This window comes from Sulfitobacter sp. 1A12056 (assembly GCF_043558125.1).
Classification (GTDB): Bacteria; Pseudomonadota; Alphaproteobacteria; order Rhodobacterales; family Rhodobacteraceae; genus Sulfitobacter; species Sulfitobacter faviae.
This window is the reverse complement of sequence record NZ_JBIFFY010000007.1, coordinates 112,318-167,733: the sequence shown is the minus strand read 5'-3', so window position 1 is coordinate 167,733 and position 55,416 is coordinate 112,318. Positions and strand designations below refer to the sequence as shown.

54 protein-coding genes (2 of these 54 cut by a window edge) are annotated in these 55,416 nt (G+C 64.8%); 24 read left to right on the top strand and 30 right to left on the bottom strand.

All coding sequences use genetic code 11. The annotated features are described in order from the left end of the window. The 3 genes in view from ACGYLD_RS13945 to ACGYLD_RS13935 are tightly spaced (each overlapping or abutting the next) and all read right to left on the bottom strand, a layout consistent with a single transcriptional unit that may run on beyond the window. Positions 1-2,044: the 5' portion of a xanthine dehydrogenase family protein molybdopterin-binding subunit gene (locus ACGYLD_RS13945; protein ID WP_271694006.1), read on the bottom strand. It extends 146 nt beyond the left edge of the window; the window shows 2,044 of its 2,190 coding nt (coding positions 1-2,044); it begins with the start codon at positions 2,042-2,044; its stop codon lies beyond the left edge, outside the window. Further along, positions 2,041-3,027, bottom strand: a complete 987-nt coding sequence (locus tag ACGYLD_RS13940) for a xanthine dehydrogenase family protein subunit M (RefSeq protein WP_271694005.1) — start codon at positions 3,025-3,027, stop codon at positions 2,041-2,043. The genes ACGYLD_RS13945 and ACGYLD_RS13940 overlap by 4 nt, the downstream gene beginning before the upstream one ends. Continuing rightward, complete coding sequence (locus tag ACGYLD_RS13935; RefSeq protein WP_082852032.1) at positions 3,024-3,530, bottom strand: 2Fe-2S iron-sulfur cluster-binding protein; 507 nt, start codon at positions 3,528-3,530, stop codon at positions 3,024-3,026. Before ACGYLD_RS13935 ends, ACGYLD_RS13940 begins: the two co-directional genes overlap by 4 nt. Positions 3,531-3,774: 244 nt before the next feature. Here ACGYLD_RS13935 and ACGYLD_RS13930 point away from each other — a divergent pair, with 244 nt between their 5' ends. Beyond that, entirely contained in the window at positions 3,775-4,995 is a 1,221-nt protein-coding gene (locus ACGYLD_RS13930; RefSeq protein WP_394402887.1) for a glutathionylspermidine synthase family protein, read from the top strand. 39 nt (positions 4,996-5,034) lie between these two features. Continuing rightward, positions 5,035-5,613, top strand: coding sequence for a DUF1190 domain-containing protein (locus ACGYLD_RS13925; protein ID WP_067267677.1), 579 nt, complete (start codon positions 5,035-5,037; stop codon positions 5,611-5,613). A 14-nt stretch (positions 5,614-5,627) separates the two neighbouring features. Here ACGYLD_RS13925 and ACGYLD_RS13920 read toward each other — a convergent pair whose 3' ends face one another. From ACGYLD_RS13920 to ACGYLD_RS13910, 3 genes are read right to left on the bottom strand one after another with little or no spacing between them, the layout of a single operon-like run. Continuing rightward, complete coding sequence (locus tag ACGYLD_RS13920) at positions 5,628-5,786, bottom strand: peptidase M23 (protein ID WP_073037890.1); 159 nt, start codon at positions 5,784-5,786, stop codon at positions 5,628-5,630. A gap of 38 nt (positions 5,787-5,824) precedes the next feature. Continuing rightward, positions 5,825-6,652, bottom strand: coding sequence for a 3-keto-5-aminohexanoate cleavage protein (locus ACGYLD_RS13915; protein ID WP_271694003.1), 828 nt, complete (start codon positions 6,650-6,652; stop codon positions 5,825-5,827). Between the two features lie 24 nt (positions 6,653-6,676). After that, complete coding sequence (locus tag ACGYLD_RS13910) at positions 6,677-7,543, bottom strand: 3-hydroxyacyl-CoA dehydrogenase NAD-binding domain-containing protein (RefSeq protein WP_271694002.1); 867 nt, start codon at positions 7,541-7,543, stop codon at positions 6,677-6,679. Between the two features lie 86 nt (positions 7,544-7,629). Here ACGYLD_RS13910 and ACGYLD_RS13905 point away from each other — a divergent pair, with 86 nt between their 5' ends. After that, the gene (locus ACGYLD_RS13905; protein ID WP_271694001.1) at positions 7,630-8,355 is read left to right on the top strand and encodes an SDR family NAD(P)-dependent oxidoreductase; all 726 of its coding nucleotides are present in this window, start codon (positions 7,630-7,632) and stop codon (positions 8,353-8,355) included. Here the strand turns inward: ACGYLD_RS13905 and ACGYLD_RS13900 are convergent, their stop codons facing one another. The 4 genes from ACGYLD_RS13900 to ACGYLD_RS13885 form a co-directional block, all read right to left on the bottom strand. After that, the gene (locus tag ACGYLD_RS13900) at positions 8,356-9,264 is read right to left on the bottom strand and encodes a LysR family transcriptional regulator (RefSeq protein WP_271694000.1); all 909 of its coding nucleotides are present in this window, start codon (positions 9,262-9,264) and stop codon (positions 8,356-8,358) included. 71 nt (positions 9,265-9,335) lie between these two features. Next, positions 9,336-10,517 carry a LarC family nickel insertion protein gene (locus ACGYLD_RS13895; protein WP_276154039.1) on the bottom strand — a complete coding sequence of 394 codons (1,182 nt, stop codon included), beginning with the start codon at positions 10,515-10,517 and terminating at the stop codon, positions 9,336-9,338. Next, positions 10,517-11,830: a lactate racemase domain-containing protein gene (locus ACGYLD_RS13890; protein WP_276155513.1), complete on the bottom strand. Its 1,314-nt coding sequence runs from the start codon at positions 11,828-11,830 to the stop codon at positions 10,517-10,519. The genes ACGYLD_RS13895 and ACGYLD_RS13890 overlap by 1 nt, the downstream gene beginning before the upstream one ends. Before the next feature lie 24 nt (positions 11,831-11,854). After that, a complete protein-coding gene (locus tag ACGYLD_RS13885; protein WP_271693997.1) occupies positions 11,855-13,402 on the bottom strand; it encodes a UxaA family hydrolase in 1,548 nt (515 codons plus the stop codon). 92 nt (positions 13,403-13,494) lie between these two features. On the opposite strand from ACGYLD_RS13885, the gene ACGYLD_RS13880 reads away from it, so the two are divergent. Beyond that, positions 13,495-14,271, top strand: a complete 777-nt coding sequence (locus ACGYLD_RS13880; protein WP_394402883.1) for a GntR family transcriptional regulator — start codon at positions 13,495-13,497, stop codon at positions 14,269-14,271. A 1-nt stretch (position 14,272) separates the two neighbouring features. Here ACGYLD_RS13880 and ACGYLD_RS13875 read toward each other — a convergent pair whose 3' ends face one another. The 3 genes from ACGYLD_RS13875 to araD are packed head-to-tail and all read right to left on the bottom strand — an operon-like array spanning position 14,273 to position 17,646. Further along, positions 14,273-14,983 carry a ribonuclease activity regulator RraA gene (locus ACGYLD_RS13875; RefSeq protein ID WP_271693995.1) on the bottom strand — a complete coding sequence of 237 codons (711 nt, stop codon included), beginning with the start codon at positions 14,981-14,983 and terminating at the stop codon, positions 14,273-14,275. Next, the gene (locus ACGYLD_RS13870; RefSeq protein ID WP_271693994.1) at positions 14,980-15,891 is read right to left on the bottom strand and encodes a dihydrodipicolinate synthase family protein; all 912 of its coding nucleotides are present in this window, start codon (positions 15,889-15,891) and stop codon (positions 14,980-14,982) included. The genes ACGYLD_RS13875 and ACGYLD_RS13870 overlap by 4 nt, the downstream gene beginning before the upstream one ends. Before the next feature lie 12 nt (positions 15,892-15,903). Next, positions 15,904-17,646 carry an L-arabinonate dehydratase gene (araD, locus tag ACGYLD_RS13865; protein WP_271693993.1) on the bottom strand — a complete coding sequence of 581 codons (1,743 nt, stop codon included), beginning with the start codon at positions 17,644-17,646 and terminating at the stop codon, positions 15,904-15,906. Between the two features lie 117 nt (positions 17,647-17,763). On the opposite strand from araD, the gene ACGYLD_RS13860 reads away from it, so the two are divergent. Genes ACGYLD_RS13860 through ACGYLD_RS13850 form a run of 3 tightly spaced genes read left to right on the top strand, consistent with a single transcriptional unit; the run spans position 17,764 to position 21,067 of the window. After that, positions 17,764-18,570 carry an HpcH/HpaI aldolase/citrate lyase family protein gene (locus ACGYLD_RS13860; protein WP_271693992.1) on the top strand — a complete coding sequence of 269 codons (807 nt, stop codon included), beginning with the start codon at positions 17,764-17,766 and terminating at the stop codon, positions 18,568-18,570. Then, positions 18,567-20,108, top strand: coding sequence for an aldehyde dehydrogenase (NADP(+)) (locus tag ACGYLD_RS13855; protein WP_394402880.1), 1,542 nt, complete (start codon positions 18,567-18,569; stop codon positions 20,106-20,108). Before ACGYLD_RS13860 ends, ACGYLD_RS13855 begins: the two co-directional genes overlap by 4 nt. Continuing rightward, on the top strand, positions 20,105-21,067 hold the full coding sequence (locus tag ACGYLD_RS13850; RefSeq protein ID WP_271693989.1) for a 2-hydroxyacid dehydrogenase: 963 nt from the start codon (positions 20,105-20,107) through the stop codon (positions 21,065-21,067). Before ACGYLD_RS13855 ends, ACGYLD_RS13850 begins: the two co-directional genes overlap by 4 nt. A gap of 39 nt (positions 21,068-21,106) precedes the next feature. Here the strand turns inward: ACGYLD_RS13850 and ACGYLD_RS13845 are convergent, their stop codons facing one another. From ACGYLD_RS13845 to ACGYLD_RS13825, 5 genes are read right to left on the bottom strand one after another with little or no spacing between them, the layout of a single operon-like run. Then, positions 21,107-21,421 (bottom strand): NIPSNAP family protein, encoded by a 315-nt coding sequence (locus ACGYLD_RS13845; RefSeq protein WP_271693988.1) that lies wholly within the window; start codon positions 21,419-21,421, stop codon positions 21,107-21,109. Between the two features lie 25 nt (positions 21,422-21,446). Then, a complete protein-coding gene (locus ACGYLD_RS13840; RefSeq protein WP_209219268.1) occupies positions 21,447-22,163 on the bottom strand; it encodes a FadR/GntR family transcriptional regulator in 717 nt (238 codons plus the stop codon). A gap of 3 nt (positions 22,164-22,166) precedes the next feature. Then, positions 22,167-22,868: a nickel pincer cofactor biosynthesis protein LarB gene (larB, locus tag ACGYLD_RS13835; RefSeq protein WP_276154036.1), complete on the bottom strand. Its 702-nt coding sequence runs from the start codon at positions 22,866-22,868 to the stop codon at positions 22,167-22,169. After that, positions 22,855-23,640, bottom strand: coding sequence for an adenine nucleotide alpha hydrolase (locus tag ACGYLD_RS13830; protein ID WP_271693987.1), 786 nt, complete (start codon positions 23,638-23,640; stop codon positions 22,855-22,857). Before ACGYLD_RS13830 ends, larB begins: the two co-directional genes overlap by 14 nt. Beyond that, a complete protein-coding gene (locus ACGYLD_RS13825) occupies positions 23,637-24,392 on the bottom strand; it encodes a FadR/GntR family transcriptional regulator (protein ID WP_073037919.1) in 756 nt (251 codons plus the stop codon). The genes ACGYLD_RS13830 and ACGYLD_RS13825 overlap by 4 nt, the downstream gene beginning before the upstream one ends. 252 nt (positions 24,393-24,644) lie before the next feature. Here ACGYLD_RS13825 and ACGYLD_RS13820 point away from each other — a divergent pair, with 252 nt between their 5' ends. The 4 genes from ACGYLD_RS13820 (at position 24,645) to ACGYLD_RS13805 (ending at position 30,812) form a co-directional block, all read left to right on the top strand. Then, entirely contained in the window at positions 24,645-25,604 is a 960-nt protein-coding gene (locus ACGYLD_RS13820; RefSeq protein WP_271693986.1) for a TAXI family TRAP transporter solute-binding subunit, read from the top strand. Between the two features lie 134 nt (positions 25,605-25,738). Continuing rightward, entirely contained in the window at positions 25,739-27,613 is a 1,875-nt protein-coding gene (locus tag ACGYLD_RS13815; protein WP_394402877.1) for a TRAP transporter permease, read from the top strand. Positions 27,614-27,644: 31 nt separating this feature from the next. Further along, positions 27,645-29,351, top strand: coding sequence for a thiamine pyrophosphate-binding protein (locus ACGYLD_RS13810; protein WP_394402875.1), 1,707 nt, complete (start codon positions 27,645-27,647; stop codon positions 29,349-29,351). A gap of 12 nt (positions 29,352-29,363) precedes the next feature. After that, a complete protein-coding gene (locus ACGYLD_RS13805) occupies positions 29,364-30,812 on the top strand; it encodes an FAD-binding oxidoreductase (protein ID WP_394402873.1) in 1,449 nt (482 codons plus the stop codon). A gap of 4 nt (positions 30,813-30,816) precedes the next feature. On the opposite strand, the gene ACGYLD_RS13800 is transcribed toward ACGYLD_RS13805, so the two are convergent. Further along, positions 30,817-31,563, bottom strand: coding sequence for an SDR family oxidoreductase (locus tag ACGYLD_RS13800; RefSeq protein ID WP_271693982.1), 747 nt, complete (start codon positions 31,561-31,563; stop codon positions 30,817-30,819). A 177-nt stretch (positions 31,564-31,740) separates the two neighbouring features. Between ACGYLD_RS13800 and ACGYLD_RS13795 the strand changes: the two genes are divergently transcribed. The 10 genes from ACGYLD_RS13795 (at position 31,741) to ureG (ending at position 38,727) form a co-directional block, all read left to right on the top strand. Then, entirely contained in the window at positions 31,741-32,352 is a 612-nt protein-coding gene (locus ACGYLD_RS13795) for a TetR/AcrR family transcriptional regulator (RefSeq protein WP_209219259.1), read from the top strand. 11 nt (positions 32,353-32,363) lie between these two features. After that, positions 32,364-33,344 carry a zinc-binding dehydrogenase gene (locus ACGYLD_RS13790; RefSeq protein ID WP_271693981.1) on the top strand — a complete coding sequence of 327 codons (981 nt, stop codon included), beginning with the start codon at positions 32,364-32,366 and terminating at the stop codon, positions 33,342-33,344. Positions 33,345-33,595: 251 nt separating this feature from the next. Next, complete coding sequence (locus ACGYLD_RS13785; RefSeq protein WP_394402870.1) at positions 33,596-34,393, top strand: urease accessory protein UreD; 798 nt, start codon at positions 33,596-33,598, stop codon at positions 34,391-34,393. A gap of 1 nt (position 34,394) precedes the next feature. Then, on the top strand, positions 34,395-34,697 hold the full coding sequence (locus ACGYLD_RS13780) for an urease subunit gamma (protein WP_067263701.1): 303 nt from the start codon (positions 34,395-34,397) through the stop codon (positions 34,695-34,697). 8 nt (positions 34,698-34,705) lie between these two features. Next, positions 34,706-34,903: a hypothetical protein gene (locus tag ACGYLD_RS13775; RefSeq protein ID WP_073037937.1), complete on the top strand. Its 198-nt coding sequence runs from the start codon at positions 34,706-34,708 to the stop codon at positions 34,901-34,903. Further along, positions 34,900-35,205, top strand: a complete 306-nt coding sequence (locus tag ACGYLD_RS13770) for an urease subunit beta (RefSeq protein WP_067263695.1) — start codon at positions 34,900-34,902, stop codon at positions 35,203-35,205. Before ACGYLD_RS13775 ends, ACGYLD_RS13770 begins: the two co-directional genes overlap by 4 nt. After that, on the top strand, positions 35,205-36,929 hold the full coding sequence (gene ureC / locus ACGYLD_RS13765; protein ID WP_394402868.1) for an urease subunit alpha: 1,725 nt from the start codon (positions 35,205-35,207) through the stop codon (positions 36,927-36,929). The genes ACGYLD_RS13770 and ureC overlap by 1 nt, the downstream gene beginning before the upstream one ends. A 10-nt stretch (positions 36,930-36,939) precedes the next feature. Next, positions 36,940-37,446, top strand: coding sequence for an urease accessory protein UreE (ureE, locus tag ACGYLD_RS13760; RefSeq protein ID WP_271693979.1), 507 nt, complete (start codon positions 36,940-36,942; stop codon positions 37,444-37,446). Continuing rightward, on the top strand, positions 37,439-38,086 hold the full coding sequence (locus tag ACGYLD_RS13755; protein ID WP_394402909.1) for an urease accessory protein UreF: 648 nt from the start codon (positions 37,439-37,441) through the stop codon (positions 38,084-38,086). Before ureE ends, ACGYLD_RS13755 begins: the two co-directional genes overlap by 8 nt. Beyond that, positions 38,083-38,727, top strand: a complete 645-nt coding sequence (gene ureG, locus ACGYLD_RS13750) for an urease accessory protein UreG (RefSeq protein WP_271693978.1) — start codon at positions 38,083-38,085, stop codon at positions 38,725-38,727. Before ACGYLD_RS13755 ends, ureG begins: the two co-directional genes overlap by 4 nt. Here ureG and ACGYLD_RS13745 read toward each other — a convergent pair. Together ACGYLD_RS13745 and ACGYLD_RS13740 are read right to left on the bottom strand one after the other, a co-directional pair. After that, positions 38,724-39,752, bottom strand: coding sequence for a P1 family peptidase (locus tag ACGYLD_RS13745; protein WP_394402866.1), 1,029 nt, complete (start codon positions 39,750-39,752; stop codon positions 38,724-38,726). The genes ureG and ACGYLD_RS13745 overlap by 4 nt on opposite strands. A 33-nt stretch (positions 39,753-39,785) precedes the next feature. Beyond that, positions 39,786-40,961: a nucleotide sugar dehydrogenase gene (locus ACGYLD_RS13740; protein ID WP_271693976.1), complete on the bottom strand. Its 1,176-nt coding sequence runs from the start codon at positions 40,959-40,961 to the stop codon at positions 39,786-39,788. Positions 40,962-41,205: 244 nt separating this feature from the next. On the opposite strand from ACGYLD_RS13740, the gene ACGYLD_RS13735 reads away from it, so the two are divergent. Continuing rightward, complete coding sequence (locus tag ACGYLD_RS13735; RefSeq protein WP_394402864.1) at positions 41,206-42,534, top strand: DUF2793 domain-containing protein; 1,329 nt, start codon at positions 41,206-41,208, stop codon at positions 42,532-42,534. Positions 42,535-42,555: 21 nt separating this feature from the next. Here the strand turns inward: ACGYLD_RS13735 and ACGYLD_RS13730 are convergent, their stop codons facing one another. From ACGYLD_RS13730 to ACGYLD_RS13715, 4 genes are all read right to left on the bottom strand, one after another. Beyond that, a complete protein-coding gene (locus tag ACGYLD_RS13730; RefSeq protein ID WP_394402862.1) occupies positions 42,556-43,518 on the bottom strand; it encodes a pyridoxal-phosphate dependent enzyme in 963 nt (320 codons plus the stop codon). A 12-nt stretch (positions 43,519-43,530) separates the two neighbouring features. Continuing rightward, complete coding sequence (locus ACGYLD_RS13725) at positions 43,531-44,667, bottom strand: aminotransferase (RefSeq protein WP_394402860.1); 1,137 nt, start codon at positions 44,665-44,667, stop codon at positions 43,531-43,533. Positions 44,668-44,754: 87 nt separating this feature from the next. After that, positions 44,755-45,756 (bottom strand): serine hydrolase domain-containing protein, encoded by a 1,002-nt coding sequence (locus tag ACGYLD_RS13720; protein ID WP_394402858.1) that lies wholly within the window; start codon positions 45,754-45,756, stop codon positions 44,755-44,757. Positions 45,757-45,832: 76 nt separating this feature from the next. Beyond that, complete coding sequence (locus ACGYLD_RS13715) at positions 45,833-46,312, bottom strand: Lrp/AsnC family transcriptional regulator (protein WP_394402856.1); 480 nt, start codon at positions 46,310-46,312, stop codon at positions 45,833-45,835. A 95-nt stretch (positions 46,313-46,407) separates the two neighbouring features. Here ACGYLD_RS13715 and ACGYLD_RS13710 point away from each other — a divergent pair, with 95 nt between their 5' ends. Then, entirely contained in the window at positions 46,408-47,610 is a 1,203-nt protein-coding gene (locus ACGYLD_RS13710; protein WP_394402854.1) for a methionine gamma-lyase, read from the top strand. 78 nt (positions 47,611-47,688) lie between these two features. Then, on the top strand, positions 47,689-50,073 hold the full coding sequence (locus ACGYLD_RS13705; RefSeq protein WP_394402852.1) for a transketolase-like TK C-terminal-containing protein: 2,385 nt from the start codon (positions 47,689-47,691) through the stop codon (positions 50,071-50,073). Between the two features lie 30 nt (positions 50,074-50,103). Here ACGYLD_RS13705 and ACGYLD_RS13700 read toward each other — a convergent pair whose 3' ends face one another. The 5 genes in view from ACGYLD_RS13700 to ACGYLD_RS13680 are tightly spaced (each overlapping or abutting the next) and all read right to left on the bottom strand, a layout consistent with a single transcriptional unit that may run on beyond the window. Then, positions 50,104-51,600, bottom strand: a complete 1,497-nt coding sequence (locus tag ACGYLD_RS13700; protein ID WP_271693968.1) for a carboxypeptidase M32 — start codon at positions 51,598-51,600, stop codon at positions 50,104-50,106. Next, positions 51,597-52,622 carry an ABC transporter ATP-binding protein gene (locus tag ACGYLD_RS13695; RefSeq protein WP_271693966.1) on the bottom strand — a complete coding sequence of 342 codons (1,026 nt, stop codon included), beginning with the start codon at positions 52,620-52,622 and terminating at the stop codon, positions 51,597-51,599. Before ACGYLD_RS13695 ends, ACGYLD_RS13700 begins: the two co-directional genes overlap by 4 nt. Continuing rightward, positions 52,619-53,584 (bottom strand): ABC transporter ATP-binding protein, encoded by a 966-nt coding sequence (locus tag ACGYLD_RS13690; protein ID WP_271693965.1) that lies wholly within the window; start codon positions 53,582-53,584, stop codon positions 52,619-52,621. The genes ACGYLD_RS13695 and ACGYLD_RS13690 overlap by 4 nt, the downstream gene beginning before the upstream one ends. Continuing rightward, positions 53,581-54,513, bottom strand: coding sequence for an ABC transporter permease (locus ACGYLD_RS13685; RefSeq protein WP_276154054.1), 933 nt, complete (start codon positions 54,511-54,513; stop codon positions 53,581-53,583). Before ACGYLD_RS13685 ends, ACGYLD_RS13690 begins: the two co-directional genes overlap by 4 nt. Continuing rightward, positions 54,513-55,416 carry the 3' portion of an ABC transporter permease gene (locus ACGYLD_RS13680; protein WP_209219238.1) on the bottom strand. Its footprint extends 71 nt past the window's final position, so 904 of the gene's 975 nt are visible here — the last part of the coding sequence; its start codon lies beyond the right edge, outside the window; it ends in the stop codon at positions 54,513-54,515. Before ACGYLD_RS13680 ends, ACGYLD_RS13685 begins: the two co-directional genes overlap by 1 nt.

Below are 55,416 nucleotides of genomic sequence, written 5' to 3'. Positions count from 1 at the left end.
AATCGTCCCGCTCTTCCAACAGATCGACGGTCAGCTGCGGCACATCCGCGTTCACCGGGATGTGGTATTCCGCGAGGTTGTGGTTGGCCACATGGCCGTCACGTGGGTCAAAGGCCAGCTCCTCGGTCAGTGCGATGCCGATGCCAAAGGTCATACCCCCCAGACATTGCGACCGCGCCGTCTTGGCGTTCAGGATTCGCCCGGCGGCAAAGGTGCCATGCATCCGCCGCACCCGCGTCTCGCCCGAGGCGGCATGCACAGCGACCTCGGCGAAATAGGCCCCGAAGGTGGCCTGCCGCACCGCCTCAGAAGTATCGCCGGGCTGGACGTGACCCACTTTGGCAATCTCATCCCCGTTCAGGATATCGCTCAGGCTGCGGGTCTGGTTGTCAAAGGTCGCCATGCCGTCCTTGAGCATGAGATCGCCTTCTTCCACCTCCAGCCTTGCGGCGAGCTGTCTGCGGATCGCCTCGCAGGCCAGATAGACCGAGGTGCCGCTCGACGACGCGCCCCATGACCCGCCTGAGCCCGAAGCCGGGGGCAGGGTGGTATCGCCCAAGACCACATCGACCGCATCGCGCGGCAGGCCCATCATATCGCCTGCGATTTGGCCCAAGATCGCATAGGTGCCGGTGCCGATATCGGTCATATCCGTTTCGACCCGCAGGCGGCCATCGGGCATCAGCGTCACGCGGGCTTGGCTCTCCATCAACACGTTCACCCGTGCGGCGGAGGCCATGCCATAGCCGATCAGCCATTCCCCCTCGCGCCGGCCCTTGACGCCGGGGCGGTCGGCCCAGCCGAATGTCTCGGCCCCGCTGTCAAGCGCCTCTCGGAAACGGCGGGATGAGAACTCCTTGCCACTCTCGGGGTCCTTCTCGGGGATGTTGCGGCGGCGAAGCTCGACAGGGTCCATGCCGATCTTATCGGCCAGTTCATCCATCGCGCCTTCGAAAACGGTGACGCCCACCGCCTCGCCCGGCGCGCGGACGGAGCCTGCGCAAAGCCGGTGCACCCGCGCCAAATCCATCGACATCTTGCGGTTCGCCCCGGCATAGAGGAAATGCGACGCCTGCAAGACCGGCTCGGCAAAGCTCTCTCCGGGCAGGTTGGACACCCGCGCGTCATGGCCCAGCCCGGTCAGGCGACCTTCGGCATCGGCGGCAAGGCGCACCCGCTGCGTGGTTTCGGACCGGCGCATCGTCGCCTCATAGACCTGCTGGCGGTGCAGCGCGACAGAGACCGGGCGGCCCACCTCTTTCGCGGCAATCGCCGCCGCGACGGCCTCGGGCGCGATGCCGAGTTTCGACCCGAAGCCGCCGCCGACATAGGGCGACAGGATGCGCAGCCGGTCGGGGTGGATGCCCAAGGCATCGGACAGTTCATTGCGGTTGTATTTCAGCATCTGATAGCTGCCGCGCAGGGTCAGGTCTTCCCCGTCCCATGAGGCGATTGAGGCATGCGGTTCCATCGGGGTGCTGGAATGCGACGGGGTGGTGTAGGTCACATCGACCGAGAAAGCGGCCTGAGCCATCGCGCCCTCCAGATCGCCCTGATCCAGCGTTTTCGCCTCTTGAGGTTCAACCGCCGCCGTTGCGGGATCGACCGGCATGACCTCGCCGTTTTCCAATTCCACCTTCAGCGATTGTGCCGCATGGCGGGCTTGTTCGAACTCTTCCGCGACCACCACCGCGATCAATTGCCCGAGGTAGGCGGCCTCTCCCGGCCCTTGAATCGGCGCTTGGTTCGCGGTGCCTTGGGCCGGGTTGCGCAGCAGGCGCGCGTCTTGGATCACGGCCAGCACGCCCGGCATATTCGCCACGGCATCTCGGTTGGCCAAGACCACGCGGCCACTATTGCCCGGCGCGCGGACCATGACGCCATGCACCATGCCTTCGACCTGCCATTCGTTGGCATAGGTCGCCGTGCCGCTCACCTTCAGCGGCCCCTCGGGGCGGTCCAGCGGCGCGCCGACAAGCCCCTGCGCCATATCGTCCAACCTGCGGGCGGTGGCAGGCGCGTCCATCTTGAATTGCTCGGTCATTGCTGGGCCTCCGCGGTAAGTTCATTGAGCACCGACACCAGCGTGCGGCGGGCGAGGGGGATTTTGAAATCATTCGCGCCATAGCCTTTGGCCTCTGCCAGCAGCAGATCGGCGGCTTTGTTGAAAAGGTCTTCGGAAGGCGCGTTGCCGGTCAGCAGATCCTCCACCTCGGCATTGCGCCAAGGTTTCGGCGCCAGCCCGCCAAAGGCCAGATCGGCACGGGTGATCCGCCCGTCTTCCATCTCGACGATCCCGGCGACCGAGACGAGGGCAAAGGCATAAGAAGCCCGGTCCCGCACCTTGCGGTAGGTCTGTTTGCCCGTCACAGGCGCGGGCAGCACCACGGCGGTGATCAATTCGCCCGGCTCAAGAACGGTCTCTTGATCTGGCCGCTCTCCGGGCAGCAGGTAAAGTTCATCCAGCGTCAGCCGACGTGTGCTGCCGTCTTCTTTCAGCGTCTCCACCTCGGCCCCGAGCGCCCGCATGGCCACGGCCATGTCGCTGGGATGGGTGGCGATGCAATGCTCCGAGGTGCCCAAGACGGCGAGGATGCGGTTAAACCCCTCCTTCGCCGAACAGCCCGTGCCCGGCTCGCGTTTGTTGCAGGGCATGGCGCGGTCGTAGAAATACAGGCAGCGCGTGCGTTGCAGCAAATTGCCGCCAGTCGTCGCCTTGTTGCGCAACTGCCCGCTGGCCCCGGCCAGCAACGCACGGCTCAGCACCGGCCAGCCCTTGCGCAGGCGGGCGTCATTGGCCAGATCGCTGTTGGTCACCAAGGCGCCGATGCGCAGCCCGCCGTCTTCGGTCTCTTCGATCTCGCCAAGGTCGAGCCGGTTGATGTCGATCAGCGTCTCGGGGGTCATGACCTCCAGCTTCATCAGATCGAGAAGGTTGGTGCCCCCGGCGATGAAGGTGCCACCGCTGGCCGCTTGGCGCGCGGCGGCTTCGGTATTCTCGGCGCGGGTATAGTCGAATGGTCTCATGCGCTTTCTCCCGCCGCTTTTCGGATCGCCTCGACGATATTGGGATAGGCCGAACACCGGCAGAGGTTGCCGCTCATCCGTTCCGAGATCTCTTCCGTCGTCAGCGCGGGCTTGCCGCTCAGGTCATCGGTCACATGGCTGGGCCAGCCCTCTGCGATCTCTTCCAGCATCGCGGTGGCCGAGCAGATTTGCCCCGGCGTGCAATAGCCGCATTGGAACCCGTCTTCGCTGACAAAGGCTTCTTGCAGCGGGCTGAGGTTGCCGGGCGCTCCGATGCCTTCGATGGTGGTCACCTCATCACCGTCATGCATACAGGCCAATGTCAGGCAGGCGTTGATCCGGCGGCCATTCACCATGACCGTGCAGGCGCCGCATTGCCCGTGATCGCAGCCCTTCTTGCTGCCGGTCAGTCCAAGATGGTGGCGCAGCGCATCCAGCAGCGTCGTGCGGGGATCGAGATCCAGCCGCTGCTTCGTGCCATTGATGGTCAGATTCGTTTCCACGGCAATTTCCTTTGGCTAAATTGGGGCGGAGGAGCGGCCCCCTCCGGCTATCGGCTGCCTCGGGACGTAGGGCGGTACGGATAAGCGGCAAGCGGATGTGCTGGTGGAGCTGGGGCAGCGCACATTAGCAACATAACTATGATTACGAGGCTTTTGACTGTGCAGCCGCGTCCAACCGCCGCCCCCTCTGGCCGCTTGGCCCAAAGCCGATTAAAAGCGAGGTCGAAACCGGGGGAGCGAACCGTTGCAAAAGATCACATTGCCCGAAAGACCCGACTGGCGCGCCCATGCGCAAGAGGTCGGCTTTACCTTTGCCGATATGCATGGCGAACCCTATTGGGACGAAACCTCGGCCTATGCATTCACCCTCACCCAGATCGAGAATGACATCGAAGACCCTTCGACCGAGCTTCACGCCATGTGCCGTGAAGCCGTGGCCAAGATCATCGCCAGCGAAGAGTTGATGACCCGCCTCGCCATTCCAGATGCCCACCGTGACCTCGTGGCCGACAGCTGGCGCCGGGGCGATCCTGAGATCTATGGCCGTTTCGATCTGGCCTATGACGGCACAAATCCGGCCAAACTGTTGGAATATAACGCAGATACACCGACCTCGCTTTACGAAAGCGCGGCCTTTCAGTGGCAGTGGCTTGAGGACCAGTTGAAAGCGGGCGCATTGCCCGAGGGCACGGATCAGTTCAACGGCATTCATGAGGCCCTGGTCGCCCGCTTTGGCGATGTCTTCGCGCCGGACAGCGATCTGCATTTCACCGCCGTGGCCGACAACCCCGAAGACTACGGCACTGTCGAAGCCATCGGCTGGGCCGCACGGGAGGCGGGGCTGGGCGCGCATTACTGCGATCTCGACAAGATCGGGCTGAGCGACGATGGCCACTTCCTTGATGATCAAGACCGCCGCATTGCCGTCCTGTTCAAACTCTACCCTTGGGAAGACCTGCTGCGCGACAACTACGCCGCCCATATCCAAGGCTGTCTGTTTCTGGAGCCTGCGTGGAAAGCGCTTTTGTCCAACAAGGGCCTTCTGCCGGTGCTGTGGCAGATGTTCGAAGGCCACCCCAATCTGCTGCCCGCGTTTTTCGAGGCTGATGTGGCCGATGCGCTCGCCGGACGCGGCCCCGCCGCCCCCGCCTGCGCCGACGCCTTTGACCGTGCCGCGGCGGAACTGGCCGAGGCGCATGTGCGCAAGCCGATCCTTTCGCGCGAGGGGGCGTCGGTCACAATCCACCAATCTGGCAAGGTGATCGAACAGTCGCAAAACGCCGACTACGCCGAACATCCGCGCATCGTGCAGGCCTATGCCCCGCTGCCCACATTCGACGGTTTCCGCCCGGTGATCGGCTCTTGGATCGTGGGCGAGACCTGCGCGGGCATCGGCATCCGCGAAGACCGATCGCGCATCACGCAGGATTTGTCACGCTTTAAACCGCACTACATTGTGGCATAGCCCACCGCTCCGCCGCCCCTTGGCAGAAAGACCACCATTATGACCAAACGCTCGAAACGGGTTTCCATCGCCATCGTCGGCGCCGCCGCCTTCACCCTTGCCGGCTGTGAGGAGGAAAAGGTCGACGCCGCCGCCTTCCCCGACCTGCAAAGCTGTCTTGCCGACGCCGCGCGTGGCGGGATGTACAGCGAGCAGGAATGCGAAACCGCCTTTGACGCGGCGCAAACCCTTCATGTGGAATCCGCCCCGCGCTACGATAGCCTTGAGGTCTGCGAAGAGCAGCATGGCGAAGGCGCCTGCGGCTCGGAAGAGGCAGCGACCCAAGGCGGATCGGGCGGCATCTTCATGCCCCTGCTGGCGGGCTATCTGATCGGCAATATGATGAGCAACCGCGCCGGCATGGCGGCGGCGCAGCCGCTTTACAAAACCTCCGATGGGCGCTTTACCAATGCCGCGCGCTCCAGCACCTATTCGACAAATCGCGGTGCGGCCAAGCTCAGCACCTCGCAATTTACCCGCCCCAGCACCACCATCGGCAAAACCCCGATGACCCGTGCCACCGCGGCATCGCGCGGCGGCTTTGGTCGGGCGGGCGGATCGCGCGGCTTTGGTGGCTGATCGGCGCTGACGCCTTACTTGCGGCGCAGCACCGCCGCGGCAAGGATCACGATCGCCAGCGACAGCATCGCCACCGCCCAGAATGGATCGTTGCCATGGGGATGCACATGCGCGCCCTCATGCGCCGCCAGCGGTGCGGCAAAGGTGGCGAGGGCGAATGTCAGTTTCTTCATCTCAATCTCCTTGATCTATCACGGTGGACCGGGCGGCCTCAGGCCAGCCCCAGAATCTCACGCGCCTGCTGCGCGGTGGCGACGGGGCGACCGGCCTCTGCGCAGATCTCGGCCGCGCGGGCCACGAGGGCGGCATTGGAGGGGGCGAGGGTCTGTTTGTCCAGCCGGATGTTATCCTCAAGTCCCGTGCGCAGATGGCCCCCCGCGGCGGCGCACCATGCGTTCAACTCGGCCTGATGCCGCCCGATCCCGGCGGCGCACCACGGGATATCGCCGAAGAGCCGTTTGACGGTTTTGATATAGAAATCAAAAACCTCCCGATCCGCTGGCATGGCGTTTTTCACGCCCATGACGAATTGGATATAGGGCCGGGCGGGGATCTTGCCCGCCTCCGCCATCGCCTTGCCCTGTAGGATGTGGCTGAGGTCAAAGACTTCGATCTCGGGCAGCACGCTATAGGTCATCATCTCGCCTGCCAGCCAATCGACAAGCTCGGGCGGGTTCTCATAGACGCGGTTGGGAAAGTTGTTCGACCCCACCGAAAGCGAGGCCATGTCGGGCCGCAGCGGCAGCATCCCGCCCCGGTTCTTGCCCGCGCCCGAACGCCCACCGGTCGAGAATTGCACGATCATGCCGGGGCAATGTTCCCGCAGCCCTTCTTGCAGCCGCGCAAAACGGTCGGGGTCCGCTGTGGGGGTGCCATCGGCGGTGCGCACATGGGCATGGCAGATCGTCGCCCCGGCCTCAAAGGCGGCATGGGTGCTTTCGATCTGTTCGCTAATGTCGATCGGCACCGCCGGATTGTCGGCCTTGGTCGGCAGCGATCCGGTGATGGCCACGCAGATGATGGCAGGAGTATCGGTCATGGGTGTCCTCGGCTTTCTGGAAAATCAATCGGCGCTGTCGCGGGCAAGGGCGATGACACGGCGCAGCGCGGCTTCCGCCGCCGGGCCTGAGCTCTCCCCCTCAGGCCAGTCGTAGAACCCCTTGCCGCTGCGCTTGCCAAGCTGCCCCCGCTCGACCAATGCGGTGAGGCTGGGCGAAGGGTCATGCCGGTCGCAAAGGTCTGGGTAGAGGTATTCGGCGATGCTCAGATGGGTGCCCAGCCCGTTCAGATCGCGCTGGCGGAACGGGCCGGAAAGCGCCATGCGCACGCCGACGGACCATTGCACGATCTCGTCGATCTCCGCCGGGCTGGCGACCCCTTGGTCCACCAAATGCAGGCATTCGCGCATGATGGCATGCTGAATGCGATTGGCCACGAAGCCAGGCGGCGCGTGATCCAGCCGCACGGGCCGCCGGTCCAACCCGCGCAGCAGGGTCATGACCTCGGCACAAAGCCCTTCGGGCGCGTCTTCAGCTGCGACGACTTCGACGGCGGGGATCACATCGCCGGGGTTGAAGAAATGCGTGATCACAGCGCGTTCGGGCCGGGCCATTTCCCCCGTCATCGCTTCCAACCTCAGGCCTGAGGTGTTGGACAAGATCGGCGCACCCTCCGGCACGGCCCCCTCCAATGCGGCGAGCACGCGGCGTTTCAGCGCGAGGTCTTCCGGCACGCATTCCAGCGCGAGATTGGCCTGCCCTGCCTCCTCCAACGCGGCGCAAGCGGTCGACCCCGGCACCGTGGCCAAAAATGTCTCCCGCGCGGCCTCGGTCGGGTCGACCGCTTGGACCCTCCAGCCGTGCTGGCCAAAGAGCCTGCCGATGGATTGGCCCATCGTGCCCGCCCCCACGATGATGATGCTTTTGGCCATATGATCCCCCTCCCGGATATCAGTTGTTTACTTATCACCAGTGCGTAGTGATAAGTAAACAGTGAATAGAAAAAAGGATGCCGCCCGTGACCCAAGCCCCCTCTCCGCGCCATGCGCTCGTCACCGGCGGGGCGCGCAACATCGGCCTTGGCATCGCGCGCAGGCTGCGTGAGGACGGCTGGCGTGTCTTCGTGCTGGATATCGAAGAACCGGAAGAGCCCGCGCTTCGGGCGGATGCGCAGCGGGTGGATCTGACGGACATCGCGGCGACCACGGCTGCCCTCCAACACATCCTCGCGCAGGGGCCGGTCACCTGTCTGGTCAATAACGTCGGCATCGTGAAACCTGCGTCTTTTGACGCTGTCGCCCTCGACGATTTCGACCCGATCATGCATCTGAATCTGCGCCCCAGCATTCTGGCCGCGAAACTGGTCGTGCCGGGGATGCGCGCGGCGGGGGCTGGGCGGATCGTGATGAACACCAGCCGCGTGACCAAGGGCAAGATCGACCGCACGCTCTATTCCGCAAGCAAGGGTGCGATCCAGTCGATGGCGCGGACTTGGGCGCTGGAACTGGCGCGCGACGGGATCACCGTGAACTGCGTCGCCCCCGGCCCCATCGCCACCACCGCCTTTTGGGAGAACAACCCGGAAGACGCGCCGGAAACCCGCGCCATTGTCGATGCGGTGCCGATGGGCCGAATGGGAACACCTGAAGATGTGGCGCAGGCGGTGTCCTTCTTTGCCGATCCGCGCAGCGGCTTTATCACCGGGCAGACGGTCTTTGTCTGTGGCGGCACGGCGGTCGGGTAATCAGCCCTCGGTCTCCAATGCGGCAAGCAGCCTGCGCAGGACCGGATTGCGCGCATCGCGCAAATAGGCCAGCCCGATCCGGCTTTGCACTTTGGCGTCGCGGATCGGCAGGAAGGACACGCCCGCATCCTTCATCCGCGCGGCGGAGGCGGGGACGAAAGCCACCCCGAGACCCGCCGAGACGAAGTTTACGATGGCGGTGAACTGCGGCGCGCGATGGGCCACGCGGGGGGCGAAACCGGCATCGGCGCAGAGTTGATAGGCGCAGGCGGCAAAGCCCATGTCGGGGCCAAGGTGGCTGAAGATGAAACTCTCCTCGCGCAGCGCCGCCATGGCAACGGAAGGCACCTCGGCAAGGCGGTGATCGGGCGGCACGGCCAGCAGGATATCCTCGGTATGAACCGTGCGGGTGGCCAAATCCTCTGGCACGCCGGAAAGCGGCAGGCGCACGAAACCCGCGTCGAGCCTGCCCGCCACGATCTCGGCGATTTGCAGGTCCATGTCCAACTCGCGCAGGATCAGATCCACCTCTGCCGCGCCCGCGCGCAACTCGCGCAGGAGCCGTCCGAGGATCCCCGCGTAGGAGGCCGAGCCGACATAGGCCAATTCGATGCGCCCGCGCTGGCCGTTGCGCGCCGCTTCGGCCAATGCCTCGACCCGCCGGGCCTGTTGCAGCAGGGCGCGGGCCTCGGGCAGCAGCGACTTGCCGAAGTCCGTCAGCATCACCCGGCGGCGGTTGCGCTCAAAGAGAAGCTCACCGCCAAAGGCGGTTTCGAGATGTTTCAGCTGCTGCGTCAGCGCCGGCTGCGCCACGCCGAGCGCGGCCGCCGCTTGACCGAAATGCAGCGTTTCCGCGATGGCGACGAAGACCTCATACTGGCGCAACGTGGCGGTGAGTGGCGTTTCCATGCGGCCCCCTGAACTGACGTCAGAGGGTTTTCACACGCGGGCCGGTGATAAGCAAGTTAGATCACTGGCACCTACCCCTCCGCCGCGCGGGCGCGGCTGCGGCGGGCGTGCAGGGTCTCGGCCTCGGCCAGATCGTCGCTTTCGACCTTAATGGTCTCATGCCCACCGGGGCGCCGTGTACGCTTGCGCCGAAGCGGGCCGCTGTCATCGCTTTCCCGTGGGAGGATCAGCCGGTCGACAAGACTGCGGCGGAGGCCGAGGGTCGAAGTCAGATCGAAGACCCGCGCGGCGACCGCCTCAGCCTCTTGCGGCTGCACCAGCAACTCAAGCCGCGTGACGGGGCGGGATTTCTTGCCCTGCCCGCTGAACATCATGAGATCGACCACGCCCTCCATCTCGCGCAACCGATCCACCGCCGCGCCCAGTTCTTCGCCCGTCATGTCGTCGATATCGCAGGCGAATTGCACAAGACTGTCCTGCGCGATGCCCGCCGTGGCGGTGTCAAAGACGCTCACGCGCAGGATATTCGGCAGGCCTTTCATCACCCGCATCCCCGCGCCCGATCCGGTACAGCGCAGCCGCCCGGGTGGACGGCTGGCAATGGGGCTGCCGCCGGTGAGATGGGCAAGAATCGCGGCCCCGGTGGGTGTCACCCGCTCGCCCGGCACCCCGTCGTCATGCCAATCATAGCCTTGCAAGATCAGCGCCGTGGCGGGCGCGGGCACCGGCAGTTTGCCATGCGCCGTCTCGACCAGCCCGCCGCCAAGAGGCAGCGGCGCGAGCGAGACGGTCGCCCCCGCCAGCGCGGCGCAGATGCTGCCCGCGGCGGTCACATCCATCAGCGCGTCCCAATCCGCGATCTCGTGAAAATGCACCCGGTCGATGGGGATATCATGCACCTGCGCTTCGGCCTCGGCAATCCGATGAAGGATCGCGCAGGCGGCCTCCGCCGTGCCCTCGGACAGCGGTGCGTTCTCTAGCAAGTTCCGCATGGCGCGATAGGTCGTCTCGGCGCCGTGCCGCCTGCCGGCGTCGGGTGCTGTCAGCACCAGCTCAAACCGCCGTGACGTGATGCCCGAGGCGACATGTTCGCTCAGTTCCGCATGGCCCACCTCAGCGGGGAGCACGGCGGCGACATCGGCCAAGGCGCGCTCGGCCAGATCGGGGAAGGCATGCAACATCGCCGCGATGAACATATCCCCCGCCGCCCCGCCAACGGGGTCGAGGTGTAGGTGAAGCCCCTGCCCCTGCATCAATGTCCCTCCGGCCAAGGGTTGCGCAGCAGGCCGCCGTCGAACTGCATCTCATGCAGGTCACCGATCACCTCCAGCCCCGGACGGTCGCGCAGGTCCGGCAGCATCGCCTCGGAGGCATAGAGATACTCAAGCTTCAGCGTGTTGGGAATGCGCAGCAGCCGGACCTTGGTGATATCCTCGGCCCCACAGGTCTTGACCGCCGTCTGGATCGCGGTGCGGTCGCAGGGCATGACCATCGGGATTTTCGACTGTTTTAGCACCTGCGAGGTGATGGCATTGGCATAGACCGCCTCGCGGTCAAAATCCTGCTCCAACCGCTGCGTGATCACATCCGCCCGCGCCGCGCCATTGCCGTTGCCATTGCTGCGCGGCGACAGGCCAAGCGCCACCAACCGCGAGATATGCAGATGGACCTGCATCTTCTCGCTCGAAAACCGATGGGTGATATTGGGGTCCATCCCGGTGCCTGAGAACTCCTTGCCGATCTCATCCACCACCAGCACATCCAGATCGCCCGAGGCCGAAGGCGCATCCAGCGGCCCCAGCGGCAGGCGAGGCATGTTGCGCATCGCCTCTTGCAGATAGGGGGCTTCGGCCTCCAGCATCCCGTCGCTGTCAAGCGCCACGACCTGCGCCAGCCCGTCATAGGCATTCTCAATCGTGCCGATCCCGAAAAGCACCTTGCAGCGTTCCAGTTTCATCCGCGCCATTTTGGCCACGAAGATGCCGACGTTATCGATGCCGCGCGAATGGCAGGTCTCGGCCCCCGATTGCTTGCCCAACCCGATCGAGAGCATTTTGGCCAGCCCGCTTTCGTTTGGCGCGCGGAAAGAGGTATGCGGCTTGATCCGGTTGAACAGGATAATCCCATCGGCGGCATTGGCGTGGCGGTCCATCCGCACCGACATGCCGTTGTCGAGCACGCCGATCTCATCGGTTTCCATCGAAGAGCGGATTTCGCAACCGAGGCTCGCTTCGGTCACGCCCAGTTTCGCCAGCAGCGCGGTCTGCCCCTCTGCGGTGGCGCCGCCGTGGCTGCCCATGGCGGGCACGACGAAGGGATGCGCCCCCCGCGCGCGGACTTCGGCCACGATGGCGGCCAGCAGTTCCGGCAGGTTCGCCAGCCCGCGGCTGCCTGCGGTGATGGCGATGGACATGCCCGGTTTGATCTTGCCCGTGCAATCGGCCTGCATCGCCTCTGCCACGGCGGCGCGCGGGTCGTCGATCTGGGTCGCGGCAAAGGTCTGACGGCAAAGCGCCATGCGCGGCAGCGGCGTATCCTCGACCAGTTTCACATAGTTCGGTTTCATCTGCGCTGTCCCCTTCGACATCTGTTACCCCGTGACCCCAATCGGCCAAGGCGCGAATTCCTCTTCGCCCACGCCGAGCGCTTCGGACTTGCTTTGCTCGCCCGAGGCGATGGCAAGGATGCGCTCGAAAATCGCTTGGCCCAATTCCTCTAGGCTTTGGTCGCCGTCGATCACGGTGCCGCAGTTGATGTCCATATCGTCCTGCATCTTGGTGAACATCGGCGTGTTGGAGGCGAGTTTGATCGTCGGCGAGGGGTAAGAGCCAAAGCAGGACCCGCGCCCGGTGGTAAAGCAGATCAGGTTCGCACCCCCCGCGATCTGCCCGGTGGCCGAGACGGGATCGAAGCCGGGCGTATCCATGAAGACCAGCCCCTTTTGCGTCACGGGTTCGGCATAGCGGTAGACCTCCATCAGCCCCGTGCTGCCGCTTTTCTTGGCCCCGCCGAGCGATTTTTCCAGCACATTTGCCAGCCCGCCGGCCTGATTGCCGGGGCTGACCACGCCGTTGATCTGCGTGTCGCGGCCCTTGGTATAGTCCAGCCACCAATCCATGCGTTCGACCAGCTTGCGCCCCACCGCTTCACTGCGGGCGCGCCGGGTCAGCAGGTGTTCGACGCCGAAAATCTCGGGCGTTTCCGACAGGATCGCCGTGCCGCCGTTGCGCACGAGGATATCCGCCGCCGCCCCCAGACCGGGGTTGGCCGAGAGCCCCGAAAGCCCGTCCGACCCGCCGCATTGCATCCCGATGGTGATATGTTCCGCCGAACAGGGCGCGCGCCGGACGGCATTGGCCTGATCCAGCATTTCGCGCACCGCTTCTTTGCCTTCGGCAATCGCGCGGGCCGTGCCGCCGACATGTTGCATGGTGACGCAGCGCAGCATCTTGCCCTCGGCCAACCCCTCCTCCTCAAAAAATTGGGCGAGGTTGTTGCGCTCACAACCCAGCGACAGGACCACGGCCCCGGCCAGATTGGGGTGGCGGATATAACCGGAGAGCGTGCGGCGCAGCAGGTCCATCGGCTCGCCCGTAAGCTCCATCCCGCAACCGGATTCGTGGATGAAGGGGATCACCCCGTCGACGTTCTCCCATGCCTCCATCCGCTCTTCGTCAAAGTAATTGGCGATCTTGCGCGCCACGGTGGCCGAGCAGTTCACGGTGACGAAAAGCCCGATGTAGTTGCGCGTGCCCACCCGGCCATTCGCGCGGCGGATGCCCATGAACTGGGCGCGCTCTTGCGGTGGCAGCAGCTTGGTCGGGGTATAATCGCGGGCAAAGGCATAGTCTTTGTCGACCGCGTCGAACTTGATGTTATGGCTGTGCAACCAATCGCCTGCGGCGATCTCTTCTGCCGCATAGCCGATCACCGTGTCGAATTTTAGGATCGGCGCGCCGCGCTGGATCGGGCGGATCGCGATCTTGTGACCTTGGGGCGTATCATGGTTGGCACGCAGCCCGTCTTGCGGCAATACCGCGCCACGGGGAACCGCCGCGGTTGCCACGACCACGTTATCTGTCGGTGACAGCAGCATCACCTTTGCGCGTCTGTCCTCTTGCATGGTCTGGCTGTCCATCGGATGCTCCCCTCCCTCGGGTGTCGAAAAAACCGCTTCGGTAAGATGTCATTAACTGATATATTAGATTTAACAGCTATGGAAGAGCCCGCATGACCGCATCGAAGAAACCCGCCGCGCAGAGCGCACAGACCCTTGCCAAAAGCATCCTTGGCGGTGGGGCCGACTTGGGACTGTTCGAGGGCGGGCCGACGGGGCGCGGGGTTTACGCCACGCTGCGCGATCAGATCGTAAGGCTCGACCTGCCGCCCGGCACGCCGCTGCTGCGCGCCGAACTGGCCGAGACCCATGGCGTCAGCCTGACGCCGCTGCGCGACGCGTTACAACAGCTTGCGAAAGAGGGGCTGGTCAAAATCTACCCCCAGTCGCGCACATTGGTCACGCCGATCGACATGTCGGCGATCCGCGAGGCGCAGTTCATGCGCATCGCGCTGGAAACCGAAGTCGTGCGCCGCTTGGCTGCCGAAATCGCGCCCGAAGCCCTAACCCGTCTGCGCAGCATCGTCGCCTTGCAAAGCAGCATTTCGGACCAGCCCGGCGATGTGCCGACCTTTCAGGAGTTGGACGAGGTGTTTCACCAGACCCTCTTCGTGGCGGCGGGTCATGTGCAAAGCCAGCGCATCATGCGCAGCCATGCGGGTCATTTGGAACGCCTGCGCCGCCTGCATCTGGACGACATCGATGAGGCGGGACGCATTCTGAACAACAAGGACGTGATCGGCGGCCACAGCCGGATCCTCGACGGGATCGAAGCGGGCGATGCGCCTGCGGCGATGGAGGCGCTGCGCCAGCACCTGCAACGCACCGTCGACCGGATGACCGAGAAACGGGCGGCTTTCCCGGAGTATTTCACCCCGGAAAAGCCCTGACTCAGCGGTTGTTGGCCTTGCGCCACGCGGCGAACTTATCAAGGTTCTCTTGCTTAGTGCCGGGGTAGAGCCCGATGATCCCGGCGCCATCCTTGACCTGCTCCACCACGAAATCCTCATAGGCGGTCATCTCGATGGCCTCTTCGGCCACCTCTTCGGCGATATCCGCAGGGATGATGATCACGCAGTCGTCGTCGCCCACCACGATATCACCGGGAAAGACCGGGGCATCGCCGCAGCCCACGGGGCAGTTGATCTCAATCGCCTCATGCAGCGTCAGGTTGGTGGGGCTGGAGGGGCGTGCGTGATAGGCGGGGATCTCAAGCGCGCCGATGGTCGCCGCATCGCGCAGGCCCCCGTCAGTCACCACACCTGCCGCGCCGCGCATCATCAGCCGTGTGATCAGGATGTCACCGGCGCTGGCGGCGCGGGCATCCTTGCGGCTGTCCATCACCAACACATGGCCCTCGGGGCAGGTCTCGATCGCGACGCGCTGCGGATGTTCGGGATTGCGGAATTCGACCAGTTGGTTGCGGTCTTCGCGGGCGGGCATATAGCGCAGTGTAAAGGCGGGGCCGACCATGTTGCGCCCCTTGGCGGCCACCGGGCCGACCCCCTGCACCACCTGATTGCGCAGCCCGCGCTTGTACAGCGCCGTCGCCAATGTCGCGACCGAGACCGCTTGAAGTTTCTCGCGTAGTTCGGGGCTCATGCCGCCTCTCCCTTCAGTTGATTGTCTTTCACGAATTGATCCAGCACCGCCTGCTGCTGTTCCGTCAGCGGCCATGCGGAAGGCGGGCGCGTGGGGCCGCAATCCTGTCCGATGGCCATAAGGGCGGCTTTAACGCCGGTGACATTGGTGCCGTTATGCTCTTCCGCGCGGATGTCCTCAAAGGCGCGCATCCTGGCGATGAGGCGGTTCGCTTCGCCGTAGTCGCCTGCGTCGAGTGCCGCGTGGATGGCGACCGAGCGCTCGGGCCAGACGTTGATGAGGCCCGAGGTGAAGCCCCGCGCCCCCACGGCATAGAGCGGCGGCGCCCAGACCTCGGCCAGACCGCCGACCCAGACGATGTCTTTCGGCGCCGCTTCGATCGCGCGGGCAAGGTTCAAGGGGTTCGGCGTGGCCCATTTGACGCCCTTCACCCCGTCGACCTCACACAGCCGCGCGATGCCCTCGGGCCCCATCGCGTCATTGCGCAGGTACAGCATCACCGGCAGCCCGCCCGAGGCATCCCGCACCGCGCGCACATAATCGACCGTACCGCGGGGGGAGACGAAGGGATCGGGCGGTTGGTGGATCATCAGCGCATCCGCCCCCGCCTCGGCGCTTGCCTTGGCCAGCGCACAGGCATCGCGAATGCCGCGCCCGACCCCCGCGAGCAGCGGCGCGCGGCCATCGACCATCTGCGCCACCTCGCGCACCATGGTGCAGGCCTCGTCATTGGTCAGCGCGTAGTATTCGCCGGTATTGCCGTTCACCACCGGGATATGCACCCCGGCGGCAAGCGCGCGGTCAATGATCGGCGCCAGCTTGCGCGGCGCGATCTCTCCGCCCGCGTCATAGGGGGTCACGAGGATGCCCGAGATGCCGGTAAGCGCTTTCGAAAGATCATGTGTCATTGCCAGCCCCTCTCAGAAGATATCCGGCTCGCCCGCCGCTTGGCCGAAGCCCGCGGTAAGGTAGTCGAAGTCGCAGCCCTGATCGGCCTGCCCCACATGGCGCTGGAACATATAGCCCCACCCCCGCTCGAACCGTGGCTCGGGCGCTTTCCACGCGGCGCGGCGGGCGGCGAGTTCGTCCTCCTCCACCAGCATGTCGAGGGTGCGGGCCTCAAGATCCATGCGCACGATGTCCCCCGTCTTCAGCAGCGCCAGCGGCCCGCCTACGAAAGACTCCGGCGCGACATGCAGGATGCAAGCGCCGTAAGAGGTGCCCGACATCCGCGCATCCGAGATCCGCAGCATGTCGCGGTGCCCCTGTTTCAGCAGCGCCTTGGGCATCGGCAGCATCCCCCATTCCGGCATCCCCGGCCCGCCCTGCGGGCCGGCGTTGCGCAGCACCAGCACATGGTCGGGCGTCACATCGAGGTTTTCGTCGTCAATGGCGGCCTTCATCTCGGGGTAGCTGTCAAAGACCAGCGCCGGACCTTCGTGGCGGTGGAATTTCGGGTCGCAGGCCGCCGGTTTGATCACCGCGCCATTGGGGCAAAGGTTGCCCTTGAGCACGGCAAGCGAGCCTTCTTTATAGACCGGGTTCGACAGGGGCCGGATCACGTCGTCATTATAGACAGGCGCATTCGCGATCCCCTCCTCCAGCGGTTTGCCGGTGCAGGTGATGGCCGACCGGTCAAGCTTGTCGCCCAACTGGTCCATCAGCGCCCGCAGCCCGCCCGCGAAGTAGAAATCTTCCATCAGATATTCGCTGCTACCCAAGGGGCGGATATTGGCGATCAGCGGCGTGATGCGGCCCAGAGCGTCGAGATCGCTCAACTCCAGCGCCACACCGGCGCGGCGCGCCATGGCCAAGAGATGCACCACCGCGTTGGTCGAACAGCCCGTCGCCATCGCCACCGTGGCCGCGTTCTGCACGGCGGCGGGGGTGATGATCTTGTCCGGTGTCAGGTCCTCCCAAACCATATCGACGATGCGCCGCCCGCAAGAGGCGCTCATCCGTTTGTGCCCCGCATCCGCAGCGGGGATCGAGGTCGCCCCCGGCAGGGTCAGCCCCATCGCCTCGGCAATCGCCGTCATGGTGGAGGCGGTGCCCATCGTCATGCAATGCCCGTAGGACCGCGCAATGCCGCCTTCGACGCCGACCCATTCCTCGGCCGAGATCGTGCCCGCGCGGCGTTCGTCCCAGAACTTCCAGGCGTCCGAGCCAGAGCCAAGCGCCCGGCCCGCGTAATTGCCCCGCAGCATCGGCCCCGCGGGCAAGAAGATGAACGGCACCCCTGCGCTGATCGCCCCCATGGTCAGACCGGGCGTGGATTTGTCACAGCCGCCCATGAGCACCACACCGTCAAGCGGGTGCGAGCGGATCGTCTCCTCGGTCTCCATCGCGATCATATTGCGGTAGAGCATCGAAGTCGGCTTGGTGAAGCTCTCGTCGATCGAGATCGTCGGAATCTCAAGCCCCAGCCCCCCGGCCTGCGCGATTCCCTTCTTCACGTCCTCCGCGCGGTCGCGGAAATGAAGATGGCAGGGGTTCATCTCGGACCAAGTGTTCAGGATGCCGATCACCGGGCGGCCTTCCCAATCCTCGGGGCCCAGACCCATCTGCATCATGCGCGACCGATGGCCAAAGCTGCGCAGATCGTCGGGGGCGAACCAGCGCGCGCTGCGCAGCTGATCGGCGGTTTTCTTGGTCTCGGTCATGGATTCCTCGCCAGCTAAAACATCATCACAAAAAGGTTGGAAAACACATCTTGCTCGAACTGATATATTACCGTATCACCCCAATTGTCGATACCATTTGAGGGAGGAGCCGCGAAAATGTCGGGAAAACCACTGAAACACACGCTCCGCCCCGGCAGCCGCCTGTCGGGCTTTTGGCTCTCGCTTTGCTCCCCTACGGTGACCGAGATCGCGGCGGGCAGCGGGATCGACTGGCTGCTGCTCGATATGGAGCATGCGCCCAACGACCTGAGCCAAATCACCGACCATCTGCGCGCCGCAGGCAGTGCCAATCCCGATGCGCAGATGATCGTGCGGATGCCCTCTTCCGATCAGACGATGACCAAACGGCTGCTGGATATCGGCGTGCGCAACCTGATGTTTCCGATGATCCAGACGGCCGAGGCCGCCCGCCAAGCCGTATCATGGACCCGCTACCCGCCCGAAGGGCTGCGCGGCATCTCGGCCACGATCCGCGCCAATGATTACGCGCGGCAAACCGATTACCTCAGCACCTATGCAGAGGCGCAATGCGTGATCGTGCAGGTCGAAACCCCCGAAGCGGTGGCCGAAATCCCCGCCATTGCCGCCGTGCCGGGGGTCGATGCGATCTTTATCGGGCCGGGGGATCTCTCCTCCGCGATGGGCCATACTGGCGACCCGATGCACCCCGATGTCCAAGAGAAAATCCGCGAGACGGTCGAAGCCATCCATGCCGCCGGGCTGCCTGCGGGCATCCTCGGCTATGGTGCCGATCTTGCGCAACGGTACTTTGATGAGGGTATCGAATTCGTCGCCATCGCGGGCGACGCCTGGCTGCTCACGCGGCAGATGGATGCGCTGGTGCAGACCATGGCGCAGCCCTCCCCCACTTTGACACAGCAAACCCATAAGGATGGATCATGACCGCAGACAGCAAGAGATTTCACCCCCACGGCAAGCATCTGATCGCCGGCGAATGGGTCGGCGGCGGAGAGACCTTCGCCAATTCCCCCGCCACCGGCGAAAGCGACGAATTCCAAAGCGGCACCCCGGCGCATGTGGACCGTGCCTGCCAAGCGGCGGAGGAGGCCTTTTGGTCCTACGCCTATGCCAGCCGCGAGATCCGCGCCGCCTTCCTCGACACCATCGCGGATGAGATGGAGGCCCGGGCCGAGACCATTACCGAGATCGGCACCCGCGAATCCGGCCTGCCCGAAGCCCGCCTTCAGGGAGAGCGGGGGCGGACAACCGGGCAGCTGCGCCTCTTTGCCGATCACATCCGCAAAGGCGCGCATCTGGACCGGCGCGTCGACGGCGCCCTGCCCGAACGCCAGCCGATGCCGCGCCCGGATATCCGCATGATCCAGCGCCCCATCGGGCCGGTTGCAGTCTTCGGCGCGTCGAACTTCCCGCTGGCCTTCTCCACCGCGGGCGGCGACACCGCCGCGGCGCTGGCGGCGGGCTGTCCGGTCGTGGTCAAGGGCCACTCCGCCCACCCCGGCACCGGTGAGATCGTGGCCGAAGCGATCCACGCGGCGATCCAGAAATGCGGCATCCACCCCGGCGTCTTCTCCCTGATCCACGCCAATAGCCGCGAGGTGGGCCAGACGCTGGTGCAGCATCCGCTCATTAAGGCCGTAGGCTTCACCGGATCGCTCGGCGGGGGGCGCGCGCTCTTTGATCTTTGCGCCCGACGCCCCGAACCGATCCCCTTCTTTGGCGAGTTGGGGTCGGTGAACCCGATGTTCGTTCTGGCCGAGGCCGCCCGCAACCGCGGCGCTGAGATTGGCGCGGGCTGGGCCGGGTCGCTGACCATGGGCGCGGGGCAGTTCTGCACCAACCCCGGCATCGCAATCGTGGCCAAGGGGGCCGAAGGCGACGCATTCGTCGCCGCCGCGAAAGAGGCGCTGGAGCAGGTCGGCCCGCAGGTCATGCTGACCGATGGCATCGCCGAAGCCTACCGCGACGGCAAGGAACGTTTCACTGGGCGCAACGCCGTCCGCGCGCTGGTCAGCAACGACAGCGAAGGCCGCGCCGCCCAGCCAAACCTGTTTGAAACCGACGCCGATACCTACCTGCAAGACCACGCGCTTGGGGAGGAGGTCTTTGGCCCCTTGGGTCTGGTGCTGCGGGTGTCCTCGGGCGATGAGATGCAAGAGCTTGCCAAAGGGTTCGAGGGGCAATTGACCACGACGCTCCAGATGGACGAAGGCGACACCGACGCCGCCAAGGCGCTGATGCCCATTCTTGAGCGCAAGGCGGGCCGGGTGCTGGTGAACGGTTTCCCCACCGGGGTCGAGGTTTGTGACGCCATGGTGCATGGCGGCCCCTACCCGGCCTCCACCAACTTCGGCGCGACTTCCGTCGGCACCATGGCGATCCGCCGCTTCCTGCGACCCGTGTCCTACCAAAACCTGCCCGAGGCGCTATTGCCCGAAGACCTGCGCGGGGCTTCGGCATGAGCGGCGGGTTGATCGGCCCCGTCGCCGTGCTCGACGCGATGCCGCAGGACATGCAAGACAAGGTGCGCGGCTATGCCGAAGGGCTCGACCTGCGCTTTGCGGCCTCCTTCTCGGAAGAAGCCTTTGCCGAAGCGGTAAAGGGGGCAGCCTATATCGTCCCACGCGGGCGGGGGCTTCCGGCCGAGGTCTTGCGGGGGGCCGATAGCGTGCGCCTCGTGCATCAATGGGGCACGGGGTATGACAAAATTCCCTTGGATGTCGCGCGCGAGATGGGTGTTCCGGTCGCCCGCAGCCCCGGGGTCAACGCGCCTACCATCGCGGATCTGACCATCGGCATGATGATCGCGGCGCTGCGCCGCATCCCGCTGCACTACAACAACACCCGCGCGGGCAAATGGATCGTGCCCGAGATCGTTCCCGGGGCGCGGGATCTCAGCAGTCAGAAGGTTGGGCTGATCGGCTTTGGCGCCATTGGGCAGCTTGTCGCGAAACGGCTGACGGGCTTTGACTGCGAGGTGCTCTACTACCGCCGGTCGGGGCCAGCCGAAGGCACCAGCGCGCACTATGCCGAGCGCGATGAAATCCTTGAGACCTGCGATATCGTCAGCCTGCACATGCCGCTGACCGATGCGTCACACCACACCATCGGGGCGGCGGAACTGGCGCGGATGAAATCGGATGCGCTTTTGGTGAACACCGGGCGCGGCGGGCTGATCGACGAGGCGGCCCTGATCGACACGTTGACCCACAAGCGCATCGCCGGGGCGGCATTGGATGTCTTTACCCAAGAACCGGTGGAGCCGGACAACCCGCTGCTGCGTCTTGATAATGTCCTGCCGCTGCCGCATATCGGCGGCCATAGTGAGGACAACCTCAAACGGATGGTTGGCCATTGGGCGGGCAACATCCGCGCCTTCCACGAAGGGCGCGGCATCGACGAGGCCTGCCTCGTGACCTGAAGGCTGCCCCCGGCCTGACCACTCAGGCCGGGGCGCTGCTTAGTCTTCGAGCGGCACGGGCATCAGGATCTTATTGGTCTGGCTCACCAAATACCCCGCCTCGGCGCTTTTCTTGAGATAGGCCTGCCACTCAGGATCCGCCGCCATCTGCGCCCGACGGGCGGCACGGTCGGCAGCGTCCTTATAGGCCCAGATATGCACGAAGGAATTCACGTCCCCCGTCTCGACCTGCGCATAGATCACCGGCTCGCCCAAGATGCGGCGCTGCGCCGGAAAGCCGAATTCGGCATAGAGCGCGAGGTGTTTTTTGATCGTGCCGGGGCGGCAACAATAGGTCCGGTGGTCGTAGATCATGGGGTGGTCTTTCTGCTTGCTTGGGTCATGCGATACCGGCGTGGTCGGTGATCCGGGCCCGCGCCTGCAAAAGGTGATAGGCCATCGACACGCCTGCGACTTCGCTGTCGCCCGCGCGGATCGCTTCGAGAATTTCCCGATGTTCGCTGATCACCACGTCGATCCGCGCCTGAGATCCTTGGCGGGTCAGCTTTTGCGCCACGTCGATCCCCTGTTCGATCGAACCGCGGGCGCAATCGAGCATCTGCACGAAGACCTCATTGCCCGATGCCGCCGCGATGGCGCGGTGGAATTGGTAATCGGCGTCAAAGGACGGATCGCGCGCCTGCATCGATGCCTCTAGCGTCTGCAGGGCTGCCTCGATCCGGGCGATATCCTTGGGGCTAGCACGCTGCGCGGCCATGCGGGCGGTGGCTTTCTCGATCGTGATCCGCGCTTCCATCGCGCGCATCAGCCCGGCGACGGAACCCGCCGTGGCATATTCGATCAGCTTTTCCGAAGGCCGCCGCCGCACGAAGGTGCCCACGCCGCGCCGCGCTTCGACCAGACCGTCCTCTTGCAGCTTGCGCAGCGCCTCACGCACCACGGGGCGCGACACGCCAAAGGCGGTGGCGATCTGGTTTTCCGAAGGCAGCTTTTCCCCCTGCACCAGCTTGTTCGACACGATCTGCTCAAGAACCTGCCCGTAGAGCTGGTCGGCCAAGGTCTGGCGTTTCTTGATCTTCAGTTTCGGTGCTGTCACCGGCTACCCTCCCGCCGCGGCGCGGCGCATCATATTGGCCAGCCGCAGCGCCGATGTTGCAGCCCCATAGCCGTTGTCGATGTTCACCACCGTCACCCCCGGCGCGCAGCTGGCCAGTACCGAATCAAGCGCGACCCTCCCGCCGCGGGCGACACCATAGCCCACCGAGGTCGGCACACCAATGACCACCCCCGGCACCAGCCCGGCCACGACCGAGGGCAGCGCCGCGTCCATCCCGGCAAAGACGATCACCACATCCATATCGCGCAGCAACTCTTCCCGCGCGAGCAGACGCCACAGCCCGGCGACGCCCACGTCCGAAACCTCGGTCGCCGCCATTCCGCCATAGGCCAGCGTGCGCCGCGCCTCGGCCATGGAGGCATAATCAGAGGTGCCCGCACTGACGAGAGCGATGCGCGGGGTGCTGGCCAAAGGCCCGATCTCTCCCAAAATGGCGGTGCGCGAGGCGGTGCAGTAATCGACCCGTTGCGCCGCGTCGGCGGGCAGCGCGGCGAACTGCTCTGCCGTCAGCCGGGTCAGCAACAGCCGCCGCTCCTCTGCCGCCGCATCGCCGATGATGGCGGCGATCTGCGCCACAGATTTATGCTCGCAAAGCACGGCCTCTTCGATGCCGATACGCCCCCCGCGGCCCCGGTCAAAGGTCACGTCTGGATGCCCCTCGGGGCCGGTCTTAGTGATGGACAAATGCACTTCCTTTTGAATAGGCCCGCAGATCGACCGCGCGCCCGTCATCCGTGGCCCGCCGAACCTGCGTCAATATCGCTGCACGTTTCTGGGCGGAGAGGTCTTCATAGACAAGCGCATCAAGCTCGACCACCCAGCCCCCGCGCAGGCGTCGGCAGCGCAGGGTGATATTGCCCATGACCTCACGCAACAGGGTCTCTACCCGGTCAATTACCACCAGATCCGCAGGTTCCACACGCAGACCGGTCTCGATCCGGCTGGCCAAACAGGGGGCGGCTGGCAGTTCCGCCAGATCCCCCAGCCCGAGCGCGCGGGCCAAGGCGCGCACATCCGACTTGGACATCTGCGCCTCAACGAAAGGGTGCAGCACGCCGTGCTCCGCCGCCGCTTGCAGGCCGGGGCGGTAGTCCGACAGATCATCGGTATTGGTGCCCGCCGCCACCAGCGGCCCCATGCGCGCCAAAGTGCCATAGAGGTTCGACTTGCAGAAATAACAGCGATTGACCGGGTTGGCCCGATAGGCGGGATCGGCGAACTCACCCGCGTCGACCAACCTCAACGGCAGGTCCCAAGCGGCGGCGAAATCCTTCACCCGCGCGGTCGCCGCCGCTGGAACGGCGGGTGAGACTGCATGGCAGAGCGTCACGCCCGCCGCGCCGCGCACCTTGGCCGCGGCGGCCGAGAGCGTCAGGCTGTCGATCCCCCCGCTGAGCGCGATGGTCAGGGAGCTGGGCCGCGCAAGGGCGGCATGGAGGGCGGCAGGAACGGTCACTCTGCCAGCCCGTCCTCGGTCTTGAGCTGTGCCAAAAGCCGCCCGCTCGACATCTGGAGGTGGTCGCGCATCCGCTGGCGGGCGCGTTCCGCGTCACCCTCGGCGATAGAGGCGGCGATGTCGTAGTGCTCTTGTATCGCATCCCGGCTTTCGCCACCGCGTTTCAACGCTTGCAGCCGCCCGGCCAACATGGTCTCGCGCAGACTGGCGACAAGGTAGTTGAACAGGCTGAGGTAATAGCTGTTCCCCGTCGCCTCGCACACCGCCCGGTGAAAATCGAGGTCGGCAGTGACCCCTGCCGCCACTGCCGGGCCGCCGATCTTGTTGCTTTGGTCATAGGCGGCGGCGGCACGCTCAATCTCCGCGCGGGCCTCGGGGGTGGCGCGGGCGGCGGCGATGGCAGCGGCTTCGATCTCAAGCCCCATGCGCAGCTCTAGGATCTGTTCGAGCTTGCGCTGGCTTTCCATGTCACGTTCAGGGATAGCAAAGCCCTGGCGGGGCCGGTCGCTGGCGACAAAGGCCCCCCGGCCCTGACGGCTCGACAACATGCCTTCGGCCTTGAGGCGCGACACCGCTTCGCGGATCACCGTGCGGCTCACATCGAAATCGCTGGCCAATGTGGTTTCGGAGGGCAGCACATCGCCCACGTTCCACACACCGTTCACCACGTTGTGGCGCAGTACCTCGGTCACCTGATCGCTTAGCGTGGCACCATCGACGAGGGGCGCGGTCGCCTGAAGATTTGCAGCCATAATAACAACTTCCTTTCGCCGATTGGACCACCTGTATGACAAGCTGTCAATAACCAGAAGGTAGGCCCTACCGCAACGTTACAAGCAGAATACAACATTACAAGTAAGATGAAATACCCGTAAATTTGTATTTTTAATTGACAGGCTAAAGATTCCCCCGCAGTCTGCGGATCACGGCAAGAGGATGTCAGGGGGAGCCCGGAACCCATCCAGTAGCTGCCGACACACAGTCAAAACTCGGGAGGAGTTTCTATGTCACCCATCTTCAAATCGATCCGTCGCACCACAGCGGCCACCATCCTTTTCGCCGTCGCAGGCGCCGCCGCCCATGCGCAGAGCTTTGTCATGGCGACCGGCCAGCAGGGCGGGTCGTGGTATCCCGTGGGCGGCGCGATCAAGGCGATTGTGGAGCGTGAGAACCCCGACATGGACATCACTGTCACGCCGGGCGCAGGCGTGTCGAATGTGGTCGGCGTGGATGCGGGCCGCTTCGGCATCGCCTTCGCCAACTCGATCTCGACCGTAGACAGCCTTTCGGGCAAAGAGCCGTTCCGCAAGGCCACGACCAATGTCTGCAACCTTGGCATCCTTTATCCGCAGTATTTCCAGATCGTCGCGCTTGAAGATTCCGGCATCAAGACCATCGCCGACATGAAGGGCAAACGCCTGACCACACAGCAGCTTGGCAACACCGGCGAGTTCCTGACGCGTGAGCTTTTGTCGACTGCCGACATGACGTTCGATGATCTCGACAGCGTCGCCAATACGTCCTATTCCGACTCCGCTTCGCAGATGAAAGACGGTCAGGCCGATTTCTTCACACTGGGGTCGTCGCTGCCGACAGGCTCGGTGATGGATCTGGCATCCTCGCGCAAGATCCGCCTGATCGACGTGGATGAAGAGACCTTTGCCCACTTCAAAGAAAAAAACGCTGCCTTCCAGCGCCGCAAAGTCAAGGCGGGCGCCTACCCCGGTTTCGATGAGACCGTGTACGCGATCAGCTATGACACCCATATGGTCGCGCCCTGCGACTATGACGCTGAGATCGTCAAATCCGTGCTCGGCGCGATTGCCGATAACAACGACAGCTTTGCCGCGATCAGCAAGTCCATGGCGAACCTGACGGTAGAGGAAATGGCCACCGACATCGGCGTGCCCTTCCACCCCGCCGCGAAAGAGTTCTACGCAGAGCGTGGCGTCTCGGGGATGTAATCCACCCCTGACGAGAAACGGGTCGGCCGGAGCCCTGCGCTCCGCCCGGCCCACATCCCCATAGGCCCCGCCGCCCGCGCATCACCCGCGCCGCCGCGCGAGGGCTGCCTTCCACTCTAGACGCGAGAACCCCCATGCAACTGTCGATCCTTCTGGATAAGATGCCCCTGATTACCCGCATAGCAAGGCTGATCCTGGTCGGCATGGCTGTGTGGCATCTCTACGTCGCCTTCGTCGGCCCGCCCAACCCCTATATCATGCGCGGCGTCCACGTCGCACTGGCGCTTTTGCTGATCTTCCTGACCGTCAACCGCAAGGGGCTGCGCAATGATGTGCCGCGCTGGTATGACGTGGTGCTCGGGTTGGTCGCCTTGGGCGCGGCGCTCTATCCGTCCTTCAACCTCAATTACATCACGCAACGCTTCCTCTATGTCGACCCGCTGATGCCGATGGACATCGTGGTGGGGATCACGCTGGTCGTCCTGTTGCTTGAGGCCACGCGCCGGATGCTGGGGCCGATGCTGCCGATCACGGCGCTGCTGTTTCTCGGCTACGGCCTCGCCTTCACCTCGACCCTGCCGTCGGTGATCCTTGAGCAGTTGTTCATGACGCCCGAAGGCATCTTCGGCATCCCGATCGCGGTTTCCGCGACCTATATGGTGCTTTTCATCCTCTTCGGTTCCTTGGTCGAGCGGATGGGCGTGGGCCAACTCTTCATGGATTTCGCCGTGGCGCTTACCGGGCGGCAAGTCGGCGGTCCGGCCAAGGTGGCCTGTGTGACCTCGGGCCTCTTCGGGTCGGTGTCCGGCTCTGCCGTGGCCAATGTGATGACGACCGGCACCTTCTCTATCCCGCTGATGAAACGCATGGGGTTTAAACCCGCCTTCTCCGGCGCAGTCGAGGCCGTGGCCTCGACCGGGGGGCAGATCATGCCGCCCGTCATGGGGGCTGCGGCCTTTGTCATGGCCGAATACCTCGGCGTGGGATACCTCACGGTTGCGAAATACGCGCTGGCGCCCGCGATCCTGTTCTATGTGGCCCTTTTCGCCGCGGTCCATTTCGAGGCCAAGCGCAAGGGCATCGGTTCGGTCCCGAAAGAGGATCAAGTGCCGCTGAAAACCGTCCTTGTCGAGCGGGGCCACCTGTTCTTGCCGCTGGCGATCATCGTGGGCGTGCTGATGCTGGGCTATTCGGCCCCCTATGCGGCGCTTTGCGGTATCGTCTCGGTCGTGCCCGTGGCGGCGCTACGCAAGACGACACGGCATTACGTCACCGTCGACAACATCCTCGAAGCGCTCGAAGGCGGCGCGCGTAACGTGCTGGCGATTGCCGCAGCCTGTGCCTGTGCAGGCATCGTGGTTGGGGTGATCGACATCACCGGCCTTGGCCTGACCTTCTCGAACTTCGTGATCGAAGCGGCCCAAGACACGCTGGTCATCGCGCTCTTCCTGTCGATGATTGCGGGCATCATCCTTGGCATGGGGATGCCGACCACTCCGGCCTATATCGTGCAGGTCGCCCTGCTGGTGCCGGCACTGGTGAAACTGGGCGTGCAGGTCGAAGCGGCGCATCTCTTCGTCTTCTACTTCGCGATCCTGTCGGCCATCACACCCCCCGTGGCCATGGCGGTCTATGCGGCCAACACCCTGTCGCACGCCAAGATCGTCGAGGCGAGCTGGGCCGCGGTGAAACTCGGTGCCACCGGCTTTATCGTGCCCTTCATGTTCGTCTATGAACCGGCGATCCTGATGCAGGGCTCGGCCACTCAGATCACCTTGGTCCTGTTGCAGGCCACCATTGGCGTCATCCTGCTGGCCGCCGCCCTGCAACGCTACTACTTTGGCCAACTGTCGAATGTGCTGTCGGTGGTGCTTTTCGCGGCGTCGCTCTTGCTGATCTATCCCGATCTGCGGCTCACCGCCTCGGGGCTGGTCATCGCGGGCGTTATCCTGGCCTTCCAGAAGGCCAGGAACCCCAGCCCGAAAAGCCAAGCGGCCACACATACTTAAATCTCAGAACGAACGAAACGGAGCCTTCTCCATGCTGCAAAAAACATCCCTCAAGGCGCGGACCGGCGGACAGGTCCTTGTGGATCAGCTTTTGATCCACGGCGCCGACACCGCCTATTGCGTGCCCGGCGAAAGCTACCTTGAGGTGCTGGACGCGCTGCATGACGTGCAGGACCGTTTCAACCTGATCAACGCGCGGCACGAAGCCGGGGCCGCAAATATGGCCGAGACCTATGGCAAGCTCACCGGCAAGCCCGGCATCTGCATGGTCACCCGCGGCCCCGGCGCCTGCCACGCGGCCATCGGGGTGCATATCGCGCAGCAAGACAGCACGCCGATGATCCTGCTTGTGGGCCAGATCGCGCGCGACACCACCGACCGCGAAGCCTTTCAGGAAGTCGACTACCGCGCCATGTTCGGCCCCATCGCCAAATGGGCCACCCAGATCGACGACCCGGCGCGGGTGCCGGAATATATGGCCCGCGCCTTCCGGGTGGCGACCTCGGGCCGCCCCGGCCCGGTGGTGATCTCCCTGCCCGAAGACATGCTGACCGAGGTGGTTTCCGTGGCCGATGCGCGGCCCTATACGGCCACCCATGCCGGCCTGTCGCCCGATAGCCTCGATATGCTCAAGACCGAGATCGCGCAGGCCGAACGGCCCCTGCTGCTGCTCGGCGGCTCCGGCTGGTCGGATGAGAGTGCGGCGGCGATCACCCGCTTTGCCGAAGCCAACAAGATCCCCGTTACCACCTCTTTCCGGCGGCAGGACATCGTCAACAACCTCTCGCCGGTCTATGCAGGCGATTTCGGCACCTCCACCGCGCCCAGCCTCTACGCGCATCAACGCGAGGCGGATTTGCTCATTGTGATCGGTGCGCGTTTGGGTGAGATGACGACCAAGACCTACACCACCATGCAATCGCCCAACCCCGAGACCCGTCTGGTGCATCTCTATCCCGAGGCGGATGAGATTGGCCGCGTCTATTCACCGGATTTGGGCATTGCGGCGGCGCCCGTCGCTGTGGCCGCCGCCTTGGACGGCGTCGATCTGGGCCGGGCAGAGGCATGGGGCGATTGGTGCGACAAGCTGCATGCCGATTACCTCACCGATACCGAAGCGCCCAATGGCGGGGAATGGGAACTCGACATGGGAGTAGCCCTTGCGCAACTGCGCGATGAGCTGCCCGACGATGTGGTGGTCACGCTCGACGCGGGCAACCACACCGGCTGGGCGCAGCGGTTCCTGCGCTTTGGGCGTCCGGGCCGGATCGTCGGCTCCACCTGTGGCGCGATGGGCTATTCCGTGCCTGCTGCCGTGGCCGCGTCGATTGCAGACCCTGAACGGCTGACGCTCTCCTTCGTCGGTGATGGCGGCTTTATGATGAGCGGCAATGAACTCGCCACCGCCGCGCAATATGGCGGGCGGCCCATCGTGCTGCTGTTCAACAACGGCATCTACGGCACCATCCGCATGCATCAGGAACGCGACCACCCCGAACGCATCTCGGGCACCACCTTGCAGAACCAAAACTTCGTGAAGATGGCCGAAGGTCTGGGCGCCCATGCCGAACGGGTGACCAAGACCGAGGATTTCGCCGCCGCCTTCACCCGCGCCCGCGAGAGTGGCCGTCCGGCGCTGATCGAACTGGTGACCGACCCCGAGCAGATCTCGACCCGCACCACGATCAGCAAGCTGCGCGCCGCGGCCCAGAAAAAAGTCGACGCCGACCAGCGCTGAAGGATGACCCAGATGACGACCCTGACCGCGCCGCGCCGCGCAGATGATACGGACGCGCAAGACCACGCCGCCTTGCTTGATGCGCTGCGCGATGCCATCGGCCCTGCCCATGTGGTGACCGACGCCAAGGATTTCGACGCGCGTTTGATCGAAGATCGCGGACTGCGGCGCGGCACGGCGCTGGCGCTGATCCGCCCAGGCTCGACCGAGGAGGTCGCCGCCTGCATGCGCCTGTGCCATGCCGCCGAGGTGCCGGTCACACCGCAGGGCGGCAACACCGGCCTTGCGGGGGGCGGCGTGCCCGATGGCGGCATTATCCTCACGACCGACCGGCTGAACCGTATCCGCGCGGTCGATCCGACCAATGCGACGATGACGGTCGAGGCGGGCTGCATCCTTGCCAATATCCAAGCGGCGGCGGATGAGGTCGACGCGCTCTTTCCGCTCTCGCTCGCTTCCGAAGGGTCCTGCCAGATCGGCGGCAACCTTTCGACCAACGCGGGCGGGACGGCGGTGCTGCGCTATGGCAATACCCGCGACCTCGTGCTGGGGATCGAAGCGGTGCTGCCCGATGGACGGGTGCTGAATGACCTGAACGGCCTACGGAAAAACAACACCGGCTTTGACCTCAAACACCTGTTCATCGGCGCCGAAGGCACGCTTGGCATCATCACGGCGGCGGTAATCAAGCTTTTCCCCAAACCCACCGCCCGCGCCACCGCACTGGTGGCCTGCACCGGCCCAGACCCGGCGCTCGCGCTCTATGCGCGGATGCGCGGCCAGACCGCCGACACGCTTTCAACATTCGAGTATATCGACCGGCTGGGCCTGCAAATGGTGATCGACCACGCGCCCGGCTGTAGCGATCCGATGGCCGAGGCGCATCCCGCCTATTGCCTGATCGAACTCACCGGCAATGGCGCGCAGACAGACCTCGACGCCCGGCTGGAAACCGCATTGGAAGCGGCTTTCGAGGCGGAGGAGATCATCGACGCCGTGATCGGCGCATCGGAGACGCAGAAAGACGCGCTTTGGGCGCTGCGAGAGAACCTGTCAGAGGCGCAGAAACCCGAAGGCGCGTCGATCAAACATGACGTTTCGGTCCCGGTGTCGCGCGTGGCGGATTTCATCCGTGAGGCGACCCAAGCCTGTATGGATCACATGCCCGGCCTGCGCCCCTGCCCCTTTGGCCATTTCGGTGACGGCAACCTGCATTTCAACCTGTCGCGCCCGGTGGATATGGCGGATGCGGCGTTCCTTGCCGAATACGGGGCCTTCAACCGGATCGTGCATGATATCGTGCACCAGATGGGCGGCTCTTTCTCGGCGGAACATGGCATCGGCACCTTCAAACGCGCCGAGCTGCGCCGGTACAAGGATCCGGTCGCGCTGGAGTTGATGGCGCAGATCAAGGCCACCCTCGACCCGGGCCATTTGATGAACCCGGGCAAGGTGCTTTGACCGCTTAGCCGCGCCCCGCGAAGGGCATTTTGGTGGCCATCACGGTGACGAACATGGCGTTGGAGTCGAGTGACAGCTTCGCCATGTAGGACAGCGTTTCGGCCACATCGTTCACATCCATGCGCGGCTCGGACATGCGGCTGCCATTTGGTTGCAGAATGCCCTCCTTCATCCGCTCGGTCATCTCGCTGGCCGCATTGCCGATGTCGATCTGCCCGCAGGCAATGTCATGCGCCCGCCCGTCGAGCGACAGCGCGCGGGTCAACCCGGTGATCGCGTGTTTCGTCGCCGTATAGGGCACCGAGAGCGGGCGCGGCACATGGGCGCTGATTGAACCGTTGTTGATGATCCGCCCGCCCTTTGGGCTCTGCCGTTTCATCAGGGCAAAAGCCGCGCGGGCGCAGAGGAATGACCCGGTCAGATTGGTCGCGACGATGTCGTTCCACTCCGCCACGCTTAAGCCGTCCACCTCAACCGCCGGACCATTGCGCCCGGCATTGTTGAACAGCAGATCCAGCCGCCCAAAGGTCGTCTCCACCCGTTCGAAAAGCGCGTCGACCTCCGCCTCGACGCCCACATCGGCAGCCACGGCGATATGTCCCTGCCCATCGAGCGTCGCGCAGGCTGCGTCGATCTTATCCTGCTGCCGCCCCGTCAGCACGAGGGTGAAACCGTCCTTCGCCAAACGCTGCGCACAGGCAAGGCCCACCCCGCTTCCGGCCCCTGTTATCAGAGCAATCTTTTGATCCATCTTACCATTCCATCCCTGTCATCGCCCTGCGGGCCGTTGTGTGGAATCTAATATATATGATCGCGCAAGAATAGGTTTTTTCGCTATTTTCTGGTTTGGCGCCTCGTTCAACTTGGCTGTCTCACATTCGCGCGAGCGCACTAGACGACCGGTCTATTATTCCTTAGATGCCCCGGTATGACAGAGGCAAAGAAATCAGATCAGACGCGGCAACGCATCTTGGACATAGGGCGCAGCCTCGTGCTGCGGCACGGGTTCTCTGGCGTTGGCCTGTCGCGCATTCTGAGCGAAAGCGGCGTGCCCAAGGGCTCTTTCTACTATTACTTCGCGTCGAAAGAGGCTTTTGGCACCGCGATGCTGGCCGATTACGTCGAGGCCTATCTCGACCGTGTCGATGCGCTGATTGCGGCCCCGGGAACGGCGGGCGACAAGCTCGACAGTTTCTGGGATGCATGGCTCAGCCAATCCAGCGCCCCGGGGATCGCCAGCGCCTGTTTGGTGGTGAAACTCGGATCCGAAGTCGCCGACCTGTCGGAGACGATGCGCGAAACCCTCGATCAGGGTGTCGATGCTTTGGTCGCCCGGATTGCCCAACTGCTGCGTCAAGGCGCAGAGGATGGGACCGTTCGGGTGCTCGAAGACCCCGAGACCACAGCCCGCATGCTCTATGCGAAATGGCTCGGCGCTGCGGTGCTGGCCAAACTGGCACGCAGCGATGCGCCCCTGCGCATGGCGCGCGCTGAAACCTCTGCCCAACTCTCCCCCACCGGGGGCCAATTCCCAACCTGAAAGGAAACAGCATGTTCGCTGCCATCCACGACACATTCGGCGAGCCCGCCGAGGTTCTGACCACCCGCGAAACCAACAAGCCCGCGCCCGCCGCAGGCGAAGCGCTGCTGCGCATGGTGCTCTCGCCCATCCACAACCACGACCTTTGGACCGTGCGCGGCAACTATGGCTACAAGCCCGACCTGCCCGGCGCCATCGGCGGCTCCGAAGCGCTTGGCATCGTCGAGGCCGTGGGCGAAGGCGTTGATGAGGCGCTGATCGGCAAACGCGTCACCGCCGCTGGCTTCCACGGCGCATGGGCCGAATATTTCACCGCCCCCGCCGCGGGCCTGCTGCCCCTGCCCGAGGCAATCTCGGACGAAGCCGGCGCGCAGTTGATCGCAATGCCCTTCAGCGCCCTGTCTTTGTTGGAGACCCTCAAGGTCGGCGAAGGCGATTGGCTGATCCAAACCGCCGCCAATGGCGCGGTCGGCAAGATCATGGTCGGCCTGGCCAAGGCGCGCGGTGTCAACCTGCTGAACCTCGTCCGCCGCGAAGGCGCCGCCGAAGAGATGCGCGACACCGGCGCGGAACATGTCCTGTCCACCGAAGATGCGGATTGGCAGAGCAAGGCACGCGAGTTGATCGGCAAAGACGGTGCGGTCTCGGCAATCGACTCCGTCGGCGGCGAGCTGGGTGGCCAACTGGTCGAACTGCTGGGCAAGGACGGTGAGTTGATCGTCTTCGGTACGGCAACGGGCCAGCCGCTCTCCATGTCTTCGGGCGAATTGATCATGAAGCACATCACCGTCAAAGGCTTCTGGGGCTCGCGCGTCAGCGGCGAGATGGCGGCAGAGACGCGGGGCCGCCTGATTGGCGAATTGGTGCAACTGGCCGCGAAGGGCCAACTGCCCCTCGACACCGGCGGCATCTACCCGCTGGCCGAGGTGACCGAGGCGATGAAAGCCGCGCTCACCACGGGCCGTGGCGGCAAGGTCATGCTGCGCCCGTGATCGGGATTTGACGACAGCGGCGGCCCTCCCTCCCCGGGGCCGCCGCCCCATGCGCGGAATGCCCAAGTTTAGGACAGCCCCGCGATTTGCCGCCCATTTTTCAGGCAAACCCGCCGCGCAAGCGGCTCTGAACCGCCTTGGCGATGACTCTCCCCCCGTCTCTATGGTGATTAAAAAATCATCAGACTTTACCGGGCGGAGCGTTCCTCATTCTCATCGACAGCAGCATAAACAGCCCCCAAGCGACCCCGGTGCAGCCGCGCGCCATCGGTGCTGCGATGGTCTCGGCCAAGGCTGCGCGGGGCGGGTCGACAATCGGCGAATTGCGCCAGTCCGGCGCGATGAAGCTGCTCTTCCCCCGCCCCGACCCCGCGCTGTTGCAGGCCATCGTCATCAATACCGCAGGCGGCATCACCGGCGGCGATAGTTTTGCTCTGACGGCCCGTGCCGAAGCGCAAGCGGCGCTCAGCCTCACCACGCAGGCCGCCGAACGCGCCTATCGCGCGCAACCGGGGCAAGTGGCAGCGCTGCGCAACACCCTTACCGTCGACTCCGGCGCGACGCTGCATTGGCTGCCGCAAGAGACCATTCTCTACGACGGATGCGCTCTGCGGCGGCATCTGACGGTCGAACTGGCGCAAGACGCCTCTCTCCTGCTGGTGGAGCCGCTGGTCTTTGGCCGCGCCGCTATGGGCGAAACCCTGCGTCATGCCCATTTCCGCGACCGGATCGAGGTCAACCGCGCGGGCCAGCCGCTTTTTCACGACGCGATGACGCTCAGCGGCGATGTCACCGCCCATCTCGCGGCGCCGCACATCGCGGCGGGGGCCGGTGCCCTTGCCACGCTGATCTATGTGGCCCCCGATGCCGAAGCGCGGCTGCCCCGGCTCCGCGCCCAACTGCCCGACAGCGCCGGGGCCAGCCTCATCGGTCCTGACCTGCTGGTCGCCCGGATCCTCGCCCCAGATAGTTTCGACCTTCGCCAATCGCTCGTCCCGATCTTGGGCGCGTTGAGCGGTGACACCCTTCCCCGATCATGGATGACCTGACGTGCAACTGACCCCGCGTGAAAAAGACAAACTGCTGATCTCCATGGCCGCCGAGGTCGCCCGCAAGCGCCTTGCGCGGGGGGTCAAGCTGAACCACCCCGAGGCCATCGCCCTCATCACCGACACCGTGGTCGAGGGCGCACGGGACGGGCGCAGCGTGGCCGATATGATGCAGGCCGGTGCCCATGTCATCACCCGCGACGACTGTATGGAGGGGGTGGCCGAGATGATCCCCGAGGTGCAGGTCGAAGCCACTTTCCCCGACGGGACCAAATTGGTCACCGTGCACAACCCCATCAGATAGGATATCCCATGCCGCGTTTCGCCCCCCTTCTTGCCCTGCCGCTTATGTCGCTCGCCATGGCGGCCTTCGCCCATAGCGCGCCGCTCCCCCACAGCCACGGCGGAGAGGGTGACGGATCGCTCGCCGTCTACCTGATCGCCGCCGCGGCCTTTGCCCTCTCGGGGGGGATCCTCGTCCTGCGGCGTCTGAAGACCGCCAAAGCATGATCCCGGGAGAGATCATTCCGGCGGAGGGCCTGTTGACCCTCAATGCCGACAGCACGGCGATCACGCTGATGGTCGCCAATACCGGCGACCGCCCGGTGCAGGTCGGCAGCCACTACCATTTCGCCGAGAGCAACCCCGCGCTTGAGTTCGACCGCGCCGCCGCGCGGGGCCTGCGCCTCGACATCGCGGCGGGGACTGCGGTGCGTTTCGAGCCCGGCCAACGGCGCGAGGTCGCGCTCATCCCGATCGGCGGGGCGCGGCGGGTCTTTGGCTTTAACAGCGCGGTGATGGGAGACCTCTGATGCCTGCACAGATCAAACGCGGTGATTATGCCGCCATGTTCGGCCCCACGGTGGGCGACCGGGTGCGGCTGGCCGATACGGACCTTATTATCGAAGTCGAACGTGACCTGACCACCGGCGAGGGCCGGGCCTATGGCGAAGAGGTCAAGTTCGGCGGCGGCAAGGTGATCCGCGACGGCATGGGCCAGTCGCAGGTCACCCGCGCGGGCGGCGCCGTGGACACGGTCATCACCAATGCGCTGATCGTCGATTATACCGGCATCTACAAGGCTGATGTCGGGCTGAAAGACGGGCGCATCGCCAAGATCGGCAAAGCGGGCAACCCCGACACGCAGCCGGGGGTCGATATCATCATCGGGCCGGGGACCGAGGTGATCGCGGGCGAGGGGCGCATCCTCACCGCCGGGGGCTTTGACAGCCATATCCACTTCATCTGCCCGCAACAGATCGAAGACGCGCTGCATTCGGGGCTGACCACCATGCTCGGCGGCGGCACTGGCCCTGCACATGGCACATTGGCCACGACCTGCACACCGGGCGGCTGGCATATCGGGCGCATGATGCAGGCCGCCGATGCCTTTCCGATGAACCTTGCCTTCGCGGGGAAAGGCAACGCCTCGCAACCCGCAGCACTGGAAGAGCAGATCAACGCAGGCGCCTGCGCGCTGAAACTGCACGAGGATTGGGGCACCACTCCGGCGGCCATCGACTGCTGCCTTGGCGTGGCCGATGCGATGGACGTGCAGGTGATGATCCACACCGACACGCTGAACGAAAGCGGCTTTGTCGAACATACCGTGAAGGCCATGAAAGGCCGCACGATCCACGCCTTCCACACCGAAGGCGCGGGCGGGGGCCATGCGCCAGATATCATCAAGATCTGCGGCGAAGAGCATGTGCTGCCCTCCTCGACCAACCCCACGCGGCCCTTCACGGTCAATACTTTGGAAGAGCATCTGGATATGCTCATGGTCTGCCACCACCTCGACAAGTCGATCCCCGAGGATGTGGCCTTTGCCGAAAGCCGAATCCGGCGAGAGACCATCGCCGCCGAAGACATCCTGCATGACATGGGGGCGTTCTCGATCATCGCCTCCGACAGCCAGGCCATGGGCCGGGTCGGAGAGGTCTTGATCCGCACATGGCAGACCGCTGACAAGATGAAAAAGCAGCGCGGACGGCTGCCCGAAGAAACGGGCGACAACGACAATTTCCGCGTCCGCCGCTACATCGCGAAATACACCATTAACCCCGCCATCGCTCATGGCATCTCGACCCATATCGGCAGCATCGAAGAGGGCAAGCGCGCCGATCTGGTGCTCTGGAACCCCGCCTTTTTCGGGGTGAAGCCCGAGATGGTCTTGCTCGGCGGCAGCATCGTCTGCGCGCAGATGGGTGATCCCAACGCCTCGATCCCCACGCCGCAGCCGGTCTATTCGCGGCCCATGTTCGGCGCCTATGGCCGGGCGGTGGAGAATTCCGCCGTGGTCTTTGTCAGCGAAGCGGCAGAGGCCGCGGGGGTGGGCGGCAGCCTCGGCCTTGCCAAACAGACGCTTGCGGTGCGCAACACCCGCGAGATCGGCAAGCGCGACCTGAAGTTGAACGACGCGCTGCCCGAGGTCGAGGTGAACCCCGAAACCTATGAGGTCCGCGCGGATGGTGAATTGCTAACCTGTGAACCTGCCTCCGTCCTGCCGATGGCGCAGCGCTATTTCCTGTTTTGAAGAGACCGAGATGACCCCAATTCTTTGCCAAGAGATACGCTGCGCCGGAGCGTGGTCCGATGCCAGTGATCGGGTCGAGCTGACCTATGACGGGCGTTTTCTGCGCCGCAAGGTGCTGACCACGGCGGACGGGCTGGCGTTTCTGGTCGATCTGGCGCAGACCACCTCGCTCGACCACGGCGATGCTTTCGTGCTGGCCGACGGGCGTCTCATCGAAGTTGTGGCTGCCGACGAAGCCCTGCTGGAGGTGACCGGCCCCGACCTGCCGCGCATCGCGTGGCACATCGGCAACCGCCACACCCCCTGTCAAATCGACGCCGACCGGCTGGTCATTCAGCGCGATCATGTGATCGCCAAGATGCTCGGCCAGATCGGTGCCACCACGCGAGAGATCACCGGCCCTTTCTGCCCCGAAGGCGGTGCCTATGGCCATGGACGCACCCATGGGCATGACCACGGCCACGTTCACCACGCCGTTCACGATCACGACCACCCGCATGACCATGCGCATGGCTGACACCCTACAGGCCGACGCGCTTCTGACCTTGGTGCAGATGCTGTCGCCCTCCTACCCAGTGGGGGCCTTCGCCTATAGCCATGGGTTGGAATGGGCGGTGCAGAACGGGGATGTAACGGGGCAAGACAGCTTGGCCGACTGGCTGGGCGGCGTGTTGCGGCACGGCGCGGGACAGGCGGATGCGCTGTTTCTTGCGGCGGCTTATCGCGTGGATGACCCATCGGAGATCGACGCGCAGGCCCGCGCCTTCGCCGCCTCCGCCGAGCGGTTGAAAGAGACCGTGCTACAAGGCGAAGCCTTTTCCCGCGCCAGCGCCGCGATCTGGCAGCAGGACATGCCGCCGCTTTGCTATCCCGTGGCCGTCGGACGCGCCGCGCGGCTGCAAGGGCTGCCGCTGCGCCAAACGCTTGAGATGTTCTTGCACGCCTTTACCGCCAACCTCGCCACCGCGGGCATGCGCCTTATCCCCTTGGGGCAGATTGAGGGACAGATCGTCATTCGCGACCTTGCGCCGCTCTGTCTTGAGGTCGCCGCGGCGGCAGAGGAAGGCACGCTCGACGATCTCTCCTCCACCGCCTTTCTCAGCGACATCGCCGCGATGAAACACGAAACCCAATATTCAAGGATTTTCCGCACATGAAACGCAACAACGGCCCTTTGCGCGTCGGCATCGGCGGCCCGGTGGGCGCGGGCAAAACCACTCTGACCGCCGCGCTCAGCCGCGCGCTGCGGGATCGGCTGTCGATCGGCGTGATCACCAATGACATCTACACCCAAGAGGATGCCGAGGCGCTGATGCGCATGCAGGTGCTGCCGCAAGATCGTATCATCGGGGTCGAGACCGGCGGCTGCCCGCATACGGCAATTCGCGAGGATGCCTCGATCAACCTTGCCGCCGTGGCGGAGATGGTTTCGCGGCACCCGGATGTGGAAGTGGTCTTGATCGAAAGCGGCGGCGACAACCTGTCGGCCACCTTCAGCCCTGAACTCGCGGATGTGACGCTCTATGTGATCGACGTGGCGGCTGGGGAGGAGATCCCCCGCAAGGGCGGCCCGGCGATCACCAAATCCGACATTCTAGTCATCAACAAGACCGACCTCGCCCCTCATGTCGGCGCCTCGCTCGAGGTCATGCAGCGCGACAGCGCGCGGATGCGGCCGGACCTGCCGACGGTCTTCTGCGCGTTAAGGTCCGGCGAGGGGATCGACACGCTGCTGGCGCATCTGGCGCAGGTCGGGGGCCTCGACCTCACCACAATGGACCCGGTAAGCGCGGCTTAACCGCGATAGACCTCTGACAGCCGGTCGCGAAAGGCGGGCAGAAGGCTGCCATCATAGCCCCGGTGCGGCACCCCATGCCAAAGCGCGTTGAGGATCGCGTCCTCAACCGCTTCGACCGCGGCGATAAAGAAGGCATCCATCCGGTCTTCGTTCAACCGCTCGACGCTCTGCGTATTGGCCCCGCCGCGCGTGATGCGGTTGGCGGTCGAAAAGGCCAGCGCGATGTCGCCGCTTTGATGGCCGATGTGGCTGCCCAACCGGCCAAGGGCCGCGGCGCTGCGCCGGGCCATGCGGGTCAACTGCCGCGAGCCCATCGGCGCGTCGGTCGCCAGAATGATGATGATCGAGCCCTTGTCGGGGTCATCCCCCGGCCCCGGCGGCGGCAGCTGTTGGCCAAAAACCCGCAGCGCGCTTTGCTGGCCGAAATTCGACAAGACCAGCGCGCCAAGGTCGAACCCCGCGCCGCCCGGCAGGGTGACCCGCCGCGAAGCGGAGCCGAGACCACCAGCATAGCCGAAGGTCTTCATCCCGCTACCGGCCCCGACCGTGCCCTGCGCAAACGCTGGCCCGCAAGCCGCCATCGCCGCCTGCGCGTGATCCTCGGTCACCGCCAGCGCCTGAATGTCGTTCACCGTGCCGTCGTTGCATTCCAAAACCAGCGGGTTGACCGTGCAAAGGCCCCGCCCGATCTCCGGATTTTCTGCAATCGCCCGCCGGATCAGCGCCGTGCTACAGGGGCCGACACCAAAGGTGTTGGTCAGCAGGATCGGCGTCTCGATCTGACCCAGTTCGGCCAGTTGCATCAGGCCCGCGCTTTTGCCGAAACCGTTCAACACGGCGACGCCCGCAGGCACAGGATTGCGGAAAAGATCACCTTCATGCGGCAGAACCGCCGTCACCCCGGTGCAAAGCCCCTCCCCGCGTAGGTCTTGGCTGCCCACGCGCACCCCCGCGACATCGCAGATGGTATTTCGTGGCCCCGTGGGCAGGGTCCACCAGTTCTTGCTGTCGGTCGTATTGCGCATTTTGCCTTTAAGAGTTTGGATTACGTTGGTGCGTCAATCCGCTCCGAAAAGATCGCGGGTGAAGACCTTGTCGGGGACATCCGCCAGATCGGGGTGATTGCGGTTGGCCACGATCACATCCGCGCGCGTCTTGAACGCTTCCAGATCGCGGGTGACTTCGGAGCCGAAGAAGCGTTCCTCTTGCAGCACCGGCTCATAAACGATCACCTCGATGCCCTTGGCCTTGAGCCGCTTCATGATCCCTTGGACCGAGCTTTGCCGGAAGTTGTCCGACCCGGCCTTCATCACCAACCGGTAGATGCCCACCCGCTGAGGACTAAGCGCCAGAATCTGCTCCGAGACGAAATCCTTGCGGGTGCGGTTCGCCTCGACCACGGCGTTTATCAGGTTTTGCGGCACGTCAGAGTAATTGGCCAGCAACTGTTTGGAATCCTTGGGCAAACAGTAACCGCCATACCCAAACGACGGGTTGTTGTAATGCCCACCGATGCGCGGGTCGAGGCAGACACCGTCAATGATCTGCCGCGTGTCCAACCCATTGGTCAACGCGTAGCTGTCCAACTCATTGAAATAGGCCACCCGCATGGCAAGGAAGGTATTGGCAAAGAGCTTGACCGCCTCCGCCTCGGACGCACCGGTAAAGAGCATGGGAATGTCGTCGGCGATTGCCCCCTCGGCCAGCAGTTGCGCGAAGCGCCGGGCGCGCGGGCTGTCTTCGCCGACGACGATGCGCGAGGGGTGTAGGTTGTCGTATAGCGCGCGGCCCTCGCGCAGGAATTCCGGGCTGAAGATCACTTGGTCGCTGCTTAACTCGGCGGAGAGGCCCGCGGTATAGCCCACCGGGACGGTGGATTTGATGACGATGGTGGCCGTTTTGGTGACCGCCAAGACATCCCGCACCACCGCCTCAACACTGGAGGTGTCGAAGACATTGGTGCGTGGGTCATAGTTGGTCGGCGTAGCGATGAGCACGTAATCGGCCTCGCGATATGCCGCCTCTGCGTCGGTCGTGGCCCGGAGGGTGAGGGGCTTTTCCGCGAGATATTGCTCGATCTCCGGATCGACGATTGGCGCGCGGCGGGCATTCACCTGCGCCACCCGTTCTGCGTTCAAATCGACCGCCGTCACGTTGTTGTGCAGCGCCAGCAGCACCGCATTCGAAAGCCCGACGTAGCCGATACCGACAACGGCGATCTTGGTCTTGGACATAAGCGTGGGCCTTTCTTGCGCGGCGTGGCGTGATATTAAACTGCGGCTTTCGTTTTGAAAAGGCACCGCCCGACAGGGAGTTAGGGCGGTTTGGCGAAAGTGAAGGCCGCAGCGCGAACCTTTCGCCCGTGTCGTGCGATGTGGCAGAACCGCCGCTTGTTGCGCGTGGCCCGAACGGTGGGTTGTCAGGCTGGCAAGACTTCCTTCTCACAGTCTCAGGCGACCCATAACGCGGAGAGCCCCGATGCCCGACACCTCTGAGCGCCTATCCCTGCCCTATTTGATGCCCGCACAGGCGCAAAAACATGTGACCCATAACGAAGCGCTGCAACGGCTCGATCTTCTCGTGCAGCTTGCGGTCGAAGGCTTTGACGCCAACACGCCGCCCGCCCTGCCGCAGGCGGGGGAGATTTACGCCCTCGGTGATGCGCCGACAGAGGTTTGGGCGGGTCATCCCGGTGAATTGGCCGCCTGGGTCGGAGAGACCTGGCAGTTCACCGCCCCGCAGGACGGCTGGGTCGCCTTGGATAAATCGACCGGGATTCTGCACCGTTGGGGGGCTGGGGCTTGGGCCGAGGTCTCGCCCCCCGATCTGGCGAACCTCTCCGGGCTGGGGGTCAATACGGATTACGACAGTGGCAATCGCTTGTCGGTCTCCTCCCCGGCGAGCCTGTTTACCCACGAAGGGGCGGGGCATCAGCTAAAGCTCAACAAGGCCAGCGCCGCCGACACCGCGAGCCTGCTTTTCCAGACAAACTGGTCCGGCAGGGCCGAGATGGGCACGGCGGGGCAGGATGATTTCGCCATCAAGGTCAGCGCCGATGGCAGCAGTTGGACCACCGCACTGGCCTTTGACGCGGCCAGCGGCATCGCTTCAGGCGCGGCGCTGACGCAGGGGGTGGGTGATGCGACCGTGGGTCGTTTGCTGCGGGTGGGGGATTTCGGCATCGGCGCTGACGCGGGGCCGCTGGTGACCGATCTCGACGCGCATGATCTTTCGGGCAGTTTTTCAAGCTATGGCGGCGCTCATGCGCAGGCGCCTTCCGGGGCCAACCCTTTCCCGGCGCTGAATGGGGTCTTCGGCCTGCTCTGCGGCAATAGCACCTTGGGCGGGCAGAGCGCCTATCTGTGGCAGATCGCCTTGGGGATCGACACGCCGGGTCTGGCCTTTCGTGTCCGGGCGACGGGGACATGGGGCGCGTGGCAGCCTTTGTGGTCTGGCGCGAATACGACCGTGGATGCCAATGGGTTCATCAAGGAAGCCAGCCCGATCGTGCGTCTGTTCCGCGATGGCAGTGAAGAGCCTGCGGTGCCTTTGGGTGCAGGGTTCGAACGGGTCGGGCTTGGCCATTACCGATTGTCGAATGTGCCACCCCTCGCCAGCCGCGGTTGGCAGATCGAAGCGCCGCAGGATGCGAATGGCAACCGGCTGGTTCATGTCGCGTGCAGCTATGATGCGGGGACGCTCGATATCCGCACCCGCGAGGTGATCTGGCAGGACGGCTGGGCGGGCGGCGCGCCCCGGGACATTCCCGAGGGCCGCTGGGTCGACCTGCGGTTCGACATGCCCTGAGGGGAAAGGGCCGGGCAGCCGTCAGATGATGCCGCGCAACTGCTCGACCTCATAATTGCCACCGCAAAGCAGAACGACAGTGGTTTGACCCGCGTAGTTCTGCGGCCCTGCCAGATAGGCCGCCAGCGCCAAAGCGGCGGCCCCTTCGACCAGCATGTTCTCTTCCCAAGCCAACACTTTTAACGCTTCGGCGATCTGATCCTCGTCGCAATGGACGATCTCGTCAATCACCGCGCTTGCGAGCGGCAGGGTCATCGAGTCCGCATCGACCCCGCCCGCCACGCCATCGGCCAGCGTGTCGAGATGTTCCGTTTCGACGATCTTGCCCGCTTTGATCGACGCGGCCAGCGCGCAGCTATTCGCAGCGCTCACACCGATCACGCGGGTCCGCGGCGAAAATTCCTTGATCACCGATCCCATGCCCGAGATCAGCCCACCGCCGCCCATCGAGACGAAGACATTGTCGATGCCTTCGATCTGATCGAGCAGTTCCAGCGCGGCGGTGCCCTGCCCCGCGATCACCTCGGCATCGTTGTAGGGTGAGATATAGGTATAGCCCTCAGCCTCAGCCAAACTCTGCGCATGCAGCTCTGAAAGCGAGGCATCGGCCCCATGGATCACGACCCTCGTGCCGTAGCTTTCGATGATCTTGCGTTTCTTGGCGACGACGGTTTCGGGCAGCACCACGATCAACTCATGCCCCGTGGTCTGGGCCGCAAGCGAGCAGGCAATGCCGTGGTTGCCGGAGGATGCGGTGATGACAGGCCGGTCGAGCGGCACCGTTGTCAGTTTTGCACTGGCGCCGCGCAGCTTGAATGACCCGGTATGCTGGAAGTTCTCGGTCTTGTAGAAGAACCGCGAGCCCTCTGCCATTGGCAAGCGGGAGGCGATCACCGGGGTGCGGTAAACCGCGCCCGCGATCTTGCGGTGGACCACGCAGGAACGCGCGGCGCTTTGGGCGATCAGGTCTGAGGCTGACGGCATGACGGGCTCCATCTAGCTTGACTGTGCTGCACCGTGACGCGCGAGGAAAGCGGAGACACGCGCCAACCCGTCGCGCAGGTCCGCCGTCGAATTGGCGAAACCGATGCGCAGCCAGCTCTCCATGTCCATGGCGCTGCCGGGGGTGAAAAGAACGCCCTCTTCCTCCAGCAGTTGCGTGCAGAAATCGCGAGAGGGCAGCGGGAGGTCGTATTTCAGCAGCGCCGTGGTGCCCGCTTGCGGCTTCACCCATGAGATCAGCGGCTCGGCCTCGACCCAATCCGACAGGATTGCGAGGTTCTCACGCGTGATCCGATGCGCGCGGTCGAGAATTTGGGCGCGGTTTTCGAGGGCGAGGGCCGCGAAATACTCATCAATCCGCCCGACGGAAATCGTGTTGTAATCGCGGTGGATCATGATGTCTTCCAGCAGGGTCTTCGGCCCCGCGACCCAGCCCACGCGCAACCCGGCCAGCGAATAGGCCTTGGACATCCCCGCCGTGCTGATGCCACGCTCGTAAAGATCACAGATCGAGGCGGTATAGCCGTTCCCTACCTGATCAGTGCCGCGATAGACCTCATCGCAGAGCACCCATGCGCCGCTGCCGCGCGCGATCTCGGCAAGCTCAGCCAGCATCGCCCGGTCCATCAGCGCGCCGGTCGGGTTGTTGGGGTTGTTCGTGGCGATCATCCGCGTGTCGGGCCGCATCATCGCGCGCAGCTCGTCGAGGTCAGGCAGAAAGCCGTTCTCGGGGCGCAGATGCAGCAGTTCGACCTCGGCACCGATGCTCTCGGGGATCGAGTAATGCTGCTGGTAGGTCGGCACGATGGCGATGACATGATCGCCGCGGCTGACCAACGTCTGGTGCACTAGCGCATTGGCCCCGATGGTGCCGTGGGTGGTCAGCACGTTCTCGCGGGACTGGTTCTCGTAAAGCCCCGCCACCGCGTGGCGCAGACGGTCCGAGCCCTCGATCGCGCCATAGCCCATGCGCATGCCGCGCAGCTCGCCCAGCACGGAATTGTCGACGCCCGCCATGTCGATCAGCTCGCCTAGGGTGATCGAGTCGACACAGGTCTCGGCAAGGTTGTAGCGGCAGTGGTTCTCGAATTCGTTCATCCACATTTCGACGCCAAAGGTCTTGATATGCATGGTGTTTCCTTTCGTCTCAGCTCTCAGTCAGCGCGGCGAAGAGCCGGCGGAGGAATTGCGGTGTAGCGGTCGGGGCGAGCCACCGCATCACGGCGACGATCTCGTGCTCGGGTGCGATCCAGATCGTATGGCCGCCCGCGCCCTGCGCGCTGAGGCGCTCTCGGGCAGTTTCGGATCGGCTTCCGCCCCGCGGTTCAGCCACCACAGGAAGCCGTATTTGTCGAGCGTCGGCGTCGGCATCAGCGATTGCCGCATCCAGTCCTCGGGCAGGATCTGTGCGCCGTTCCAATTGCCGTTCTGGCAGATGAACTGGCCAAATTTCGCGTGATCCTCGGCAGAGATGAAGAGCCCCCCACCCCAATGCCCGCCGCCGGTGACCGATTGCATGCGCGTGCCATCCACCTCGACCCAAGAGGTCGAATAGCCCTCCCATCGCCAGTCAGCGGAGGCCCCGATCGGGTCCATGATCCGCGCGCGCAGCACCTCCGGCAAGGGCCGGCGGAAGCGCATCATCAGCGCATAGGCCAGCGCGTTCACCCGCACGTCGTTGTACTCATAGTGGCTGCCCGGTTCGCCGACCGCGCGCAGCTGCCCCTTGCGGCTATTGTCCGCCCCGGGCCCGATCTGGCGGTAGTGGTCGACCTGATCGTCTTTGCCGAAAATTTCGCCGCGCCATTCGCTGTTCATCTGCAACAGATGCCGCCAGGTGATGCGCCCGTTGTGATCGCCCGCGAAATGCGGCCCCGGGACACTGTCGCCCACCGGCGCGTCGAGGTCCGCGATCAGCCCGTCCTTCACCGCCAGCCCCGCTAGCACCGACAGGTAGCTCTTGGCGATGGAGAAGGTCATGTCGGCGCGTGTCGTATCGCCCCAGTCGGCTACGCGCTCACCGCGATGCAGGATCACCCCGGCAGGGCCGCCGCGCGGTTTGACGGGGCCCACGATCTCGGTCCAAGGGCCGCTTTCGTTCCACTCGCGGTTGCCGACATAGGCGCCATCGGGGTGATACATCGAGCGGGGCCAGTCGGTCTCATGGGTTTGCGCGTGGTCGACGACGGCTTGCAGGGCGGGGGTGGCGGCGAATGTCATGAGGGCTCCTCGGGGCTTCGGGCGAACATTTCCCAAGGGGGGCGGAATTGTAAACCGGTTAAATGACTCCCACGCCTCAATCGCCGATGTCGGGGTAAACCTGAGAGCGTTTGACCACGCCGTAAACAAAACTGGTGTCGATCGACCCGATGCCGCCGATGGGATGCAACCGCGCGCGCACGAAGCGCTCATAATCCTCGAGGTCGCCCACCACGACGCGCAGCAGGTAGTCCGACAGGCCGCTCATCACGAAACATTCCAGCACCTCGGGGATCGCCTTGATCTGGCTCTCGAAACGCTGCACCGTGCCCTCGTCGTGGCCGTCCAGCGTCACCCGCACCATGACCGTGACCGGCAGCCCGTAGGCCTTGGCGTCGACCTCCACGCTGTAGCCCCGGATCGCGCCGTTCTTCTCCAACGCGCGCAGACGGCGCAGGCAGGGCGAGGGCGAGAGGCCAACTTCATCCGCCAGATCAAGGTTGGTCATCCGGCCATTGCGCTGCAACGCGCGGATGATGCGGCGGTCGGTGGCGTCCAATCGGGGCGTTTGGGGCATGATATGCCAAACCTCCTGCAATTCGCGCATATATTAGCAACCAAATGCCTTTCACGCCATCGGATCATGCCCTCAAAATCAGACAGGGGCCAGCCATGACCGAGAACCAGAAATCCTTTGCCACCCGCGCCATTCACCACGGCTATGACGCGCAGGACGAACAGGGCGCGCTGAACCCGCCGATCTACATGAGCTCGACCTTCACCTTCGAGACCGCGGAGGCGGGCGGCGACATGTTCGCGGGCGAGCGTGCAGGGCATTTCTACACCCGCATTAGCAATCCCACGCTGGACCATCTGGAAAAGCGCATCGCCAACCTCGAAGGGGCCGAGGCTGGCCTCGCCACCGCTTCGGGCATGGGGGCGATCACCTCGACGCTCTGGTCTTTCCTACAGGCGGGGGACGAGATCATCATCGACAAGACGCTTTATGGCTGCACCTTCGCTTTCATGACCCATGGCTTGCCACGCTTTGGCGTGAAGGTGACGCTGGTCGACATGACCGAGCCTGCAAACCTCGCCGAGGTGATCAGCGACCAGACCAAGGTGGTCTATTTCGAGACCCCCGCGAACCCCAACAACCGTCTGGTGGACATCGCCGCCATCTCCGACATCGCGCATCGCGTGGGCGCCAAGGTGGTTGTCGACAACACCTATGCCACGCCGGTCATCACCCGGCCCATCGAGCATGGTGCCGACATCGTGCTGCATTCGGCGACGAAGTTCCTTTCGGGCCATGGCGACGTGGTGGCGGGCCTTGTGGTGGGCAATGCCGAGGACATGATGCAGGTGCGGCTCGTGGGTCTGAAGGACATGACCGGCGCCGTGATGTCGCCGCTCACCGCCATGCTGCTTTTGCGCGGGATCAAGACGCTGGAACTGCGCATGGAGCGCCACTGCGCCACCGCCGCCAAGGTCGCCGAGGCGCTGGAGCAGCACCCGGCGGTGCTGCATGTCGCCTACCCGGGGTTGGCAAGCTTCCCGCAGGCCGAGCTTGCGCGGCGGCAGATGGGCAACTTCGGCGGCATGATCCCCTTCGAGGTCAAGGGCGGCAAGGCAGGCGGCATCGCCTTCATGAACCGGCTGAAGCTCATTCAGCGCGCGGTGAGCCTTGGCGATGCGGAAAGCCTGATCCAGCACCCCGCCAGCATGACCCATTCCACTTATTCGCCCGAGGAACGCGCCGAACATGGTATCGCCGAGGGGCTGGTGCGGCTTTCGGTCGGGCTGGAATCGGCGGAAGACATCATCGATGACCTTTACGCCGCGCTCGGGGCGCATAACATGCAAGCGGCCTGATCCGGCACGAACCGGACCAGTCGCGGGCGGTGTCGAGGAGGGCGCCGCCCGAGGGATCCTCAGAATGAAAGACCTGCCATGACCGCTCTCGCCCCTGCCCAGCTCAAGACCATTGAACAGCGTCTGCTGTGGCTGTCGCACTGGATGATCCACAACGCGAACCACATCCGGCCCAAGGTGGACGGGATCAAGGTGGGCGGGCATCAGGCGTCTTCGGCCTCGATGGTCTCGATCATGACGGCGCTTTATTTCAGCGCCCTGCGGCCCGAGGACCGGGTGGCGGTGAAGCCCCATGCCTCGCCGATCTTCCATGCGATGCAATACCTCATGGGCAACCAGACCCGCGAGAAGATGGAGAATTTCCGCGGGTTTCAGGGCGTGCAGAGCTATCCCAGCCGCACCAAAGACGTGGACGATGTGGATTTCTCCACCGGGTCGGTGGGCCTCGGCGTGGCAGTGACCTCCTTCGCCTCATTGGTGCAGGACTACATCACCGCGAAAGACTGGGGCGGGGACATTGATCTGGGCCGCATGGTGGCGCTGGTCGGCGATGCCGAACTCGACGAGGGCAATATCTACGAGGCGCTGCAAGAGGGTTGGAAGAACGACCTGCGCAACACCTGGTGGATCATCGACTACAACCGCCAATCGCTCGACGGGGTGGTGCGCGAGGGGCTGTTCAAACGCATCGAGCAGATTTTCGACGCCTTCGGCTGGGACGTGGTGAAGGTGAAATACGGCGCCCTGCAACGGGCCGCGTTCGAGGAGCCCGGCGGCGACAAGCTGCGCGACTGGATCGACAATTGCCCGAACCAACTCTACTCCGCGCTCACCTTCATGGGCGGCGCGGTCTGGCGCGAGCGGCTGATGGAAGCGCTCGGCGATCAGGGCGATGTCACGGCGCTGATCGACGCGCGCAGCGACGATGAACTGGCCGCGCTGATGGAGAACCTCGGCGGCAATTGCGTTGAGACCATGGCCGAAACCTTCGCCGCCATCGACCACGACCGCCCGGTCTGTTTCCTCGCCTACACCATCAAGGGCTGGGGCACGCCGATTGCGGGGCACAAGGACAACCACGGCGGTCTGATGACCAAAAGCCAGATGGCCGACTGGCAGAAACACATGGGCGTGGCCGAGGGGGAGGAATGGGAGCCTTTCGCCACCGTAGAAGACCCGCAAGCGCTGCAAGCGGCGCTAGATCGCGTGCCCTTCTTCGCCAAGGGCCGTCGCCGCTACAATGATGCCACACTGCCGGTGCCGCAGATCGAACTGTCGAGCGACCGGGAAATCTCCACGCAGATGGCCTTCGGCAAGATCCTCGACGATCTGTCCAAGGGCGACAGCGATCTGGCGCAGCGCATCGTCACCATGTCACCGGACGTGACCGGCACCACGAACCTCGGGCCATGGGTGAACCGCCGCAAGCTCTTTGCCCGCAAGGAACAGGCCGACACTTTCATCAACGAAAAGATCCCCTCCACAGCGAAGTGGGAGTTCACGCCCGAGGGCCAGCATATCGAGTTGGGCATCGCCGAGATGAACCTCTTCCTACTTCTGGGCGCCGCGGGCCTGTCGCATTCGCTCTTCGGCAAGTGGGTCATTCCCATCGGCACGGTCTATGACCCCTTCGTTGCCCGCGGTTTGGACGCGCTGAACTACGCCTGCTATCAGGATGCGCGCTTCATGATCGTGGGCACCCCCTCGGGCGTGACGCTGGCGCCCGAGGGCGGGGCGCATCAATCCATCGGCACGCCGCTCATCGGCATGAGCCAGGACGGGCTAGCGAGCTTCGAGCCCGCCTTCGCCGATGAGCTTGCGGTCATCATGCAGTGGGCCTTCGACTACCTGCAACGCGATGGCGAGGGCGACCCGGACGAGCGCACATGGCTGCGCGATGAGACCGGCGGCTCGGTCTATCTGCGGCTCACCACAAACCCCATCGAACAGCCCGGCAAACGGGTCGACGAGGACTTCCGCCAAGGCGCCATCGACGGGGCCTATTGGCTGCGCAAGCCCGGGCCGAACTGCGACGTGGTGATCGCCTACCAAGGCGCCGTGGCGCCCGAGGCGATCAAGGCCGCGGGCAGCATCGCCGAGGGCCGCCGCGACGTAGGCGTGCTGGCGGTGACCTCCGCCGACCGTCTGAACGCCGGCTGGACCGCGGCACAGCGCGCCCGGGCGCGCGGCAATCACGCGGCGCAGAGCCATATCGAAACGCTGCTCGGCCAATTGCCGCGCGACTGCAAGCTGGTGACGGTGATCGACGGCCATCCGGCGACGCTGTCCTGGCTGGGCGCGGTCGTGGGCCATCAGACGGTGCCGCTCGGGGTCGAGCATTTTGGCCAGACCGGCACCATCGCCGACCTCTACCGGCATTTCGGCATCGACGCGCGCTCGATCGTGGAAAAGGTGCAGGGCCTGACCCCGGGCCGCCAGATGTTGCACCGGGTAGCGGGCTAAGGTTCGAAGGGGGGCAAACTGCCCCCCTCATCACCTGCCGAACTTGGCTTCCAGATAGGCCAGATAGGCCGTCGGGTCGTAGGCCCCTGCCCCGATTCCGGCGAGGATCTCGGCCCGGCTGCGCGACCGGCCGTGTTGCCAGACAAGATCGCCCAACGCCGCGTGAAGCGGCGCATAGTCACCTGCCGTCACGCCCGCGCGCACTTCTGGCTTCGTGGCATCCAGATGCGCCATGATCTGCGCGGCGGTGGAATTGCCCACGGTATAAGTCGGGAAGGAGCCGATGTAGCCGTGCGACCAATGCACGTCCTGCAGACAGCCCGCGCCGTTGTCCGGCACCTCCAACCCCAGATCCTCGCGCATCGCCGCGTTCCACGCCTCGGGGACGTCGGCGACCTTCAGCGAGCCGTCCATCAGCGCCATCTCGATCTTCACGCGCAACATGACGTGCAGATCATAGGTCAGCTCGTCCGCCTCGACCCGGGTGAGGCCGGGGGAGACGCGGTTGATGGCGGCGACGAATTCGGCTTCGCTCACGTCGCCCAACTGTTCGGGGAAGGTATCGCGCAGGCGCCCGTAATGCACTGCCCAGAAGGCGGGCGACCGGCCGATGTGGTTTTCCAGCAGGCGCGACTGGCTTTCGTGCATCCCGAAACTGGTGCCCGCCACGGCATAGAGCCCGATCATGTCGGTCGCATGCGCCCCGCGCGTGAGCGCCGGATCGGCGCCCATCTCGTAGAGCGCATGGCCCGCCTCGTGGATCGTGCCGAAGATCGACATTGGCAGGTAGTTCGGGTTCCAGCGCGAGGTGATCCGCACGTCGTTGCGGGTCATGGAGATCTCGAAAGGATGCACCGCCGTATCGAGTCGCCCGCGGTCCATGTCATAGCCCAGGGCCTCGGCGATATAGGCGCAGAAGGCCTGCTGGCCGGCGACGGGATAGTCGCGGAACAGGAAATCGCTGCGCGGCGCGGGCCGGGCGAGGGCCGCGTCGAGGATCGGGCGGATGCCGTCGCGGAGCTGGTCGAAGAACCGGGTGAGCTGCACCGCGGTGGCGCCCGGCTCGAACACATCGGCCATCGGATCGTAGGGGTGACCGTCATGGCCAAGCGCCTCGGCCTTCTCGCGTGCTAGATCGACGATGCTTTGCAGATGCGGCTGGAACAGGGCGAAGTCGCCAGTGCGGCGGGCCTCGGTCCAGGCGGCGCCGGCGGTGATCGATTGCTCGGCCTGTCGGCGCAGCAAGGCTGCGGGGATGCGGGCGTGATGGGTGCGCGCCTCCTGCACCGATTGCGCGGCGCGGCGCTCGATCTCGGGCGCGTCGCTCTTGAGCACGGCTTCGGCGGCCTTGCCCATCTCGGGGTCGAGGATCATTTCACGCGCGATACCCATCAGCGTGGCGATCTGGTGGCCGCGCGTCTCGGCCCCGCCCTTGGGCATCATGACCCGCGCGTCCCAATTGAGCAGATTTACCGAGACGAGCACGTCGTTCAGCCGCCCCACGCGGTCGGTCAAGGTCAGGCTCATGCGGCGGCTCCTGTTTCGGCGCCGGTGCCCCCGTCATGCAGGTGGCAGGCGACGCTGCGGTTGTCTTTCGGGTTCACGAGGCGCGGCACCTCCACCTTGCAACGCGGACCCGCAAGCGGGCAGCGCGGGTGGAAGGCGCAGCCTTTCGGCGGGTTGATCGGCGAGGGGATCTCGCCTTTGATCGGGTGGAAGTTGGCGCGCCCGGTGCCGAGGGTCGGCACGGAGGCAAAGAGCGCCTCGGTATAAGGATGCAGCGGCTTGGCGTAGAGTTCATCCGCCGGCGCGGTCTCGACCACGCGGCCGAGGTACATGATCGCCACCCGGTCGCAAACGTGACGCACGACCGACAGGTCATGGCTGATGAACAGCGCCGTGAGGTCGAGCTCGCGCCGCAGCTTCATGAAGAGGTTCAACACCTGCGCCTGGATGGAGACGTCGAGCGAGGCCACGGCCTCGTCCAGCACCAGAAGCTCGGGCTGCATGGCGAGCGCGCGGGCGATGGCGACGCGCTGGCGCTGCCCGCCGGAGAACTGGTGCGGCAGGCGGTTGGCATAGGCGCCCTCCAGGCCGACCTGCTCCAGCAGGCTGCGCACCCGTTCCTGCACCTCACGCGCCGGGATCAGCCCGTGGATGCGCGGGCCTTCTGCGATTATTTCGCCCACCTTCATGCGGGGGTTGAGGCTCGCGAAAGGGTCTTGGTGGATCATCTGCACGCGGGTCGTGAGCTTGTCGACATTGCCGCGCAACTCGCGCGCCACCGGCTTGCCTTCGAGCGTGACGCTGCCCGCGCTCGGCGCGTAGATGCCCGACACGACGCGCCCCAGCGTGGACTTGCCGCAGCCGCTTTCGCCAACGATGCCCAGCACCTCGCCGCGCGGAACGCTTAAGGTGACGTCGTTGACCGCGTGAACGGTCTGGGTGGAGTCGCGCCCCGACAGGCGGTCCAGCCCCCGCACGACCAGCCCAGGCTTGCGGGTGAACCGCTTGGAGACGCCGTCGATTTTCAGAATGGGATCGGTCATGTGGCCTCGATCGGATGGTGGCACAGGACGGAATGTGCCTCGGTTCCAGTATTGGGTGGGAGCGTCGCGCAGACCTCGGTCGCGCGCGGGCAACGGGGCCGGAACGGGCAGCCAGAGGGCAGGTTCGCCAGCTGCGGGGTCGAGCCCGGGATCTGCGGCAGGTCGCGGCCCGGTTCGTGCAGGCCGGGGACCGAGTCGATCAACCCGCGCGTATAGGGGTGACGCGGGTGGGCGATGACCTCCTCCGCCGTGCCGCTCTCGACGATCCGGCCCGCGTACATCACGGCGATGTCGTCGGCGAGCGAGGAGACAACGGCGAGGTCATGGGTAACCCAGACGATGGCGGTGCCGGTCTCATCCGCCAGCCGCCGCACCTCGGCGAGGATCTGGCCTTGGATCGAGACGTCGAGCGCGGTGGTCGGCTCATCGGCGAGGATCACGGCAGGCCGGTGCAGCAGGGCCGTGGCAATCGCCACGCGCTGGCGCATCCCGCCCGAAAGCTGGTGCGGATAGGCCTGCAGACGCTCGGCGGGGGCCGGGATGCCGACGATCTCAAGCGCCTCGCGGGCGCGGTCCCATGCGGCGGCCTTGCTGACCTTGTCGTGCACGCGCACGGCCATGGCCATCTGGTCGCCCACCCGCAGCACCGGGTTGAGGGTCATCATCGGGTCCTGAAACACCATCGAGACGTTGCGGCCCCGCATCTGGCGTCGGCCCTCGGCGCTGAGGCTGCGCATGTCGGTGCCCTGCACCATGACCTGCCCGGCGGTGATCCGACCGGGTTCGTCGATAAGCCCCATGATCGAAAACCCGGTGACGCTCTTGCCCGAGCCGCTTTCCCCCACGAGCCCGAGGATACGCCCCGGCTGGACCGAAAAACTCACGTCATTGACGGCGGTGACGGCCCCCTTGCGGGTGCTGAATTGCGTGGTCAGACCCCTGACCTCCAGTGCGGCGCTCATCGGCTGTTCCTCGGGTCGAGCACCTTGCGGACCTGATCGCCCACGAGGTTGATTGCAACAACGGTCACCATCAGCGCCAACCCGGGATAGATCGACAGCCAGTAGCGGTCCGAATGGATGTATTTGAACCCGTTGGAGATCAGCGACCCCAGCGAAGGTTCGGTCAGCGGCAGGCCCACGCCGAGGAAGGACAGCGTCGCCTCCAACGCGATGGCGCTTGCTACCTGCACCGTGGCAACCACGATCAGCGGCGGCAGGACGTTGGGCAGCAGGTGCTTGAACAGAACGCGATGCGTCGGCAGCGGTGTCGAGCGCGCGGCCTCGATATAGTCCTTGCCGCGTTCGACCTTGGCCGCGCCATGAGTGGTCCGGGCGAAATAGGCATATTGCGCGACGACCAGCGCGAGGATGATCTGCGCCACCCCCTGCCCCAGCATCGCCACCAGCACCAGTGCCAAGAGGATCGCGGGCATCGAGAGTTGCAGATCGACGATCCGCATCAACAGCGCCTCGATCCGGCCGCCGAAATAGGCCGCGGTGAGGCCAACGGCGATGCCGACCAGAAGCGCCAGCGCCCCCGCCGACAGACCGATCACGAAGCTGGTGCGCAGCCCGTAGAAAATGGCCGAGAGCATGTCGCGGCCCGCGTTGTCGGTGCCCAGCAGATGGACATAGCCGCCCGAACCTTCGGTGCCGGGGCGCAGGAAGGCGTCGAGCCAGTCGAGCGCGGCCATGTCATAGGGATCCTGCGGCGAGACCAGCGGCGCACCGAAGGAGAGGAACAGCAGCACCCCGATCACGATGAGCGCGCCCACGGCGACCCAGGATTCGCGAAAATCCGACCAGAAGTTGCGCAGCCGCTCGGCGCGCGTCTCCACCGGCGGGGCCGAGGGCACGGCCATGGTGTTTTCAGCGACGATCTCGGGCATCATGCGCCTCCTTTCAGGCGGACCCGCGGGTCCAGTCGGGCGTAGACCAGATCAACCACGAGGTTGATGAGGACAAAGAGGATCACGACCATGATGAGGTAAGAGACCATCACCGGCCGGTCGAGTTGCAGGATCGAGTCGATGATCAGCTTGCCGACACCGGGCCAGTTGAACACGCTTTCGGTCACCACCGCGAAGGCCAGCGTCGAGCCGAGCTCAAGCCCCAGCACCGTGACGATCGGGATCGAAATATTGCGCAGGATGTGGCGGAAGACGATCTGCCGGTCCGGCAGACCCTGCGCGCGGGCGAATTTGACGTAATCGGTGCCCATGGCCTCGACCATGCCGGCGCGGGTCAGGCGGATCATCAGGCCCATCTTGAACAGCGACAGGTTGATCGCGGGCATGATGACATGGCTCCAGCCGTCAGGGGTGAAGAGCGAGGAGGTGATGCCAAGGAAGGTCGCCTCGTCCCCGCGCCCGCCCGAGGGCAGCCAGCCAAGCTCGACCGCAAAGCCCATGATCAGCAGCATACCGATCCAGAAGGTCGGCACGGAGAAGCCCAGCACCGACAGCGCCATGATCATCTTCGCGCCGAGGCTCTCGGGACGGTAACCGGCCCAGAGACCGGCGGGAATGCCCACGCCCACGGCGATCAGCACCGAGGTCAGCACCAGTTCCAGCGTGGCGGGAAAGCGCGAGAAAACGAGGTCGACGACCGGGATGTTATAGACCATCGAGGTGCCCAGATCGCCCTGGGCCACGTTCTTAAGGAAGGTCCAGTACTGCACGACCAGCGGTTGATCGAGCCCGTATTGCTCGATCAGCTTCTGGCGGATCTCGGCGGTGGCGCCCGGATCGATCATCACGTCGATCGGATTGCCGATGGCAAAGACGCCGACA

What these genes read in the sequence shown, in the direction of transcription:
- ACGYLD_RS13940 (WP_271694005.1), bottom strand. Translation starts at nt 3,027, where the DNA reads ATGAGACCATTCGACTATACCCGCGCCGAGAATACCGAAGCCGCCGCG.
- ACGYLD_RS13925 (WP_067267677.1), top strand. Translation starts at nt 5,035, where the DNA reads ATGACCAAACGCTCGAAACGGGTTTCCATCGCCATCGTCGGCGCCGCC.
- ACGYLD_RS13920 (WP_073037890.1), bottom strand. Translation starts at nt 5,786, where the DNA reads ATGAAGAAACTGACATTCGCCCTCGCCACCTTTGCCGCACCGCTGGCG.
- ACGYLD_RS13915 (WP_271694003.1), bottom strand. Translation starts at nt 6,652, where the DNA reads ATGACCGATACTCCTGCCATCATCTGCGTGGCCATCACCGGATCGCTG.
- ACGYLD_RS13910 (WP_271694002.1), bottom strand. Translation starts at nt 7,543, where the DNA reads ATGGCCAAAAGCATCATCATCGTGGGGGCGGGCACGATGGGCCAATCC.
- ACGYLD_RS13900 (WP_271694000.1), bottom strand. Translation starts at nt 9,264, where the DNA reads ATGGAAACGCCACTCACCGCCACGTTGCGCCAGTATGAGGTCTTCGTC.
- ACGYLD_RS13895 (WP_276154039.1), bottom strand. Translation starts at nt 10,517, where the DNA reads ATGCAGGGGCAGGGGCTTCACCTACACCTCGACCCCGTTGGCGGGGCG.
- ACGYLD_RS13890 (WP_276155513.1), bottom strand. Translation starts at nt 11,830, where the DNA reads ATGAAACCGAACTATGTGAAACTGGTCGAGGATACGCCGCTGCCGCGC.
- ACGYLD_RS13885 (WP_271693997.1), bottom strand. Translation starts at nt 13,402, where the DNA reads ATGGACAGCCAGACCATGCAAGAGGACAGACGCGCAAAGGTGATGCTG.
- ACGYLD_RS13880 (WP_394402883.1), top strand. Translation starts at nt 13,495, where the DNA reads ATGACCGCATCGAAGAAACCCGCCGCGCAGAGCGCACAGACCCTTGCC.
- ACGYLD_RS13875 (WP_271693995.1), bottom strand. Translation starts at nt 14,983, where the DNA reads ATGAGCCCCGAACTACGCGAGAAACTTCAAGCGGTCTCGGTCGCGACA.
- ACGYLD_RS13870 (WP_271693994.1), bottom strand. Translation starts at nt 15,891, where the DNA reads ATGACACATGATCTTTCGAAAGCGCTTACCGGCATCTCGGGCATCCTC.
- araD (WP_271693993.1), bottom strand. Translation starts at nt 17,646, where the DNA reads ATGACCGAGACCAAGAAAACCGCCGATCAGCTGCGCAGCGCGCGCTGG.
- ACGYLD_RS13860 (WP_271693992.1), top strand. Translation starts at nt 17,764, where the DNA reads ATGTCGGGAAAACCACTGAAACACACGCTCCGCCCCGGCAGCCGCCTG.
- ACGYLD_RS13855 (WP_394402880.1), top strand. Translation starts at nt 18,567, where the DNA reads ATGACCGCAGACAGCAAGAGATTTCACCCCCACGGCAAGCATCTGATC.
- ACGYLD_RS13850 (WP_271693989.1), top strand. Translation starts at nt 20,105, where the DNA reads ATGAGCGGCGGGTTGATCGGCCCCGTCGCCGTGCTCGACGCGATGCCG.
- ACGYLD_RS13845 (WP_271693988.1), bottom strand. Translation starts at nt 21,421, where the DNA reads ATGATCTACGACCACCGGACCTATTGTTGCCGCCCCGGCACGATCAAA.
- ACGYLD_RS13825 (WP_073037919.1), bottom strand. Translation starts at nt 24,392, where the DNA reads ATGGCTGCAAATCTTCAGGCGACCGCGCCCCTCGTCGATGGTGCCACG.
- ACGYLD_RS13820 (WP_271693986.1), top strand. Translation starts at nt 24,645, where the DNA reads ATGTCACCCATCTTCAAATCGATCCGTCGCACCACAGCGGCCACCATC.
- ACGYLD_RS13815 (WP_394402877.1), top strand. Translation starts at nt 25,739, where the DNA reads ATGCAACTGTCGATCCTTCTGGATAAGATGCCCCTGATTACCCGCATA.
- ACGYLD_RS13810 (WP_394402875.1), top strand. Translation starts at nt 27,645, where the DNA reads ATGCTGCAAAAAACATCCCTCAAGGCGCGGACCGGCGGACAGGTCCTT.
- ACGYLD_RS13805 (WP_394402873.1), top strand. Translation starts at nt 29,364, where the DNA reads ATGACGACCCTGACCGCGCCGCGCCGCGCAGATGATACGGACGCGCAA.
- ACGYLD_RS13800 (WP_271693982.1), bottom strand. Translation starts at nt 31,563, where the DNA reads ATGGATCAAAAGATTGCTCTGATAACAGGGGCCGGAAGCGGGGTGGGC.
- ACGYLD_RS13795 (WP_209219259.1), top strand. Translation starts at nt 31,741, where the DNA reads ATGACAGAGGCAAAGAAATCAGATCAGACGCGGCAACGCATCTTGGAC.
- ACGYLD_RS13790 (WP_271693981.1), top strand. Translation starts at nt 32,364, where the DNA reads ATGTTCGCTGCCATCCACGACACATTCGGCGAGCCCGCCGAGGTTCTG.
- ACGYLD_RS13775 (WP_073037937.1), top strand. Translation starts at nt 34,706, where the DNA reads ATGCCGCGTTTCGCCCCCCTTCTTGCCCTGCCGCTTATGTCGCTCGCC.
- ACGYLD_RS13770 (WP_067263695.1), top strand. Translation starts at nt 34,900, where the DNA reads ATGATCCCGGGAGAGATCATTCCGGCGGAGGGCCTGTTGACCCTCAAT.
- ureC (WP_394402868.1), top strand. Translation starts at nt 35,205, where the DNA reads ATGCCTGCACAGATCAAACGCGGTGATTATGCCGCCATGTTCGGCCCC.
- ureE (WP_271693979.1), top strand. Translation starts at nt 36,940, where the DNA reads ATGACCCCAATTCTTTGCCAAGAGATACGCTGCGCCGGAGCGTGGTCC.
- ACGYLD_RS13755 (WP_394402909.1), top strand. Translation starts at nt 37,439, where the DNA reads ATGGCTGACACCCTACAGGCCGACGCGCTTCTGACCTTGGTGCAGATG.
- ureG (WP_271693978.1), top strand. Translation starts at nt 38,083, where the DNA reads ATGAAACGCAACAACGGCCCTTTGCGCGTCGGCATCGGCGGCCCGGTG.
- ACGYLD_RS13745 (WP_394402866.1), bottom strand. Translation starts at nt 39,752, where the DNA reads ATGCGCAATACGACCGACAGCAAGAACTGGTGGACCCTGCCCACGGGG.
- ACGYLD_RS13740 (WP_271693976.1), bottom strand. Translation starts at nt 40,961, where the DNA reads ATGTCCAAGACCAAGATCGCCGTTGTCGGTATCGGCTACGTCGGGCTT.
- ACGYLD_RS13735 (WP_394402864.1), top strand. Translation starts at nt 41,206, where the DNA reads ATGCCCGACACCTCTGAGCGCCTATCCCTGCCCTATTTGATGCCCGCA.
- ACGYLD_RS13730 (WP_394402862.1), bottom strand. Translation starts at nt 43,518, where the DNA reads ATGCCGTCAGCCTCAGACCTGATCGCCCAAAGCGCCGCGCGTTCCTGC.
- ACGYLD_RS13725 (WP_394402860.1), bottom strand. Translation starts at nt 44,667, where the DNA reads ATGCATATCAAGACCTTTGGCGTCGAAATGTGGATGAACGAATTCGAG.
- ACGYLD_RS13720 (WP_394402858.1), bottom strand. Translation starts at nt 45,756, where the DNA reads ATGACATTCGCCGCCACCCCCGCCCTGCAAGCCGTCGTCGACCACGCG.
- ACGYLD_RS13715 (WP_394402856.1), bottom strand. Translation starts at nt 46,312, where the DNA reads ATGCCCCAAACGCCCCGATTGGACGCCACCGACCGCCGCATCATCCGC.
- ACGYLD_RS13710 (WP_394402854.1), top strand. Translation starts at nt 46,408, where the DNA reads ATGACCGAGAACCAGAAATCCTTTGCCACCCGCGCCATTCACCACGGC.
- ACGYLD_RS13705 (WP_394402852.1), top strand. Translation starts at nt 47,689, where the DNA reads ATGACCGCTCTCGCCCCTGCCCAGCTCAAGACCATTGAACAGCGTCTG.
- ACGYLD_RS13700 (WP_271693968.1), bottom strand. Translation starts at nt 51,600, where the DNA reads ATGAGCCTGACCTTGACCGACCGCGTGGGGCGGCTGAACGACGTGCTC.
- ACGYLD_RS13695 (WP_271693966.1), bottom strand. Translation starts at nt 52,622, where the DNA reads ATGACCGATCCCATTCTGAAAATCGACGGCGTCTCCAAGCGGTTCACC.
- ACGYLD_RS13690 (WP_271693965.1), bottom strand. Translation starts at nt 53,584, where the DNA reads ATGAGCGCCGCACTGGAGGTCAGGGGTCTGACCACGCAATTCAGCACC.
- ACGYLD_RS13685 (WP_276154054.1), bottom strand. Translation starts at nt 54,513, where the DNA reads ATGCCCGAGATCGTCGCTGAAAACACCATGGCCGTGCCCTCGGCCCCG.